Genomic DNA, 57,671 nt, shown 5'->3' on the forward strand with positions numbered 1-57,671 from the left:
AGGCGCTGACGCAACACAACTTGTTTAACCGGCTAGCCTTCTTGCTACAAGGGGTGATCCTGAATATTCAGGTCTTTGTGTGGCTTCCCTCTCAGAGTGAAACCCGTGAAGCGCTCATCATCTGTTCCCAGGTGTGGATCATGGTTTTTGCGCTGCTGTCCTTGTTCTCGCTCCTCGATGTGCTGCTCAACGTTTCCGCCCGAACCAAAGTCGCCAGCCAGCTGCCGCTGCGCGGTATTTTCCAGAGTCTGAAACTGATCGCCACCATCGTTATCAGTATTATGGTGGTATCACTGCTCATCGGGAAATCGCCGCTGATTCTAATCAGTGGGTTAGGCGCAATGGCCGCCGTCCTGATGTTGGTGTTCAAAGATCCGATTATGGGATTGGTCGCGGGCATCCAACTCTCCGCCAATGACATGTTAACGCTGGGAGACTGGCTCGAAATGCCGAAATACGGCGCTGACGGGGCCGTTATCGATATCGGACTAACAACGGTAAAAGTGAGAAACTGGGACAATACCGTCACCACCATTCCCACCTACGCGTTAGTCTCCGATTCTTTTAAGAATTGGCGCTCAATGTCCGAATCTGGGGGCAGGCGTATCAAGCGCAGTATCAATATCGATACCACCAGCGTGCATTTTATGACGGAAGACGAGCAGGCACGCTTGCTGCGCAGCAAGCTGCTGTCGCCTTATATTCAGAACAAGAAGAGTGAACTGGAGCAGCATAACGCCCAGTCCGACTCCGACCTGGCATCACCGCTGAACGGCCGGCGTTTGACGAATTTAGGCACGTTCCGCGCCTACCTTCAGGTTTATCTGCGCACCCATTCGGGTATTCATAAGGGGATGACGCTGATGGTGCGGCAGCTTGCGCCAACGTCAGAAGGGGTACCGCTGGAGATTTATGCGTTTACCAACACAACAGCCTGGGTCGATTATGAAAGCATTCAGTCTGATATTTTCGACCATATCTTTGCGATCTTACCGGAGTTCGATCTCCGCATTCATCAAATCCCAACCGGCCACGATATGCGGGTCATGGCGCAGAAAATGACTACACCGGAAGCGTAAAAATAGGCACAAAAAATGCTCCAATGGAAGCGCATAGGTTGCTAACAAAGTCCGTATTGCGGGAGTAACGAATAGATCGTAAAGACGCTGCAAGTACGTCCCTGTATGCTCGAATTGCGCCATCCATGGCGCAAACGCTTTACTCTTCTATTCCGTTACTCCCGTTTTCATTCGACAAATAGGTTTGTCAACGGACAGTCGGAGCGCTTCTTCTGATGCAAGCGACTAACTTAATTCTGTGCCGCTACCGCATTCTGACGCTTCTTCTTCCAGACATAGCCCACTAAAAGCAGCGCTATCCAGATAATACCGACATACAGCGACACACGCGTGTCCGGGAAGTAGCCAATCAGACCGATGATGAAAAACAGGAAGATAATACCGAACACGGAGGTCGCGATACCGCCGCGCAGTGGGAACGCCAGCGCCTTCACTTCATCCTTGCTCAGACGGCGGCGGAACGCAATCTGAGAGAACAGAATCATGATCCACACCCACACCGTCGCAAAGGTTGCCAGTGAAGCAATCACCAGGAAAACTTTACCGGGCATAATGTAGTTCAGGTACACCGCGACCAGCAGCGCCATCATCATCACAACGACCGTTACCCACGGTATGCCGCGTTTGGAAATGCGGCTAAACACCTTCGGTGCATGCCCCTGCTCCGCCATCCCGTGCAGCATACGGCCAACGCCAAAGACATCGCTGTTAATCGCCGACAGCGACGCGGTAATCACAACAAAATTCAGGATACCTGCTGCTGCCGTAATGCCCATATGCTGGAATGTCAGCACGAATGGGCTCCCGTTGGTGCCTACCTGATTCCACGGGTAAATCGACATAATGACGAACAGCGTACCGACATAGAACACCAGAATACGCCATGGCACAGAGTTAATCGCGCGAGGGATAGACTTCTGTGGGTCTTTGGCCTCACCGGCCGTAATCCCGATAATCTCCACGCCGCCATACGCAAACATCACCAGTTGCAGCGACAGAATCATCCCCATCACACCGTTACTGAAGAACCCGCCATTACTCCAGAGGTTGTGGATCCCCGTCGGTTCCCCCCCGTTGCCAATACCCCAGATGATGATGCCGATCCCGGCCACGATCATGATGATAATGGTGGCGACTTTGAAGAAAGAGAGCCAAAACTCCAGTTCACCAAAAGCTTTCACATTCATCAGGTTAATGGCACCGATGATAAGCACCACGCTCAGAACCCACACCCAGTGCGGCACGGCAGGGAACCAGACACCCATGTAGATGCCAAACGCGGTCACATCGGCAATGGCGACAATCAGCATCTCAAAGCAGTAGGTCCAGCCGGTGATATATCCCGCCAATGGCCCGAGGTAATCTTGCGCATAGCGAGAAAACGAACTGGACTGCGGGTTGTGTACCGACATTTCACCCAGGGCGCGCATGATGATATACGCGACAACCCCACCGATAAGATAAGCCAGTAACACGCTGGGGCCAGCCATTTGGATCGCACTCGCGGAACCATAAAAAAGACCGGTTCCGATCGCTGAGCCAAGGGCGATAAAGCGAATATGCCGCGTGCTTAACCCACGCTTGAGCTTGGAAGATGGTTGTTCCATTGATAAGCAACCCTGTCTTATAGAAAGAAAAACATTACAAAAAGAAAAACCACAGGCAAATACCTGTGGTGCAGAAACCCAACGTTGGGCCGGAGCAGTACGATATTCCTACCGCCCCAGCGCTATCAGGAATTAACGATATTATTGATGTACCGTCACTTCCTGACGACCACACACTCTGTCGTAAATCACCGCGACCAGCAAAATCAGCAGTGACGGTGGCAACCATGCCAACCCTTGCTCACTCAGTGGCAGGTTGAGGCTCCACTCTGGCAACAGCGATTTGAAAGCCGACGATTTTATACCATCAATCATGCCAAATAACAGACTAACGAGCATGACGGGTGCCACAATACGTGAAGCGCTATTCCACCAGCGCAGCGTAAAGCTCAATAAAACCAGAATGATACATGGCGGATAAATCGCTGTCAGTACAGGAATAGAAAGTTGGATCAGATGGCTAAGACCCAGGTTAGACACCACCATTGAGAAGATGCCCAGCACAAACACCAGCGTGCGGTAAGACAACGGCAGGTATTGCGCAAAGAATTCCGCACAGGCACAGGTCAGCCCCACCGCCGTCACCAGACAGGCGATAAAGATTAACAACGCCAGGAAGCTGCTTCCCATGTTACCGAACGAATGTTGCACATAGGCATGGAGAATTTCAGCGCCGTTCTGCGCCTGCGGCACCAGTTCGCCACTGACGGAACCAAGCTGGAACAAGCTCAAATAGACGAGAGTCAGGCCAATACCGGCAATTAATCCTGCCCACATCGTGTAACGTGTCAGCAGCATAGGGCTTGACACCCCGCGCGAGCGCGCCGCATTGACGATCACGATACCAAAGACCATCGCGCCCAGCGTATCCATCGTCAGGTAGCCGTTGACGAAACCATTAGAGAACGGCAGTTGCTCATACGCTTCCGTCGCGGGAATTGGCGTACCCGCAGGCCACAGCACCGCAGCAATACCCAGTACCGCCAGAGCAATAATCTTTAACGGTGCCAGCACATGCCCGACCGTATCCAGCAGTTTGCCCGGATACAGGGAAATCGCGATCACAATGGCAAAATAAACCAGGCTATAAATCAGCAGCGGAGAGGCTCCATTGCCGACCAAAGGGGCAAGGCCGACTTCAAACGACACGGTTGCCGTGCGCGGTGTGGCGAACAGTGGCCCAACGGCCAGATAGCACACGGTCGCCAGAACAACACCGGCCTTTTTACCAATCGGCGAACTCAGCGCATCAACGCCACCGCCAACCCGGGCAAGCGCGATCACGGTCAACACCGGTAGACCAACCGCCGTTAGCAGAAAGCCGAGCGCTGCGGTCCAAACGTGCTCTCCCGCCTGCAATCCCACCATCGGCGGGAAAATAATATTTCCTGCCCCCACGAACAAAGCAAAGGTCATGAAACCTAATGCCACGATATCTTTGGAAGTTAAACGATGACTCATAGTTATGTCGTGTTGCCTGTATCAAATCGATAAAAAGAAAACGGTGCTGTTTATCGCCGCCAGAAGCCATTCACAAAGGGCTAGCTCGAAGCTGACACCAACACTCTGGAAACGCGAAAGATGGCGGGCATAGAGGAGTTATTTTTTGCACAGCCATATTGGGTGCTAAGTAAAACGTTTATAGCGTAAAAAGACAAGCAGAGATCCAAAAACCAGAGTATATGGCCTAACTATGCAAAAAAATAAGAATATAAATTGGTTTATCCTGATTTGCATAACACATGATTTGCGCATTTATCGATACTTCATTGCAATAAAACTGACAAAAAATGGAATAAAATGCGTCGTTAGATCATAAAAAAAACATATTTCACAAAAATGCCGTGAGTGGAAAGACGAATAACGGCCACAAAAAAGGCCGGATCGTATGATCCAGCCTCTGTATATCTGTTGCAGAGATAGCGCTACCTCATCAGTATCACCACACCCGATTGGCGATATCCACGACAAGCTTCAGCTTATTCCACTGCTGCTCTTCCGTCAGGCTATTGCCCTCTTCCGTTGAAGCAAAGCCACACTGAGGGCTTAAGCAAATCTGGCTGAGATCGACATATTTTGCCGCTTCCGCGATACGCGCCTGCACGACTTCTGCCTCTTCCAGCTCACCGTTCTTCGTCGTGATCAGTCCCAGCACCACCTGCTGATGGCCTGGCTTCACAAAACGCAGCGGCTCAAATCCACCGGCTCTCTCGGTATCGTATTCCAGGAAGAACTCATCAACATTCACTTCGCCAAACAGAATTTCTGCCACAGGCTCGTACCCGCCTTCAGAAATCCAGGTTGAACGGAAATTACCGCGACAGACGTGTAAACCGATAACCAGATCCGCAGGCTTATCAGCCAGCGCTTTATTCAGCACATCTGCATAGGTTCGCGCCAGCTGTGCCGGATCTTCGCCACGTTCACGGATCTGGCGTTTTTGATCGTCAGAACACAGGTAGGCCCATACGGTGTCATCCAGTTGCAGGAAGCGACAGCCTGCATCATAAAATGCGTGAATCGCATCGCGCCAGGTTTGTGCCAAATCGTCGAAATAGTCCGCCAGATCGGGATAAATCGTCGCATCAATCGCTTTGCGGCCGCCGCGGAAATGCATCACGCTAGGGCTTGGAATCGTCATTTTAGCGACGGCATCGCCAGAAATGCTGTTCAGGTAACGGAAATGATCGAGCATCGGATGCTGGGGATTGAAACTCACTTTATCCACGACGCGAATCGCATGGGATTTGGTCTGAATACCATTGAATTGAATACCGTGATCGGCTTCGTAACGCTCCACGCCGTTCAAGTCGGCAAAGAAATCGAAATGCCACCAGGCACGGCGCAGTTCACCATCCGTCACAACCTGCAGGCCCGCTTCACGCTGCTTTTCTACTACTCGCAGGATCTCACGATCTTCAATGCTACGCAGCGCAGCATCATCAATCTCGCCCGCCTGATGCTGAAGACGTGCTTCCTTAATCGCTGCTGGACGCAAGAAACTGCCGACAATATCTGCACGGAAAGGGGATAAGGTGTTCGCCATATGTCGCTCCTGACATGTTGCCAGCACCGATCTTCGGGAAAGAAGCGTACTGACAGATAGTTTCAATATGAAATATTTGCCCAGAGGGATAGTTACATTTAATCTTATTTAGCCATCTGGACGTCTAAACTTAAAACTATCCTGTCACGTGACGAATCACAGGGCAATGGAAGAATTTTCACGTCACATGAAGAAAATTCATGTGACGTGAAAACATCACAAATTCGTAGTGGAAAGAGGAACTATTGCGGTAGGCCAATCAGCTGACGTGCCTGACGACGCGTTTCTTCCGGCAGTGGCAAATAGCCATCCTGATTCACCAGCGCTTGCCCCGTTTCGGACAGCACACGATCTAAAAATGCCGCCGTCAGCGCTTCCAGCGGTTGGCTGGGCGCTTTGTTTACATAGATATAGAGATAGCGGGTGTAGGGATACAAACCGCTGCGGATATTTTCAGTCGAGGGGTAGATGTAGTCGGTGCCTTGTGCCGCTAGCGGCAGCATTCTCACGCCGCTGGTACGAAACCCCACGCTGGCATAGCCGATGGCATCGGTTGACGCCGCAACCGCTTGTACGACAGACGCTGAACCCGGCAACTCATTAACCTGAGGAAGGAAATCGCCACGGCATAGCGCCTTTTGCTTAAAGAACCCATAGGTTCCCGACGCAGAGTTTCGTCCATAGCGCAGCAACGTGCGCTTTTCCCAGCTGTCGTGCAGGCCGAGATCGCCCCACTGTTTTATCGGCTGGTGGTTACCGCAGCGCTGCGTAATTGAAAAGATGGCGTCCAGCTGCGACAAGTTCAGCCCGGGTAGCGGGTTATCCTGATTGACCAACACAACCAGCGCATCCATTGCCACCGGCACCGCCAACGGTGGATAGCCATAGTGCTGGACGAACGCCTCAATTTCGCTGGCCTTCATCGCCCTGCTCATCGGCCCAAGCTGCGCGGCACCGGATGCCAGAGACGTCGGCGCAGAGGACGAACCGGCGGCCTGAATCTGTAAATTCACGTTCGGGTAATGCTGGCTGAAATCCGCCGCCCAAAAGGCCATCAGGTTAGCCAGCGTATCCGACCCCGCACTGGAGAGGTTACCCGCCAGCATCTGACGAGGCTGTGCGGAGCACAACGCGCTGAGCAGCAGTAAAAAAGCGCCCGCAATACGAGTGGCGGATGTCATAGATAGCGTCTTCCGTCAGGCTGAAGGTTTCACCGTATTTTCAGCCAGAGAGGCAGGGACAATCAACCGATTCGGCAACGTAAAGACAAAACGTGAGCCCAGACCATCCTCACTCATGATCTCCAGACGAGAATCATGATGACTGAGCGCATGCTTCACAATCGCCAGACCCAGCCCGCTGCCGCCCGTTTGTCGTGAACGCGCCTTATCCACCCGATAAAAGCGTTCCGTCAGGCGCGGCAAGTGCTCGGCCGCAATGCCCGGTCCGTTATCGCTGACCTGAAATTGCGCGCCCTGTGGGATCTTCTGCCAGCAGACTTCGATACGCGTTCCCGCTGGCGTATGGTTGACCGCGTTATACACCAGATTGGATACCGCACTGCGCAGCTGTTCTTCATTACCAAACACGCGGAGGCTTTCGTTCACACGAAAGACGATTTCATGACGTCCCTGACTCAGCGTCTGCGCTTCACGCTGCAATACGCGCAACATCAACGGAATATCGACCTTTTCATTCAGGTCGATTGCCGTCGCCGCCTCAATACGGGACAGGGTCAGCAGCTGTTTGACCAGCCCGTCCATGCGTCGGGTCTGCTCCTGCATGGTATTCAGCGCTTTTCCGCGTAGCGCCGCATCCAGCGTTTCTTCCTGCATCATTTCCAGATAGCCCTGCAACACCGTCAGCGGCGTACGCAGTTCATGGCTCACGTTGGCAAAAAAGTTACGTCTGGCACCTTCAAGCTGGTGCATTTGCGTAATATCACGCACCACCATCAGTAACTGGCCTTCGGAATAGGGCATTACGCGGAATTCAACATGGTGGGAATTATTCAACTGCAGCGTGAGAGGACGGCTAAAATCTTGTCCTTTCATGTAATTCGTGAATTCGGGATAGCGCAATAAGTTGAGGATATTCTGACCGTTATCTTCCGGCCAGCGGAAATTCAGCAGGTGTTGCGCCAGATGATTACACCAGAAGATCGTTCCTTCTTCGGTGGTGATCACCACGGCATCGGGCAAAGATTCGGCACCGCTGCGAAAACGCTTGATCAGGAGCGCCAGTTCCCGACGTCGGCGTCGATTACGCAACTGCATCTGATAGAGCCCGTAAAAAAGCGGCTCCCAGCTCCAGCGGCCGGGCGGCGGCGTCATGCTGCGGTCAACCCACAGCCAATAAGAGAGTTTTAGCTGGTTATAAAAATTCCAGCACAGTAAGCCTAATACGGCGACCAGCAGAAACCAGGGCAGATAGCCAAAAATCAGCCCCAGCAGTAAAGCGGGCAAACAAAAAAAAGCTAGCTCCAATGCCAGCCTTTTCCAGGATAAACGTTCTAGCACGTTAATGTGTCTCCGGTTACGATCACCTCAGTAACGCGTTGAAAAACGGTAGCCCGTTCCCCGAACGGTTTGCACCATTTTGTCATGTCCGCTGGTTTCCAGCGCTTTACGCAGGCGACGAATATGGACGTCGACAGTACGATCCTCAACATAAACGTTAGTGCCCCAAACGTGATTCAGCAACTGTTCCCGGCTATAAACACGTTCAGGATGCGTCATAAAGAAATGCAGCAGTTTAAACTCTGTCGGCCCCATGTCCAACGCGTGCTCTTCGGTCGTCACGCGATGTGAGGAAGGATCGAGGCTCAGGCCACGCATTTCAATCACTTCTTCCACCGCCATCGGTGAAATGCGGCGCATAACGGCTTTGATACGCGCCACTAACTCTTTGGGGGAAAACGGTTTGGTAATGTAATCATCCGCTCCTACTTCAAGCCCGCGCACGCGGTCTTCTTCTTCGCCACGCGCGGTTAACATCATCACCGGAATATCACGCGTCAGCGCTTCGCGCTTCATATGCTTGATGAATTGCAGGCCCGACCCGCCTGGCAGCATCCAGTCTAATAACACCAGCTCCGGGAATGGCTCCGACAATTGCGTTACCGCGCTGTCATAGTCTTCAGCTTCAACGGGTTGATAGCCATTTTGTTCCAGTACAAAGCAGACCATTTCACGAATTGGTGCTTCATCTTCCACGACTAATATGCGTTTTGCCATTGTTAATCCTGTCGTTAATCATCGTCGCTGTTAGCAGGCGGAGGCATTATGCGTCAGTTTTATGACAGATTTATGAAAAACGCACGGACCTCTCTGCACGATTGTTACAGCGCGTACATCCGATTTTTCGAGCCGCTTTCCAAACGTCTGATTCCACCGCGACAGCCGCCATCCCTGCTATATATAATCATGGCATTACGACGACAAAGCACCATGGCGACGACACACCCTTTCACATAATAAATAATGACAACGTCATCCACCGCCACGCGGCATGAATATCGAGAGAACACGATGCGCATTATCCACACGGCCGATTGGCATTTAGGACAATATTTTTATACCAAAAGCCGCGCTGCTGAGCATCAGGCTTTTCTGAACTGGCTTATTGTTCAGGTGGAACACCATCAGGTCGACGCCATTATCGTTGCTGGCGATATTTTTGATAACGGTTCGCCCCCCAGCTATGCGCGAGAAATGTATTATAGCTTCGTGGTCGCACTACAGCGCACAGGCTGCCAGCTCATCGTTCTCGGCGGCAACCACGATTCTGTCTCGATGCTAAATGAATCTTGCGAGCTGCTGGCCTGCCTGAACACGCGGGTGATTGCCTGCGCCTGCGACGATCCAGCCCAACAGGTGCTCGTGCTGGAAAACCGTCAGCAGCAGCCCGGAGCCCTGCTCTGCGCGATTCCGTTTTTACGTCCGCGTGATGTGTTGACCAGCAAAGCCGGGCAATCCGGGGATGAAAAACAGCTAGCGCTACAGGAAGCGATTACCGCGCACTACCAGCAGTGTTACCAACTGGCTTGTCAAAAACGCGACGAACTTGGCCTGCCGCTGCCGATTATCGCAACTGGGCACCTGACGACGATTGGCGCAACCGCCTCAGAATCCGTACGCGATATCTATATTGGTACGCTCGATGCCTTTCCTGCACAGGCTTTTCCCCCTGCGGATTATATCGCGCTCGGACACATTCACCGCCCGCAGCGCGTGACCCAAAGCGAGCACATTCGCTACAGCGGTTCGCCCATTCCGTTGAGTTTTGATGAGCTAAACAGCGAGAAATCCGTCTGTCTGGTGAGTTTTGCACCTGATGCGTCACCGCAAACGCCTCCGCAGATAGACATCCTGTCGATTCCCATGACTCAGCCGATGCAGCTGATTAAAGGTAGCCTGAGCGACATTGAACAACAGCTGGCCACCTTCAAGAGTTATCAGGGCGATAAGCCCGTGTGGTTGGATATCGAGATCAACACGCAGGATTATCTGAGCGACATGCAAAAACGCATTCAGACGATGACCGAGAACCTGCCCGTGGAGGTGCTGTTACTGCGCCGCACGCGTGAACAGCACCTGCAGGCGATTACTCGACAGGACAAGGAAACGCTGAACGAACTGAGCGTACATGACGTTTTTGAACGTCGTCTGGCAACGGAGACAGACATGGAAGACAGCCGCCAACAGCGTGTTCGCACGCTGTTTAATCAGGTTATTGATGAACTGGACAATAGCGAGACGGCCAAATGAAGATTCTCAGTCTGCGCTTAAAAAACCTTAATGCGTTGAAAGGCGAATGGAAGATCGACTTCACGCAGGAGCCATTTTCCAGCAACGGCTTATTTGCCATTACCGGCCCGACCGGCGCGGGGAAAACCACGCTGCTGGATGCGATCTGTCTGGCGCTGTACCACGAAACACCACGGCTTGGCCTGCTTTCCGCCAGCCAGAATGACCTGATGACGCGTAACACCGCAGAGTGCCTTGCCGAAGTCGAGTTTGAGGTGAAAGGTGTCGGATATCGCGCTTTCTGGAGCCAGCGTCGGGCAAGAAACGCCCCAGACGGCAATTTGCAGTCTCCCAAGGCCGAACTCGCCCTCATTGAAGACGGCAAGATTCTGTGTGAAAAGCTCAATGATAAGAAAGAGATGATCACGCAGCTCACCGGACTGGATTTCGGCCGCTTCACACGATCCATGATGCTGTCTCAGGGCCAGTTTGCCGCCTTCCTCAACGCCAAATCAGACGATCGGGCAGAACTACTGGAAGAGCTAACTGGAACGGACATTTACGGCCTGATTTCCGAACGCGTCTATGACAGACACAAGCAGGCAAACGTCGCACTGAGCACGTTACAGGCACGCGCATCAGGCATTCAACTTTTAACCGACGAACAGCGTCAGCAGGTGGAAGAACAGCTTGCAGAGCTGCTCCAGCAAGAGCAACGGGGCAACGTCGAACGTGAGCAAGCGCTGACTACGCTGCGCTGGTTTGAGCAACTGACGCAGCAGCACACGCAGAAAACCAATACGCAGGCGCAACATGCGAGCGCCGAATCCGCCATTCAGCAGGCTAAACCGCAGCTAGACAGGTTAACTCACAGCGAACCGGCAGAAAAACTGAGGCCGCTACATCAGGAACGAGAGCGCTATCGACAGGAATCTCTCACGCTGGCACAGCGTATTGAACAACTGACCGGGAAGCAGGCCGCCGAACAGGTGACGTTAACCGCGCTACGCCAGCAGGAAGAAAAAGCAGAACTGGATGTTAGTGAGCACAAACGGGTACGGCAGCAGCAAGAGCAGGTGATCAACGAACAGGTTGTGCCACTTGACCATCGCATTGCCACGTTGGAGCAGCAAAAAGCGCAGCAACAGGACGAACTGGCAAAAACGCAGGCTCGTCTGCACGCCGATGAAAGCAAACAAACCCAGACGGCGGCGGAACAGCAACAGGCTAAACAGCAGCTTGAACAGATCCAGTCTTACCGCCAGCAACACGCACATCATCAGCAGTGGGGAGAACAACTTCCTCTGTGGCGCACCCAGTTTCGCCAACTGCGCCAGCTTCAGGACGAGCAAGAGAAGCTAAAGCAAAAACAGACGCAACATACTGCACAATCGGCAGTGCTACAGCAAGAGACGGTAACCCTGACGGCACAGCTGCGTGAACAACAAACGGTCGTTGATGCAGTCCGTCAGCAGTTCATGCGACACGATGAGACACGGCAACAGCAGGAAGCACACCAGCCGCTTTCCGCCCTGCAACAGCAGTTTAATCAACGTATTGACCAACGTGCTGAACGCCAACGGCTCGCGACAATCAGCGACCAGTTCCAGCGTCTGCATGTTCGCAAGCAACAGTACGTCGCCAAACAGGATGAGGTACGAGGGCATATCAGCCAGTCAGAAATATTACGGAAACAGCAGCAGTCTGAGCATGAACAGCGCAGCGAGCATCTGGTCGATCTGGAAACGGTGCATCGGCAGGCAGAGCGTATCGTTAAGCTGGAAGCCGAACGCCAGCGGCTACAGGCTGGAGAAGCGTGCCCGCTATGTGGTTCAACTGAGCATCCCGCTATCGAACGCTATCAGGCGCTGCAACCGTCTGAAACCCAACAGCGCCTGACGGCGCTACAGCAGGACGTGAACCAGTTAACGACAGCGCTGGCGAATACGACTGCACAGTTGGTCTCGCTAACGCAACAGCGGGAACAGCTGCAACAGGAGATCGATCAGCTCGATAGCGAACATCACGCCCTGCTGCAACAGTGGCAAGATGTCAGTGAGCGCTTACAAGTTAACTACACGTTGGAACAGCCAGATGAAGTCGCAGCCTGGCTTGCGCAAAATGAAGCTGAAGAACAGGCTATTCGACAGCAGATTGCCGCACGTGAGCAATTGCAAAAACAGTGGCAGGAAAGTAAGGATTTACTGACTGCCGCAGAGGCATTGCAGCGGGAACTCGATCAGAAAATCGCGCTGAATACCCAGCAGCAAACCTCGCTAAACGTTACGCAGCAAGAAATCGATCAATCGCTGCAAAACGTGCACCAGCAGATCACGCAGCACACTCAGGAAATCACACAGACGCTGGCAACCTTAAACCTTCCTCTGCCGGAAACAGATGCCCAGAATGACTGGCTGGCTCAACGCGAGAACGAGTGGCAAGACTGGAAAACCAAAGAGCAGGAGCAATCTCGCTTAATTCCTCTATTAGCCACGCTGGAAAGCGATCTTCAGCATCTGAATCGTAGCGTGACAGAGGCAAAACAGCAGTTCCAAACGCAGCAACAGCACTTGGAACAGCACCTTACGTTGCTCAACGCGAGCCAACAAGAGCGGCTGGCGTTGTTTGGGGATAGACAGATCGCTACCGTGCGCGAACAGCTACAGCGGACCAGCCAGCAGTACGACGATGCACTCAGACTAGCCCTGTCAGCTCGTCAGCAAACCGAAACGACGTTAAGCCGTCTGACGGGAGAGCTGGCTAGCACGCAACAGCAGTATGAACAGAGCACACGCCAGCATGAGAGTGCGACCGAACGCTTTACTCAGGCGTTGCAGCAAAGCACTTTCGCCGATGAAACCACATTCCTCAATGCGCTGCTTGATGAACAGGAACGCCAGACGTTGCAGACGTGGAAGGAAGAACTGTATCAGCGTTTGCAGCAGGCGGCGGCACTTCACCAGCAGGCTGAACGGGAGCTGCTCGCCCATCAACAAAAGCGCCCCGCTTCCCTGACGGAAGACGCCACACAAGAAGCGATACAGCAGCAGTTGACAGCGCTGGATGAAACGCTGAAAACCAACCTGCGGCAGCAAGGCGAGTTCCAGCGTCAGTTGGCTGACGATAAACAACAGCGCCAGAATCAGCAGGATTTGCTCAATGAGATCGCCCAAAGTCAGCAAATGTATGACGACTGGAGCTGTCTTAATACGCTCATCGGCTCACAAAACGGGCATAAATTCCGTAAGTTTGCTCAGGGGTTAACGTTGGATCATCTGGTTTATCTCGCCAATCTCCAGCTTTCTCGCCTGCACGGGCGCTATATGCTGAAACGGAAACCCGGTGACGATCTGGAACTGCTGGTGATGGATACCTGGCAAGCGGACGCCGAGCGTGATACGCGTACGCTGTCCGGCGGCGAGAGCTTCTTAGTGAGTTTGTCGCTGGCGCTGGCGCTATCCGATTTGGTCAGCCACAAAGCCAGCATCGACTCTCTGTTTCTGGATGAAGGCTTCGGCACGCTGGATGCCGAGACGCTGGATATCGCGCTGGATGCCCTTGATAACCTGAACGCCTCCGGTAAAACCATCGGCGTCATTAGCCATGTCGAAGCCATGAAAGAGCGTATTCCGGTACAGATCAAAGTGCAGAAAATTAACGGGCTGGGCGTTAGCCGACTGGCGCCGCAGTACGCCGTGTAGCCATCATTCGATCTGCAATTACTTCGTCTTCGGCCAGAGCCAGGCGGCTCCGCGTACCCCGCTGGAGTCGCCGTGTATGGCCTGAAGCACGGGCGTTTCGCACTCACCGCCGAAGATCCACGGTTTAATTTTTTCCGGCACGGTCTGATAGAGGCGAGCAACGTTGCTCATTCCGCCCCCCAGCACCACGACATCAGGGTCGAGCAGGTTAATCACGTGCGCCAGCGATTTTGCCAGACGATGTTCATAGCGCTGTAACGCCAGTTCTGCAATGGGATCGCCCTGCTCCGCTAAGGAAATAACTGCCTCACCCTTGTGCGGCTGGCCGCTCAGGCGCTGGTAATCCACGGCAAATCCGGTGCCGGAGATAAACGTTTCAATACAGCCAGACTTACCGCAGTAGCAGGGAACCGTCTGCCGATAGCGCAGCTCATCGTCATCCATCCAGGGCAGCGGATTATGTCCCCACTCGCCCGCAATACCGTTGCCGCCGACGTGCGCCTGACCGTTCAGCGCAATACCCGACCCGCAGCCGGTTCCGATGATGACGGCAAAGACGGTCTGCTTCCCAGCCCCGGCACCGTCAACGGCCTCTGAAACCGCGAAACAGTTTGCGTCATTGGCAACCCGCACGGGCCGATTCAGCAGCGTGGCAAGATCAAGATCCAGCGCCTGACCGTTGAGCCAGGTGGAGTTGGCATTTTTTACCTTACCGGTAAACGGCGACAGCGTACCGGGGATCCCCACGCCGACGCTGCCGCGAGAGCCAGTCGCTTTTTCAGCCATCTCCACCAGCGTGACGATAGTCCGCAGCGTTTCCGGGTAGTCATTTCTTGGCGTCGGCATACGCTGCCGAAAACGTTCCTGCCCTTCGTCATCCAGCGCAATGACTTCCGTTTTCGTCCCGCCTAGATCGATACCGATTCTCATGATGTCTCCCCGCGTGTTGTAAATAGGCCCGAGGCAATTTACCACCGACCTGAAAACGTTCTTATATGGATAAGTACCCTAAATCATTCGAGTCGTGCCGCCAACGCACATGCAGTTGAAGTATGACGGGTATAACCAGAGAAACCAATCAGCTGCCATTCAAAGCGTGATAGGTATTCCTCCGAATCCCGGTATTTTATTCCACATAACCGCCTCGAATTCGTTATCATGCGCGCAACATTACAAACCCGCGTGCAAACCTGCGCGCCCAGTCAGGGATAACACCATGTTGTGGTTTAAGAACTTAATGATTTACCGCCTAAGCCGGGACAGCGTGCTGTCCAAAGATAACGTTTTGTCTGCGGACGAACTGGAAAAACGGCTCAGCGCTTTCGCGTTCACCCCGTGCGGCAGTCAGGATATGATGAAAACGGGTTGGGTATCGCCGATGGGCTCCCATAGCGATGCCTTAACGCACGTCGTTAATGGGCAAATCGTTATCTGCACCCGCAAAGAAGAAAAAATCCTGCCGTCCCCGGTCATCAAACAAACTCTTCAGGCCAAGATTGAACGTTTGGAAGCGGAGCAGCACCGCAAGCTGAAAAAAACTGAAAAAGACTCGCTGAAAGATGAAGTGCTGCATAGCCTGCTGCCGCGTGCATTCAGCCGTTTCAGTCAGGTTTGGCTGTGGATCGATACGGTTAACGGCCTGATTATGGTCGATGCCGCCAGCGCCAAAAAAGCGGAAGATACGCTGGCGCTGCTGCGTAAAACGCTGGGCTCGCTGCCCGTTGTGCCGCTGACGATGGAAAACCCTATCGAGCTGACGCTGACCGAGTGGGTTCGCTCCGGTGAGCCGGCGGCAGGTTTCGCGCTACAGGATGAAGCAGAGCTGAAAGCCATTCTGGAAGATGGCGGCGTTATCCGCTGTAAAAAACAGGATTTGGTCTGCGATGAAATCGCCGTACACATTGAAGCAGGCAAACTGGTCACCAAGCTGGCGCTGGACTGGCAGGAACGGATTCAGTTGGTCTTGTCCGAGGACGGTTCGGTAAAACGCTTGAAGTTCTCTGATACGCTGCGGGAACAAAACGACGATATCGATCGGGAAGATTTTGCTCAGCGGTTTGATGCCGATTTTATTTTGATGACCAGCGAGCTGGCGGCATTGATTGCGAATCTGATTGAAGCACTGGGCGGAGAAGCCCAACGTTAATGCTGTCGATTTTTAGTACAGTCGATCGTTAATGGAGTCGGTGATTGCCCGCCAATGTTCGGCGGGCAATACCTCTTTAGTGCCTGAACCCGTTAGACCCGGAATGCCCCGACAACGGCGTTCAGTTCTTCAGCCTGTGACTGCAACGCCCCCGACGCAGCAGCAGATTCCTGCACCAGCGCGGCGTTTTGCTGCACCATCGAATCCAACTGCGCGACCGCTTTGTTGATCTCGTTGATGCCACGCATTTGCTCATCTGCCGCATGCGTGATTTCAGACATCACCGAACTCACCGTAGAGACGCCGCCGACAATTTCATTCATCGTGTCGCTAGCCTGACGAACCTGCACAGAGCCAGACGTCACGCTAGAAACCGTCGATTCAATCAGCTCTTTAATTTCTTTTGCAGCCTGCGCGCTGCGCTGTGCCAGACTACGAACTTCACCGGCAACCACGGCGAAACCACGGCCCTGTTCACCCGCACGTGCTGCTTCTACTGCGGCGTTAAGCGCCAGAATGTTGGTCTGAAATGCAATGCCATCGATCACGCCGATGATATCGCCGATTTTGCCAGACGCGACCACGATCTCTTCCATCGTGACAATCACATCGGACACCACTTTTCCGCCCGTACCCGCATCTTTCGACAGCAGCAGTGCTTTCGCGTTAACCTGCTGTGCAGAACCTGCCGACTGTGTGACCGCCGCAGAAATTTCTTCCAGCGAGGCTGCGGTTTGCTGAATACTTGATGCCGCAGATTCAGTACGCGCAGAAAGATCGTTGTTCCCTGCCGAGATTTCATCCGCCGCCACCTGAAGCGATGCGCTGATATCGCGAATCTGCATCATGACCTGACTGATCTTGTCGACAAAGATATTAAACGAGCGGGCAATTTGCGCCACTTCATCATGCCCTTCGTCCGGCAGACGCTGGGTCAGATCGTTATTACCGTTGCTGATATCATCCATTGCGTCGCGAATTTGCAGCAGACGCTTGAGCGCAGACGCAATGATGAAACCAATCACCAGCGTACCCAGCAGCGCGATAACGACTAGCGTGATGACAGAGGTAGACAGCAGAGAACGCATGCCCGCTGTCGCTTCGGCTTTATCCAACGCCACCAGCATGAACCAGTTTGTGCCAGCAATCGGTTTTGCCACCACGAGCTTTGTCGAGCCAGAAAAATCCACATCACGAGCGCTATCGGCTGAAAGAATGTCTTTCAGATCAATCCCAGGGGCAATATCGGTGATATTTTTCAGCGTCAGTTTTTCATCCGGGTGAGCGATGATCAGACCGCTGCGCTCGATGAGAACACCGAAGCTATCTTTGGCTGGATTAATCGCTTTGACGTTTTCAATCACGCTTTTCATCGTGACGTCGCTACCGACTACGCCTCTGACCTTTCCGCCTTCCACCACGGAAGTAACGAAAGAAACCACCAGCGTATTCGTCACCGCATCAACGTAGGGTGCAGTCACTAGCGGTTTGCCCTCTTTCACCGCCTGCTGATACCAGGGCCGGACAGTAGGGTTGTAATCGGGTGGAATACCGCCAGAATCGGCAAACTTGGCCGTGCCATTGGCATACCCCATGTACACATTCAGGAGTCCGCCGGATGCCGCAATCTGTTTAAACAGCGGAATCGGATCTTCATCGGTTATGACACGGTCGTGCAACGCAGAGATCATCAGCGTTTTAGAAGCAACCCAGTCGCTAATAGCAATACTATGGCTAGTGGCTACCGCATTCAGCGTATTCTGGATCGATGCCTTATTAGCGTTATTGGCGATGGTGTAATTAAGAAAGGTATTGATAATAAGTGAAAGTACAACAATTGTTGAACAGGCCGCAAGGATGCGGGAACGAGTCGTTTTCAGCATAAAATACTCTTCGCATAGAATAGTTATACTATCCATAACGGCACAGCAAAATAAAACTTGAATGCGATCACATTCCACAGCCGCCATTTATCTTAAAACTCAGCGGAATAATTACTACGTTCAACCAAGCCCTTATACAAAAAAAGACATCAAATGGAATTCCAACCAACAAACCAACATAACAAGCCAAAATAAAGAAAATAAAAAGAATAAAAAACTTATTCACACCCATAACATAATATTATCGGTGAATGCCGTAATATGTTGTATTTTAACAATCATGGGATTATTCCTAATAAATAGAACATATTTTTACACTATTAATTAATAAACACCATTTAAATAAAATAACTCATATATGGAATTAATGATGAATGTTAAAAGAAGAGATGACGTTTTCGTGATAGACAAACATGCTAAAAATTATCAGTTATAGATTATTTTGTGTGGCAACGCCGCGATTACCATTTCCAGTATAGAGGTAATAAGACCAATGGTATTATTACCTCTACGCAGGCCGATCAGGATCAGAGAAGAATGGAACACGCGCATACTCGGTTAATAGAACAGCTTACGCAGCGCTTTGCGGCAACAGACAATACCCCACTCTACCTAAAATTTGCCGAAACGGTAAAAAATGCAGTGCGCAGCGGCACATTGGAACATGGCAATATTCTGCCGGGAGAGCGTGACCTGAGCCAGTTGGCTGGCGTGTCACGCATTACCGTGCGCAAAGCGATGCAGACGTTGGAAGAAGAAGGCGTGGTGACCCGCGTACGCGGCTACGGTACACAAATCAATAATATTTTCGAATATTCGTTGAAAGAGGCGCGTGGATTTTCACAGCAAGTCGTGCTGCGGGGCAAAAAGCCCAATACGCTGTGGGTGAACAAACAGATCGTAAAAAGCAGCAAGGAAGTGGCCGAGCAGTTGGCTATTGCGCCAGACACTCCCGTTTTTCTGTTAAAACGTATTCGCTATGTGGATGAGGACGCCGTTTCGATTGAAGAATCGTATGTTCCTGTTGATTTGATCGCTGACGCTGACGATATCGGCGTCTCGCTTTATGACTATTTTCGTAGCCAGAACATTAATCCGCAGCGTACCCGCAGCCGCGTCAGCGCCCGTATGCCCGATGCCGAGTTTCAGTCACACATCCAGCTTGATAATAAAGTACCGGTTCTGGTCATCAAGCAAATTGCGCTCGACCCACAGAACCGGCCCATTGAGTACAGCATCAGCTATTGTCGCAGCGATCTATACGTTTTCGTCTGTGAGGAGTAACCGCGCACGCAGTTCAGCCAGCGTCGGCGCACAGTCTCCGCCGCGGTGACTCACGACATACGCCGCAACGGCGTTCCCCAACGTGACAGCCTCAGCCAGCGACCACCCTGCGGCCAGACCAGCCAGCGTCCCGCCGGCGTGGCTGTCCCCCGCCCCGATAGTATCCACCACTGTTGCAGGGAACGGGGCAACGATGCCCTCAGAAGCCGCATCGAAATACCACGCTCCCGCTTTGTCTTGACGAATAATCACCGGTGCACGGAATGCTTCCTGCCAGGCTCGCCCCAGCGTTTGTACATCAGCCGACACGCCGAGCAGATCCGCCGCGACATCCGCTTCCTGACGATTAAGGGAAACCACAGGGTGAAGCGCCATAATGCGAGCCATCAGGCTTGCCGGTATATCGGCAATACGTGGGCCAAAATCGATGAATGGCGTGACGTTATGTAAATTTTCCAGCCAGCTCACCAGACGTTCACCGCACGGTGCCGCCAGTTGATAGCCAGAAAGGTAGACCAAACTCCCCGATACGACGGATAACGACGCCAGCCAACTATCACTCCACTGGTTCTCGACCCCACTGAAGGACATAAAAGTCCGTTCACCGTCCGGTTCAACCAGCGCCAGACACCAGCCGTTGTCTCCCGAATCGGTTTGTACCACCGTGGTGATATTCTGCTTTTCCAGACTATGACGAATGATATCCGCCCACACGCCCTGCCCGACGGGCAAAGCGTTTTGTGCGGCTATCCCAAGGCGTTTAAGCGCGATGGCAATGTTCAAGGCACAGCCGCCAATATTCACACTTTGCTGCTTCAGTTCGATATCACACCCGCGATACGGCAGGGCGTAAGCATCGGCAATCACGTCAATCACCGCCGCCCCGATGATGGTCAGCGGTTGACGTGTCGTTAGCCCATCCAGTTTTGCGGCAAGTTCGCTGGCCTTCATCACACCTCCCGTGCTGAGCGATATTGCTGGAGCAGGCTGGCATAACGGCAAAAATCAAGCTGGTTAATGTCATCCAGCTCCTGCTTCAACGCGGCATCAATCGCCGTGACCCCGTGCAGCGCACCGCATATTGCGGTCGCCATCGCCCCTATAGTGTCGGTATCCCCGCCGAGGTTGGCGCACAGAATCGCACAGCGATTTGGATCGGTCTGTGCCAGTTCCACCATTGCGATGGCGGTAGCAACGGATTCAATGGTGCTCGTTCCCGCACCAATCAGTTGATAAAGCTGCTCGCTGGCACTTTCCGTACCGTTTGCACCGCGCACGATACTCAGCGCCAGCTCCAGACGCGCGGCAAGGGAGGCGCTAAACGTCGTGATACGCTTTTCCTGCGCGTGGCGCGCCACAGACGGCAACGCATCGACAATCTCCTGCCAGCTGGCACCGTCGATCGCCCGGGAAATAGCCCAGGCAACGACGACCGCTCCCGCAATTGCCAAATCGGATTTATGCGTCGGACTGGATGCCAGCGCCACCTGATCGATAAATTCATCAAGATCGTGTGCAGGCAGCAGGCAGCCTAGCGGAGACGCCCGCATCGCCGCGCCGTTCGTGACGCCATTATTTTCCAGTTCGCTGACCGGAGTGCCCTGTCGAATCGCCTTCAACGCAATTTTAGAGGTCGGGCCGAGTACATTCTTATTAAATGCATCGAACGATTCCGCCCATTTCAGGATGTGGCGGCCAATCGCATCAGCATTGATGTCGCCATCACATTCAATGATGGCGTCGACCAGACTCAGCGCCATCGAGGTATCATCCGTAAACTCGCCACGGCCAAAATAGCACGCTGCATTATTCTCCGCCGGGCCGGGTAAAAAGCGATCAATCCAGCCAAAATGCGCTTTCACGCGCGTTCGGGGCCACAGTTCCGATGGCATGCCCATCGCATCCCCTAAAGCCTGGCCGTATAAGGCACCGAGAATACGTTCTTGTTTCATTTGCTTTCCTCTGTACTGAAATGCTTGTTTTTTGCACCGTCTACATCAATGGTCGAGATCGTCTTATCCGATTCACGGAAAAATAGGATAAAGATCAGCGCAATAATCGCGATCATCACCGCACCAAACAGCCACATGCCGGTCCAGTTAAAGGTCAGGCCGTTCACCGGTTCACCGTGGGCGAAAAGTTTCTCCATCATCACGCCACCCAGACGATATCCCAACAGGCTGCCGAAGCCCTGACAACAGAGCGTAATCAACCCCTGCGCGGCCGTACGCATATGCACCGGCGCTTTTTTATCAACGTAGATATAGGCGGTCACATAGTAAAAATCGTAACTCACGCCGTGCAGCAGAATGCCGAGGAACAGCAGTGCATATGTAAAGTAGTGGTAAGCGTCGCCGTAGACGAAGAAGACATAGCGGATAGCCGCCGTAATTAGCCCCAGCAACAATACCTTTTTAATACCAAAACGCTTGGTGAAAAACGGCAGCGCCAGCATAAAGAAAATTTCAGAGAACTGGCCCAGCGTCATCCAGCCAGTGGCATTTTTCATGCCGACTTCGGTGAGGAAGCCTGTGGCAAAAATGTAATAAAACGCCAGCGGCATCGCGAATAAGAAGGAGCAGACAAAAAACACCAGAAAGTTTTTGTCTTTCAGCAACACAATCGCGTCCAGCCCCAGCATGACTTTAACATCCATCTTGCCTGTGCTTTTTGGTGGCGTATTGGGCAGGAAAAACGCAAAGAAGCCGAGCAACGCGGAGCTGGCAGCCGTAATCAGCAGCGGAATATTGGTGGGCGAAATATCGCTAAATCCAAGCCATGTCGGCAGAAAGCCGCAGACGATCCCGGAAGCGATCCAGCCAATGGTTCCCAATACCCGGATGCGAGGAAAATCCCGTTCTACATCGGCCACATGCGAGAAAGCGATACTGTTAGTCAGTGCGATAGTCGGCATGTAGGTCAACGAATAGGCCAACAGCAGCGGGAAGAAATACATAAATTCCGTTTGCTGCGCCGCCAGGTACATCAGTATCGCTCCGGCGAACATCAGTACTGCCAGCACCTTTTGCGCGGCAAAGAAGCGATCGGTGAGCGATCCCACCAGAATCGGCGATAAAATCGCGGCAATTGCGGTACAGGCATACGACCAGCCGATTTCACCCGCCGTAAATCCGCTTTTGCTCAGATACAGCCAAAGCGGAACGAACCAGGCTCCCCAGATAAACCATTCAACGAACATCATGAACGACAGCTTTGCTGTAGTTTTCATATTTACATCCTTCATGACTGAGTAAGGTACACCTTTAAAATACCAATTAATAATACCTTTTAAATACCTTTGCGTTCATTACTTGAGCTACTTAACATTTTTGCAGCATTATTTATTACCATCAGGGGAAGAATGGCAGAGAAAGGCGCTAACCGCGTTGGAGGGAACAAGGGGAATGAGGCAGGACTACCATAATAAAACGCCGCGTTATGTCGTAAATAACGCGGCGAGAATGCTCTACTCTACAGAGAGAGAATAGAAATTACAGGTACTTACACAGATAAGAGGTAGGCTCGACCACCTGTAAGTTGAACTCACTTTTTCCCGGAACGAAAAATGTTTCTCCCGGTGTGAAAACCTGCCAATCCGGTGCGCCTGGCAGCAGTACTTTCAATGCGCCGGTGATCACCGTCATTTCTTCCGGCTGCCCGGTTCCAAAGGTGTATTCACCCGCATCCATGACGCCGACACTGGCGCGGCCAATGCTGTCGCCTTCAAAACCGATTGATTTGACCTTCCCTGCAAAATACTCATTTACATTCAGCATAGCGCGGCACCTATCATCGAAAAAATTCAGGAAATTCATCTTAAAAGGAGAGTCGAGCCACTGTCACGATCTATTCATTGAAAGTTGGTGTTCGGTAACACTGACTGGTGATTATTTTGCCAGTGTCCGCTCCACCTTCCTATGCTGCCGACGGGCGCAGTACCTTCAACACGCTTGCCACAATCGCTTCTGGCGTTTGTGAGGCATCGATGACGTGGTGCGCGACACCGCGATACAGCGCCTCGCGCGCGGCCAGTACATCAGCCATTTCCTCGGCGATAGGACGACCGGTCAGCGTCGGCCGCTGGTTATCCTGCGGGTTTTCTTCCAGCCGCTGGGCCAGCAGTTCGGCATCCGCATGGAGATAAATGACGGTGCCTTTATCATGCATAAAGCGCCGATTGGCTTCCGCCAGCACCATACCGCCGCCTGTCGCGATGATGCAGCGGTTGGACGTCACCTGCTGAAGTGCCAGACTTTCACGCTGGCGGAACCCATGCCATCCTTCCTGCGCAACCACATCAGCCACCGTCATATTGGTGGTCTGCTGCATAAACAGGTCGGTATCGACAAAGTCATATCCTAACGCCTGCGCCAGTTGATGCCCAACAGTGGTCTTCCCACAGCCTCTGGCACCAACCATAAAAATGGGGTGTGTCATATAATGACGTATCCTTCTTCTTTAATTCACCCGCTCCGCCATACTTCAAGCTGGACGCGCGTAGGCCGTCCCGCCACTCGAATTATTTCGGGTATCAAAGATAAATAGGGGTGATTACCTGCTTTGTCGTGGGTTGAATCATACCGATAAAATCAACAGAGAGGGAAGTGACTTCTCAGTGGAAACGAAAAGTTGAATAACTAAAAGTCAAAATCGAATGACAGGAAATAAAAAGCCCCGCGTTTAAAGACGGGGCTATCACACTAAAAATCGATCGGCCGATTAATATGCGTGGAAATAATCCTGAATCACCGCAGGATTCGTCGTTTTCGTCAGCGCCAGCATCAGCAGAATGCGTGATTTAGCTGGGCTCAGAGAATCAGCAACCAGACCCGGCTGACCCGCATCCGGTGGTACGATGCCGCTGCCGGTACGGCTGGAGCGTACAACAACAACGCCTTTGCTTTCCGCTTTACGGATACCTGCATCGCCGCGTTTAGATACGCTACCTGCGCCCATACCCGCATACACAATGCCTTTTACGCCGTGTTTGATGGCCGCGTCATACATGTATTCTGGATCGTCCTGATAGCCATAAATAATGTCAACGGCTGGCAGTTTATCGATGTTGGTCACGTCAAATACGGAACGCGTGGTGTGAACTTTATCCAGACGCGTCTGGTAGTAAACTTTGTCACCGATAATCACGCCCAGATAGCCTTCTTCCGGCGCTTTAAAGGTATCCAGCGTAGAAGCGTTGGTTTTGCTGATGAAACGAGCAGAGCCAATACGGTCGTTCAGCACGACGAGCACGCCGCGACCGCGAGAGTTTTTATCCGCTGCCACTTTTACCGCACCGTACAGGTTCATCGGGCCGTCGGCACTGATTGCCGTTGCCGGACGCATCGCGGCGGCAAAGACCACCGGTTTGTCACTCTTCACCGTCAGGTTAAGGAAGTAAGGCGATTCGTCGAGTGTATCCGTACCGTGTGTAATCACCACGCCATCAACATCGCTGCGAGCCAGCAGCTCGTTCACGCGCTTGCTCAGCTTCAGCAGAACATCGCTGGTCATATTTTCACTGCCGATGCTGGCAACCTGCTCACCGGAAATATTGGCAAGCGTTTTCAGCTCTGGCACCGCTTGAATCAGCGTCTCTACGCCCAGCGCACCCGCTTTATACCCCGTGGTTTGCGTATTGGCCGCAGCGGAACCGGCAATCGTCCCGCCCGTTGCCAGAATGACAATGTTAGGTAGGTTTTCTGCCGCATTTGCCAGAGACGAAAAACAAACAAAAACAACAACGAATAATGCGTTAAACATCCTTTTCATAACATATACCAACTTATTGAGTTAAGTGGCAGACCAGATACGTCAGGTGCCTGATCTGTAAGTAAAAAACGTCCACTCTGTTAGCAGCCTGCCAACATTGGCGCTTATTCTGCCCCAGAATTCAACGAATTAATATATGCCTGTCAGACTTCACGTTAATGATGTGTGATCCCTCACAGCGCGGCATTCCGCCGCGCTGATTTACGTTACCGGCTAATCTGCGCCACGGCATCCTGCGAGGCCTGTTCACGCGCGTCGCCCGTCAGTTCTGACAGTGTTCCCTGATGCATTTCCAGCAGGCGATCGGCATGTTCAAAGTAGTGATCGTCATGGCTGATCGCCACAATCGTTTTCCCCAATGCGCGCAACTGCGGTAACAGCTCAAGGTAGAACACGCGGCGGAATTGCGGATCCTGATCGGCCGCCCATTCATCCAGCAGCAGGATGTCCCGCTGTTCGGCGACGGCCAGCAGCAGCGCCACGCGCTTACGCTGCCCTTGAGAAAGCTGTAAGTTCATCACCTGATGATTCTCCAGCGTCAGCTTATGCCGCATGTTCAGGCGATCCAGCCAGCTATCGACCAGCGCCGTATCCGGCTCCGTTCCGTGCGGCCCCATCATCTGTCCGAACAGGTGGAAATCAGTAAAGATGGCAGAAAATAGCTTTTGGTAATCCTCGCGCGTTTCCGCCGTAACGGGGCGGTTATCCAGCAGCAGCGAGCCGGAAACCGGGATATAGAGCCCCGTCAGCAGCATCGCCAGCGTCGATTTTCCACTCCCGTTCCCGCCAATCAGAAATACCAGTTCACCACGTTTTATCACCAGATTGATCGGCCCGACTTCAAAGCCGGAATCGTCATAGCGAAACACCACATCACGCAGTTCCAGCGTGTGCCAGTCGGCAGGGGCAACCGCAGCGGAGAACGGTTCCTGATAATCTGCCAAATCGAAACGTTTCAACTTATTAAACGCGACTTGCGCACTCAGCAGCGTCGGCAGTGCGCCAACGGCCTGTAGCATTGGCGTGCGTAAAAACAGCAGCGTCAGTGAGTACGTCGCCGCCACGTTGGTATCCGCCCAGCCGAGGTTGTTTGCCATGAAAAAGACTGCGCCAATCACGCCCAGCATCATAATGTTCGACCAGTTCACCGCGCTGAGGTGGAAGGTGTCGGCACGAATCACGTTCTGGCGGTAATCCTGCGCATTGGCCTGATAAATATCTTCATACAGCTTCTGTGCCCGTTCACGGTTGAGCATCAGTTCTTTACGCCCGTTAATCACGGTTTCGTAATCTTTCTGGAGACGATCTTCCGCTTCCCGCACCTGGGTAAGGTGGCGATATACGCGGGAAACCAGCATAAAGCCGCCCCAGAGCGTTATCGCAATCCAAACGGACGTCACCACCAGCATCTTAGGGGAGAGCCAGGCCAGATAAGCGGCCGAGCCGATGGTAAGCACAATGCCCTGAATCAGCTCCGGCAGACGCACAAACGCAATTGTGATATTGCGAATATCGCTGGACAGGCTGGCAAGCAGCTGCGCACTGCCGATCTGTTCGATACGGGCAATGTTAGTGTCCAGAATACGCTTGATAAATTGCCCACGCAGGCGGTAAACAAAATGGTGCCCCAGCGTGGTCAGCGCCAATTGCGACACCAGCGTGACGCCCATCAAGAGCAGCAGCAAACCCAGAAATTGCGGCAATACGCTCAACGACTGATTGACCGTTTCAATCAATTGCAGGTTGATAAAGGCAATAAGCCCAATGCCCAGCGCGGCACTCAACAAACTTAACAGGATAACGGCCAGAAATGGCCAACGGTACTGCTGGTAAACAATGCGGAGCAACTCCATAACAACCTGGTCTCTCTGATGAAAACAATCGCCCGCAGTGTAATGGGGATGACCGTGATATCAAGAATAATTCTCATGTCCAGCGTTACGCCAGATGGCAGCTATTCAAAATCCACGCCCAGTATTGCCAGTACAACGCATAAGAAAATATGATGAATCATCACACTTTGTTATCACTTTTCTGGCAACACGCTTCGTTTAACACCCACGATTTTCGCTAATAGAAATAAACACAAACTGATACAACAAATATAGATAAAAGCCTCATCTTCACAACGAACGCGCCCTTACAGACACACGCGAATGTGAGAAAAAAACGCATTACCAGGCCACCAGACGTGCTAAGTGATGGTAATTTAATATGATAATTATCGCGATAGTAATTAAATAAGGGGATAAATACCGATAAGCCATTTAATGCGTAAGAATATTGTCATATTTTTTATTTTCAAAACATTTCAAAAAAGTTGGATTTTTAGTTAAGCCACACCTATAAATATCAAGAATTGGGTGAATATGATCCCGATAACCTAATCCCCATGGCAGAGGGATACACAGCAATATTTTTAACCATATGTGACAACTACTGCTTTTTGTTTCTGAACCAGGTCAGCTTTAGCGCCCCTCTTTTTTGTTGTTGGTGGTGCATATCCCCATACGTCTCCCGTTGCGGCCCCGATCCGCCGTGAGAGGTATTAAGACAATGGTGCAGATAAGCAAGAGGCTATTTCATGTCAGATATGAATGTTATTGCAGGAAATGCAAATATCCTGTCGCGTCATAGTGGTCAGTTCATCAACACCGTTCCTCAGGGAACGACAAATGTCAAATTGCTGGAAAGCAGCACCGTCAGAATCTTTGGCACACCAGACGTGGTGTCTCGCTATGAGCGTGTTGGCAACGATCTTATCTTGCACATGAAAGACGGTACCACCGTCCGCTATGAAAGCTTCTTTACTCTGGATGCCGCCGGTTATCACAGCGAGCTGGTTTTTGATGATGGCGCCCGACTCATCCATGCACAGTTCTCCGGCGCAGCGGCGGCAGAAGGAACCACACTCGCAGCGGAAGCCGTTGCCATTACGCCAGAATACACCGCGCTGGGCGATATGACGTCATTACTGATTGGTAGCACAACCACCAGTGCGTTATCTGCAACCACGCTGGGCAGCGTTCTGGGTGCGGTCGCCGTCGGCGGAGCCGCTGTCGCAGGGGTCGCCGTCGCGGTTTCGTCATCAAGCAATGACAACACCACCACACCGCCACCACAGCCAGAACCCTTAACCGTTGATGCCTTTGCCGGAAACAATGGGTTGAACCGTACGGAAATCGGCCAACCTCATGTTCTTAGCGGGAAAACAACTGGCGTCAGTGCGGGGCAAACCGTCACTATCACGCTGAACGACGTGGTTTACACTACCACCATTGCCGCCGACGGCAGTTGGCAATTTACTCTGCCAGCAGACGCGTTTACCGGGCTGCAAGACGGCGTTTACGCATTAAAAGTGAGCGTGCCGGGTGCGAACGGCGTCATCCATGAGAAAACTATCGATCTCACCATTGATACCCTGCCGCCGAATTTAACCGTTGATAAATTCACGGGCGATAACTACCTCACCGTCGGAGAGCTGGCAAACGGCCAGATCCTCAACGGAACCGGTGAAGTCGGCCAGAACGTCAGCATCACGCTTAATGGAAAAACGTATACCACGACCATTAATGCCGCCGGCACCTGGACCCTGACCGTACCTGCCGCAGATCTTCGCGCACTGAGCGAGGGCGAGCACGCTATGTCGTTCACGATTAGCGATATCGCCGGTAATGTCACCGTGGTCAACCGCACCATTATTGTCGATACCACACCGCCAGAGCTCTCCCTGTCGCCGTTTACCGGCAACAACCTGATCACCGCCGACGAACTGCAATCTTCACAGTTTGTCTCCGGAACCGCTTCCCTGTCGGATGTCGGTCAGACCGTGACGGTGACACTCAACGGCATCACCTATACCACCACCGTAGAGAGCGACGGTGCCTGGAACGTGTTCATTCCTTCCGGTGATATTCAGGCGCTGACTAACGGCACCTACGATCTGGTGGCGTCATTAACGGATAAAGCGGGCAACACCACCACGCTACCGCCACAAACCATCACGGTGGACACCAACGCCGAAGCGGTCAACATCAGCATCATCTCATTTGATAACCGCCTGAATGCCGTGGAAGCTGGGCAGCCGCTCACAATTGATGGCACAACGGCCAACGTTGCCGCAGGCCAAACCGTCACCGTGACGTTGAACGGAAAACCCTACACCACTACAACGGGAGCAGACGGTAAATGGTCTTTGGACATCCCTAGCGCCGACCTGCTTTTGCTGTCAGACGGCAGTAATACCCTTACTGCCAGCGTACAGGGAATCAGTGGTGATACCGTCACCGTTGACCACACGCTGGATGTACACATCAACACGCTCCCTTCCATTACGCTGACACCGCCTTTCGTCGATGGCGTATTAAACGGAGCCGAAGCCGCGCAGGATCAGGTCATCCGCGGAGAAACCGGGATTAGCGGCAGGGGCCAAACCGTCAGCCTGACGATTGGCGGGAATTACGTTACCGGAACGGTGGATGCCAACGGGAACTGGACGGTTACGATCCCTAAAGACGTGCTGCAAAGTCTGCCCTCGGACAACATCAGCGTGCTGGAGATCGTCGTCCGCGATATCGCAGGCAACGAAACCATCGTCACGCAGGATATCACCGTGGATACGACGCCGCCGACGCTCACCGTCTCCGCAATTGCTCAGGATGACGTCCTCAATGGCGCAGAACTGGCCGTCGATCAAGTGATCAACGGAACGGCATCGTTCAGTGAAGCGGGTCGCACGGTCACCGTTACGCTGAATGACAAACCCTACACCACCACCGTCGGCAACGACGGAAACTGGAGCATCACGCTGCCAACGGCCGATCTGGTCGCTATCGCGGACGGTAACCAGAATTTGACCGTTACGCTAACCGATGCCGCAGGCAACACCACAACGGTTACCCGTCCGCTGACCATTGACAGCGGTGCAACCACCGCGCCGACCATTACCATCAATAATGTCGCGGACGATAACGTCATTGATGGCGCGGAAGCAAAAGTCAGCCAGCAGTTAAGCGGGACCACCACCAACGTTGAGGCGGGACAAGTTGTCACCATCAGCCTGAATGGGAAAACCTATCTTGCCACCGTGCAATCCGGTGGTGTCTGGAGCATCAACGTTTCAACCGCAGATATCGCCCTGTTGGCGGATGGCGCGCACAGCATTAGCGTTAACGTGAGTAACAAAGCGGGCAACACTGCGAGCGGAAGCCAGAATATCAACGTCGATAAGTCTGGCGACAGCATCGCCATCAACATCATCGCCAGCGATAACCTGTTAAGCCGTGCAGAATCCCTGCAACCGCTGGCGATCAGCGGGAATACCGCCAATGTCCCCGCAGGGCAGACGGTGACCGTGACGCTGAACGGGAAAAATTACACCACCACCGTTGCCGCGGACGGCAGTTGGACATTGCAAATCCCCAGTGCCGATCTCCAGCTTCTGTCAGACGGCAATGCCACCGTAACCGCCAGCGTCAATGTGGCGGGAAGCGGTGCCATAACGGACAATCACACGCTCGGCGTTCACATTCACACCCTGCCGCAACCGACGATTGATACCCCATTCGGCAACGGTTCATTGAACGGTACAGAGGCGCTGGTCAGCCAGACGATTACCGGCCACACCGGCATCAGTGGTGCGGGGCAGACCGTCATCTTGTCCCTCGGCGGGAAATCTTATACGGGAACAGTTGATACGGCAGGTCACTGGAAAGTCACCGTCCCTGCGGCCGATCTCCAGCAGTTACCGGAAGGGAACAATACGCTATTGGTGACCGCGCAGGATGCAGCAGGTAATCAGGCTAGTCACTCATTTGTGAGCCATACCGACTTTACGGCTCCTACCCTAACCATCGGCACCATTGCCGGCGATGACACCATCAATCTGGTCGAATCGCAAAGCAACCAGACCGTCAACGGCACCGCCTCAATCAGCGAAGCGGGTCGCACTGTCGTGATCACTTTCGATGGGCAATTCTATACCGGCGTTGTCGGTAGCGATGGCAACTGGAGTATCAACTTACCTACGGCCGCCCTGCGCGGCATGGCCGATGGCAGCTACAAACTGTCCGCGTCGCTAACCGATGCAGTCGGGAATACCGTCAGCGTCGAGAAATCCATTGAACTCAGTGCAGATCCTGCATTCCAGCCGACGATTTTCGTTAACGCCTTTGTTGATGAAAATAACGTTATCAACGCGGCCGATCTCAGGGTCAGTCAGTTGCTAACAGGCAGCAGTTCGAATGTTGAAACCGGCCAGGTCGCCACCATTCTTCTCAACAAAAAATTCTACTTTGCTACCATCCAGAGTGGTGGCAATTGGAGTGTAGAAATTCCGGCTGAGCACATGGCGGAACTCAGCGAGGGAACGGTATCTATCTCTGCCCAGATCGCCGACCTGGCAGGGAACACGGGGAATCATGAAATCTGGTCTTCTATCGATACCAGCAATGACAGTATCTCCATCAGCATTGTCGCACTGGATAACCAGATTAACCGCCTCGAAGCCTCACAGCCGCTGACTATTTCGGGTTCGACGGTCAACGTCACGCCGGGAGAAAGCGTCACCGTTACGCTCAATGGCAAGACCTATACCGGCACGATTGCCGCAAACGGCAGCTGGAGCGTCACGATCGAGAGCAGCGACATGCTTGCCTTACCGGATGGCACAGCAACCATTACCGCCAGCGTCGCTAACCCCGGTGATATCCCCGTCACCGCCAGCCGCGATATTGATATTCATATCAATAATCTGCCACAGCCAACGATCGATCAGCCTTTCGGTGACGGCATACTCAACATCATCGAATCCGCCAGCGGGCAGAACCTGACAGGGAAAACCGGGATTACCGGAGGGGGCCAAAGCGTCATCGTCACGCTGAACGGCAAAACCTATGCAGCAACCGTAGATAATCAGGGGAACTGGAGTGCGGCACTTCCCGCCGCCGACCTGCAATCCCTCCCATCCGGCGTACAGACCATCCATGTAGAAGCAACTGACATTGCTGGCAACAGCATAGAGAGCACGAGAGAGGTTACCGTCGACACGGTTAGCCCTCTTCTTACGCTGAAACCACTGACCAACGACGGCATCATCAACGCAGCCGAAAGCCTGAACGATCAGACGATCTCAGGTAATGCGCTACAGTCAGAAGCCGGGCGCACCGTCCTTGTCACGGTCAACAATAAAAATTATCAGGCGCAGATTCAGGTTGATGGTAGCTGGAGTACCACTATTCCCGCCGCCGACCTTCAGGCTATGGCAGACGGCAATTACACCGTGACGGCAACATTGACCGGCGCCTCAGGCAACAGCACCACCAGTACCGGGTCATTAACATTGGATGCCAATCCGGCCAATTTGCCGCTGCTCACCGTCAACGCCATCGCGCTCAATAACATCATCGACGGGGGCGAAATCAACGTCGCGCAAATTATCAGCGGCGGCAGCCTGAATGTTGAGGCTGGGCAGCGTGTGACCGTGACGCTCGGCGACAACACCTATACCGCAACGGTTGATGGCAACGGCCAATGGCGCGTCAGCGTACCGTCTGTCGATCTCCTTCATCTGGCACAAGGCACGCATACCGTCACGATCGGCGTCAACGACGTCAGCGGTAACCCGGCAACACTCAGCCAGACGATTACGGTGAATACCTCCCTGAGCGGTATCGCCATCGATACCGTCGCGGGCGATGACAAACTGAACCAAGCCGAAGCGGCACAAGATCTGACCATCAACGGCAGTAGTCAGAACGTGACGGCGGGCACCACCGTCACAATTATGCTAAACGGGAAAAGCTACGATGGGGTGGTTCAGCCGAATGGCACCTGGAGCATTACCGTTTCTGCGGCGGACGTCAGCGCATTAACCGATGGTACGTCAACCCTCACCGTCACCACGATAGACAGTACGGGGAATGTGTTAAGCGGTAGCCGTACCATCGATGTATTCACCCACAGTAGCCCTTCGCTGACGCTGAACACGCCGTTCAGCGACGGCATACTCAATGCCGCAGAAGCGGGCGTGACTCAGACACTCAGCGGCACAACCGGTATCGCCTCACCAGGACAAACCGTCATCGCCACACTCGGCGGCGTGACGTACACAGGGATCGTCGATACGGCAGGTAACTGGACGATCTCTCTGCCTGCGAATGGCCTGCAAAATCTGCCGAATGGCACCACTGCATTGCAGGTTAGCGTCAGTGACGCAGCCGGAAACAGCAGCACCCTAACCAGTAACGTTACCGTGGCGCGTACACCGCCTACCTTATCGGCAGCCAGCTTTGCAACCGACAACATTCTGAACAGCACCGAGGTGCAGAGTGACCAATTACTTACTGGCACCGCCTCACCGTCTAGCGCGGGGCAAACGGTCACCACCACGCTGAATGGCAAAACCTACAGCGGCACCATCGGCAGTGACGGCACCTGGAGCATCACCATTCCGTCAGCCGATCTGAGCAACCTGTCCGATGGCAATTACAGCGTAGTGACACGCCTGACCGATGCCGCAGGCAATACCACGACCACAACGCAAACCATTGTCGTCGATGCCAGCCCGCTCAACGCACCGATCGTCACGATTGGTACGTTCGCTGGCAACAACATTATTGACGGGGCGGAAGTTCGGGTCAGCCAGGTGCTCAGCGGTACCAGTAAAAACGTTGAGCAAGGCCAGACGGTAACGATTAGCTTCAATGGCAAGCCGTATACCGCACAGGTTCTATCGAATGGAAGCTGGAGCACCACGATTTCGGATGCTGACATGGCACTGCTGGCTAACGGCAGCCAGACGATTACCGTCAGTGTGAGCGATGTCGCCGGTAATACCGCGACATCCAGCAGCAGCGTCACGGTAAATACCAATGCGAGCGGGCTGTCTATTGCGCCAATCACCGGGGATAACCAGCTCAATGCGCTGGAAGCGACAAACGGCATTACGATTAACGGCGGTGCCGTCAACGTCGCACCGGGCACGGATGTCAACGTCATCCTCAATGGAAAAACCTACACCGTACAGGTGCAGTCAGACGGCACCTGGAGCGCCACCATTCAGTCTGGCGATCTGCAAGTGCTGGGAGATGGCATCATCACGGTGAATGTGACGGCGGTCGATCAGGCGGGCAATGCCCTGTCGGGTACGCAACAGCTGGGCGTCAGTATCCATAATCCTCCGGTGGCATCGCTGCATATGCCTTTCAGCAACGGCTATCTGAACCTCAGCGACGCACAGGCCGGGCAGACACTCTACGGCACGACAGGCCTGCGCGGAGCTGGGCAAACGGTCAGCGTCACCATTGGCAGTACCGTCTATACCGGCACGGTGGACAACAATGGCAACTGGAACCTGCAACTACCACCGAGCGTTCTGACTACGCTGGCAGACGGCCTCCTCAACATTTTCGTGACCGTCAGCGATGCGGCAGGCAATACCTCCACCGTTCAGGGCAGCGCCTTGGTTGATTTGACCCCACCGGTGCTAACCATCAATCCGATTGGCATCGACGATATCATCAACATCGCGGAAAGCCTGCTGCCGATGGAAATCAGCGGTACTTCTCCTGTCAACGACAGCGGTCGCCCCATCATCGTCAACGTCACCATCAATGGACAGATCTATCAGGGGCTGGCGCAGGCCGATGGTACCTGGAGTGTCACCGTGCCCGCCGGCGACCTGCAAAACATGCCGAACGGTATCACGGCGATCACCGCCACTCTGACCGATGCCGCAGGTAATACCGGCACCGTCAGCCATTCAATTACGCTGGATACCGATCCTGCGCAAGCACCGACCCTGACGATAGCCACGCTGTCGACCGATGATTACCTCAATTTGGCCGAATCGGGCCAGCCGTTGATCATCAGCGGAAGCAGTCAGAATGTGGAACAGGGCCAGCAAGTTACCATCACTCTCAACGGTGGAATTTATTTCGCCACCGTGGGTGCGGATGGCAGTTGGAGCGTACAGGTTCCTGCAACGGATGTTGGCACCATCCCTGATGGCAAACAAACCGTGAGTGCCAGCGTAACAGACGTGAGCGGCAACCCCGATTCAGCGACGCATAGCATTACCGTCATCACCGATGCGACTAACCTGCCAGCCATCACCATTACGACGCTATCTGGCAACGATGTCATCAGCGCGCAGGACACGCAATCCGACCTGCTCATTTCTGGCTCAACGACGAATGTTCAGGTGGGACAGCGCGTCACGGTGACGCTGAATAGCAAAACGTATCTGGCGACCGTTGGCGCTGACGGTAGCTGGAGCACCACCGTTCCCGCTAGCGATGTGCAAAATCTGCCACAGGGCAATCAGGATGTTACTGCGACGGTCAGCGACATTGCACAGAACCCGGCCACAGCCACTCATCCGTTTACGGTCGATACCCTCCCACCGCTGCTGTCCATCGACATGCTGGTTGACACCAGCGATATCGGTTTAGCGGACGCACTGGCCGGACTACCGCTGAGCGGCAAGGCCGAAGCCGGCCTTCTGGTCACGATCAAAGTCGGTACGGCAGTGTATAGCGTTGTCGCTGATAGCAACGGTATCTGGCAAATCGCCATTGCAGCGAACGACCTGTTGGCATTGGGCGACGGCGTGAAAACCCTTGAGGCCAGCGTGACCGACGGCGCAGGGAATGCCAGCACTACCAGCATTGATATCACGCTAAAAACGCAGTCGCTCCCGACGCTGACGCTGGATTCGCTCTATGACAACAATGTTCTGACTGTCGCAGAACTAGCGACGGCAACGACGATTGGCGGCAGTTACACCAATCTGCCCGTAGGGACAACCATTCAGGTCACGATAGGAACTTACACCACGACAGGCGTGACGCTCGCGGGAGGACTCTGGAGCGCTACGATTCCGGCTAATGCACTGAGCATTCTGGCTGATGGCAACATGCAGGTCAGCGCGACAGTCACAGACAGCGCAGGCAATACCGGCAGTGCGAGCGGCACATTGGATGTCGTCATCAACACCAATTTCGCGGTCAGTATCGCCACCCCGTTTGTTGACGGCGTGCTCAATCAGGCAGAAAGCACGGTAGATCAGTTGCTGACGGGAACCACAGGATTCATCGATCCAAACCAGAGCGTGTCGGTTTCGGTAACCAACGGTACGATCACCACCACCTACAGCGCGACCGTAGCGGCAAACGGCCAGTGGAGTGTGACGCTGCCCGCCGCCGATCTCGCTGCACTGGGTGATGGGACACACACCATCAACGTGACCGTCACGGACCATGCAGGCAATACCGGTTCAGGCAGCGGAACCTTCACCAGCGTCATTGTGGGCGTTCCCGTTGCGTCGCTGGATACCCCATTCGGCGATGGCAAACTGAGTCTGGCCGATGCGCAGCCGGGCGTGACGCTATCCGGGCAAACAGGACTCACCAGCAACGTGGGGCAAACTGTGTCGGTCAGCATTAACGGCACAAGCCTCCCCGCGACGGTGAATGCCGACGGTAGTTGGTCATTATCGCTGGATCGCCAGACGCTGATCGATCTGCCGGATGGCTCGGTGAATTTCACCGTCATCGTGACCGACACCGCAGGCAACACTAGCACCACAGCGGCCACGGCGAATGTGCTGACCACCACTCTGCCCGTGGCAACGCTGGACCTGCCGTTTGGCGACGGTGTCCTTAACACGACTGAAATTCAGGCCATCCAGACATTAACCGGTAAAACAGGTATTACCAGCACGGGTCAGGAAGTCATCGTGACGGTGACCAATAAAACCACGCAGGCAGAAACCACCTTTACCGCTGTCGCTGACGGATTAGGCGGCTGGTCCAGAGAATTGAGCCCTGCCGATTTGGCGATCTTTACCGAAGGCAACTACAGCATTAGCGTCAAGGTCACCGACTGGGTGGGCAACACCAATACCAGCGCCTCGCTCGATGTGAGTTCGGCGCAGACGCTGCCAGCCCCGCTTATCGATGTGGTTCCCTTTGGTCTCGATAATATCCTGAGCAGCGCCGAGGCGGCCTCTGCACTCACCTTCTCTGGCCGTACGCAGGTTAGCGGGAGTGGGCAAGGTGTAAAACTGGAGATCGACCTCAACGGTATTCGCTACACCGCGACGGTGGATAATGCGGGTAACTGGTCGGTGACGCTGCCGCCGAATGCGTTGAACTCACTGGTCGACGGCCAGCATACCATCACGGTGACCGCCGTTGATGCGGCGGGCAACGTAGGCTCAGCACCGATCATTTTTACCAGCGATTTCACCCCACCTGCCATTACGCTGAATACGCCGTTTGACGATGGTTATCTGAATATCGCTGAAGCCGCAACGCTTGCAGGCAGGACGTTAAGCGGTAGCGCGGGGGATGCAGCCAGCATGACCGTCACACTGGGAGGGCAGCCGCTTGTCGTACAGCTTAGCGGAGGTATATGGACCGCAACGCTAACCCCAACCCAGCTTTCCCAGCTTGCTGACGGCACCCACACTATCAGCATTACGGCAACGGATAGCCTGGGCAACAGCGCCACGTTGAATTCTCAGGCAATCCTGGCCGTGCAAGCTGCCCCCACTGTCTCCATTACCACTTTTGCGGGTCTGGACGGCCTTAATTATGCAGAAAGCCGCGCCACGCAGGCGGTCAGCGGGACATCGACCGGACTAGAGGTCGGGCAAAACGTCACCGTCAGGCTGAATGGCGTCGACTACACAACGAAAGTGCTTACTGGTGGTACGTGGAGCGTTAATATTCCGTCTAGCGCGCTGCAAGCGCTGGCGAGCACGACACATACCCTTACCGCCGATGCAACAGATAAAGCCGGTAATCCGGCAACGCAAGCCAGTGTAAGCTTCAATGTCGATCTGACGCCGCCTTCCATGACGATGGTAATCGACTCTATTGCAGATGACGATATCATCAACGCCGCCGAGATGGACGGTAATCTCACCCTCTCTGGGCGAGTGACTGGCATTGCGCCGATGAGCACAATAGTCGTATCAATCGGGGGCGTACCCATTATTGGCACGATCATAACCGACAGCAATGGCCTCTGGGAAACCACTATTTCCGCCCGCGACTATTTCACGACCGATGGTAGTGTTAATGTCTCGGCAACCACCGTACTACCCATACCGCTAATCGCCGAAACCAAAACGGTGCTGGTCGATACCACTCCGCCAACATTGAATATCGTCACTTTTGCGGGTGATAACGTGCTGAATGGCGCAGAAGCCAGCACTGCACAGACGATTACAGGGACGGCATCCACCACGGAGGCTGGGCAACTCGTCAGCGTGGTGCTGAATGGCAAAACCTACACGGCTCAGGTTTCCGTGACAGGAACCTGGAGTGTCAACGTTCCCGCCGCCGATCTGGCGTTGCTCGCGGATGGCAGCCACACCATTACCGCGACGCTTGCAGATAGTGCGGGCAATACCACCACCGATACGCAGGTCGTTACCGTTGATACCGACATCCCGCTACTCAGCGTCACGCTGTTCGATAACAATATCCTGACGCTGGCTGAAGCACTGGCTGGCGCAGCGATTACCGGCAGAGGAGAAGTGGGAGCCACAGTAACCTTAACCGCAGGACCTCTGACGGGCACCACCACTGTAGGCCTTGACGGCAACTGGAGTATTCCAATCCTATCCGCCGATCTGCAAAGCCTGACAGACGGAGCACAGGTCATCGGCGTCACGCTGACGGATACCGCCGGCAACACTGCGCACCTTGATGCCACACTGGACGTCGCACTGAACCAAACGCTCGGCGCAGGCATTAATGATATCTTCGGTAACGACGGTATCCTCAATCTGGCTGAATCGCTGGTCACACAGGTCATCAGCGGTAACGCAACGGGCAACTATCTGGGCGCGAAAGTACAGGTCACCGTGTTAGACACGATGGTGGAAGGCACCGTCGGGGCCAACGGAGCCTGGAGCATCGCCCTTCCCCCGAACCTGTTCACAAGCCTGAGCAATGGTCTGTTGGCGGTTAACGTCGACATCATCGATTCACAAGGCAACGTGAAGAATCAACTGGTCAACATTGACGTGTTGAAATCGCTGCCGGTCATTAACTCCGTTGTGGCCTTCACGGACGGCGCGCTGAATGCGGCTGATGTCGCGACCAGCCAGATTATCAGCGGCGTGGTCAGCAATGTGAATATCGCCGCGGGTGCAACGGTCGCCGTGACGTTGGGCACCAAGGTTTACACTGGAATTACCGTCGGTGCAGGCGGAGCATGGAGCTTATCCGTCCCTGCCCTCGACTTGCAGGCCCTACAGGACGGAACGCTGGCGCTGGGCGTCGCAGTCACCGATCACGCGGGCAACACGGCTAGTCAGATAATCAACGTCCCGACAGTCATCAAGAATCTGCCGAGTATTACGCTGAATCCAGTCTTTGGCGATAGCGTGCTCAATCTGGCCGATCTGCTGGTCAATCAAACCCTCAGCGGTACGGCTACCGGTCTGACAGGCGGAACCATTACGCTTAGCATTGCGGGATCACAAGTCGCCACCGCTACTGTCGGCACGGATGGTAAATGGAGTGCCGCTGTCACCCCGAGCGTACTGGGTATTTTGCAAGGTCTGGGCAACGGCGATTTCACCGTGACGGCTACCGCGACAGACAGCGTCGGCAATACCACCAGCGGCACTGCCGGCATCAAGTTCGATTTCGCCCAGCCGGTGATTACGCTGAACCCGGTATTTGGCGGCGATGGCTTCATCAACGCGGCAGAAGCGCTGGTGGCGCAAACCATCAGTGGCGTGGTCACCAATGCCAGCGCCGGATCGCAGGTTTCAGTTACCCTTGGCGGCAAAACCTTCCTGTCTACGGTCGGGTCGGGTGGCGCGTTTAGTCTGACGCTGCTGCCGTCCGATCTCGGCACGCTGCTCGATGGCAACACCACGCTAAATGTGTCGGTCACGAATACTTCCGGCAATATCGGCACGGTCAATAACGCTATCAATATTATTGCCAAAACCCTGCCAACGATTAGCCTTGGCTCACTGTTTGGCGGTGATGGTTTCCTCAATGCCGCAGAAGCGGCGCTGACACAGACGATTAGCGGCACCACCACTAACGCCGTCGCGGGATCGTCCGTTGTGATACGCATCGGCACTCTGACGCTAAACGCAACCGTCGGCAGTGACGGCACCTGGAGCACCAGCATTACGCCGCTGCAACTATCCGGGCTGGCTAACGGTAACCTCACCGTCAGTGCCACAGTAACCGACCCGGCAGGCAACAGCACGGGCGTCAGCACTGGCCTCAACATCGCCATCTTGCCACCGACAATCACGCTCAACCCGTTGTTCAACAACGGCGTACTGGATCTTCCTAGTCTGTTGAGTTCGCAGCTCATCGGCGGGACCACGGCCAATGTGCCAGCGGGTACCGCGATCAACGTCACGCTGGGCAGCAAAACCTACACCACAACGGTCGGTGCAAACGGCAGTTGGAGCCTGCCGGTTCCTAGTCTCGACCTGAAAGCCCTTGTGGATGGCGTCACTAACGTCGGCGTTCGTCTGGTCGATGCGGCGGGTAACGTCGGCACGCAAACCGGTACCGTAAGCGTGGCGATTAACGGTCAACCGACGCTGACCATCAATCCGCTCTTTGGCGGTGACGGCCTGCTCAATGCCGTCGAGGCAGCAGCGGGTCAGCTCATCAGCGGAACCAGTACCAATGCGATAGGTTCAACGATCCAGATCTCACTGGGTACCAAGACCTACTCTGCCGTGGTGCAAAGCAACGGTAGCTGGTCCGTCAGCCTGCCTTCACTCGATCTCAACAATCTGACTGACGGCACGCTTTCCCTCAGCGCGTCTCTGACCAACGCCGCAGGAAAAAGCACCAGCGCGGGGGCATCCATCGGCGTGGGCGTTCACACGCTGCCAACGGTCAACCTTGGTTCACTATTTGGCGGGGATGGTTACCTGAATCTGGCTGAAGCAGGCATAAACCAGATCATTAGCGGAACCACAACCAACGCGGCAGGCGGTAGCGTCACGCTGACCGTAGGCGGACTCGTGCTTAACGCCGCCGTCGCCAGCAACGGCACCTGGAGCATCAGCGTACCGAGCGCTAACCTGCTCAACATCGCCGATGGCAATCTGTCCGTCGGTGTCAAAGTGACCGACCGCTATGGCAACACCAACAACGCCAGCAGCAATGTGATCGTGAAAACGCACCAGTTGCCGCAGTTGGGCATTGATGCAGTGGGATCGCTGATCGGCAACACCGTTGGCCTGCTGGCAAACGGCATCACCGTCAGCGGAACATCACGCTACGTACAGCAAGGTGCCAAAGTGACCGTCACGCTGCTCGGCCAGACGCTACAGGGCACCGTCGGTGCCGATGGCAAGTGGAGCGCGCATTTCACCAGTTCACTACTGGGGATCAACATCCTGAACGTTGGCACGATTTTGACGGCGCTGCTGGGTACAGCGGTTGAAGCCTCCGTCACCGATCAGGCAGGTAACTTCACCGGCGTATCCGCCGGATTAACCTCCGGTATTTCCCTCGGGTTACCGCTGATGAGCATGATGGCGCTGGACGTTGACGATAGCAGCCTTGCGCAGGAGGCCTCGCTGTCCAGTGAACCACTCGATACCGGGGAAACTGCCGAGGTACAACCCCTTCATGTCAGCTCGAAAGTGGCGACTGCCGCGCTCAGCGAGACGAACACCATCGACAATAGCGCCAGTACCGAAGTGGAAGACAGCGTTTATGCCATCGGCGGTGTCGTCATCAATCTTGCCGACGGCAGTGTGCAAACAGGTGAGGATGTCGAAGGCGGTGAAGGCGACGATCTCATCACGCTCTCAACGCTCGATTTTACCCAAATCGATGGCGGCAACGGCATTGATACGCTGGTTCTGGATGGCATCGATCTCAATCTGGACCTTACCGCGCTGGGGCTGAAAATCGACAACGTGGAGATCTTCGATTTAGGCCAAAACGGCACCAACAGCATCACGCTGGATCTCGACCGCGCTCTGAATGTCACCGACCGCCCAGAAGACGACTTACTGATCGTCGGGGGAGAAGGCAATCAGGTTCACCTGATTCCGGGCGAAGGCGTCTGGAGCACGGTAGGACAGCGCGATATCGAGGGTCAGCGTTTCGACGTCTACCATCATTCATCGTTGGATAACGCCAACAACCTGGGAGATGTTCTGGTGCAACAAGGCCTGCTCGTCAATATGGTGTAACGGTGTTTTAAGCGCCGGCTCTACCAAGAGCCGCTGCTTATACACAAATGCGGAGATCAACGCGGATTTTGTCGTTATCCGGCGTAAAAAATTATGCTGAGGAGATAGCAGGTTTAGGATGAGCCGCATGGACGCGGCGAAAGCTTGCGCCACGTCGGACAAAAACGTCAGAGACGTTTTTGAACAGCACTTGTGCTGGCCCGAAGGGCGAGCCCCATTTATGGGGCGAGTAAACGTGTCGCAAGCGGTCCGTTAAACCTGATACCTACGAAGGAACCGCGCCAGCGGCATAATTTCCGCCAAAAGCCTGGGGTCTCGGGGCGAGCGGCGTTTGAGCCGTCCCGAGTCGGGCGCGTGCTACGAGATAGCATAAAAAAGCGCCATTATCGCGCACGAAATCGCCTCAACAGCAGCATAGAAATATGACGAAGAGGGAAAGCGGAAGGGATATTAACGCATTTTGCCAGCGTGCCCTCTCCCTCCTTTAAAGGAACTAAAACAAAGAGTAATGAAAACAGGGGCAATTGATGTACACACCATCTTTTATCAGATTGTTTATCAGGGACACATTTTTTCTGACTCACACGCCGCGTTATGTGCTGGCGCTCGGACTGGCCTGCACCAGCCTTTCCTTCTTTTATAGCTCGCCGACGTTCGCGCAGGCCGTCACGTTTGACTGGTCAGCCGCACCGACAGAGCAGCAGGTCGATAGTCTGGATCTCAAGCAGGCCATTCTCCGCGCGTTCGCACGCAACCCGCAAATTGCACAGGCCTCGGCACAAATTCGCGTTGGCGAAGCCGATCTGCGCGTGGCACAAAGCGCCTGGTTCCCGCAAATCGGTCTGAGCGGCAACGTTGGTCGGTCAGATCAGAGTGATACCGGCGGCACGATGAGCAACAATTCTACGGCGGGTCTTACGCTGAAACAGCTCCTGTACGATTTCGGTAAGACGGGCGGCAGCATTGATGAACAGCACAGCCTGTCAGATGCTTATCGCTATCAGCTCTACGGCACCATGACCACGGTCGGTCAGCAAACCTTGCTTACCTACCTGAAAATCAAACGCTATCAGGAACTGAGTCTGGCGGCCGAACGCAATATCACATCACTCAGCGTGGTAAAAGACATCGCGACGCTCCGTGCCGAAGCTGGTCTCAGTACGCAATCCGACATCCTGCAAGCAGAAACCCGCATCGCGGGTATGAGAGCGACGCTGGAACAGTACCGTGCGCTGGAGCGCTCCTCACTGGCGCAGCTCAGCGTGTTGACCGGCGTTCTCCCCACCGCCCTGCCCGATCTGCCACACGCACTGCTGCAACAAAAGATTACGCTCAAGGCACTCCCGTACCAGCAAAGTAATGCGGTGCTAAGCGCACAGTCCAAACAAGAAGCCTCGCGCCACCGGATTCGTCAGGCAGAAGCGCAACACTTCCCCACCATTGCCGTACAAGCGGGCCGCACCCGCTATGAAACCGACAGGCGTAATTACTGGGACGATCAGCTACAGCTGGTGGTAGAAGCCCCGCTTTATCAGGGCGGTGCCGTCAGCGCACGCGTTGATGCCGCGTCAGGCACGCGCGAAGCGGCGCAGGCTGAAGTCGAAGCGGCAAAGCTGGATATGAACCAGAAAGCCTCCACGGCCTATGCCGATCTCATTGGTGCGCAGCAGCGTGAAAAAGCCAGCCAGCAGCAAATCACTAGCGCAACCTACACCCGCGACGTCTATCAGGATGAGTACAAGCTCAGTAAGCGCAGCCTGAACGACCTGCTCAGCGTGGAACAAGACGTGTTGCAGGCCGAAACCTCACGCATCGGCGCGTTATACGACGGCTGGGAGGCGACAGTTAACTACGCCGCTGCCGTCGATAATCTGCTGGATATGCTGGGTATTGAGCGTCATCAAGCCAGTGGCGAGACGTTACCGTCGCTGTAAGCCGGCTTGCCTGCCGGATAAGAACATGCAGGAATATCAATGACACAAGCAACGAAAACGGAGATCTGGATTGCCGCCATGGCTCGCGCCGCCGCCCACTATGGGCAGGTGGTCGATATCCAGTCGGTACGCCAGCAGATGCGCTGGTACGAACAGCAGCCGATTGCCCGCCAGTTAGAACAAATCAGCCACCTGATGGGGTTGAGCATCAGCCTACGCCACACGGAGAAGCTCCGCTGGCGCAACAAAATCTTACCGGTACTGGCGGAAACCGATGACGGCGGCGTGATCGTCATCGAATCATTGAATGAGGAAGGCATCGCCACCTACTGGCTGAATGACGGCGGCGACCTGCAACGCGAAGCCGAACTGACAGAACTCATCAAACACAGTCAGGGGATTATCGTGCTGGTCGGCATCGCGGAACGTGGCCGCGATACCCGCATCGATGATTTCGTCAAACCGTACCGCAAACACTGGTTCTGGCAACACTTTCGCGGCGCAAAACGACAGATTGGGGAAATTTCTCTCGCGTCTATCGTCGGTAATGTTCTGGCACTGGCGGGGATCCTGTTCTCCATGCAGGTGTATGACCGCGTGATTCCGGCGCAGTCGATCCCCACGCTGTGGGTACTGTTTTTCGGCGTGCTGCTGGCCGCCGCATTAGAGTATGCCATCCGTTTATCACGTACCATCGTCTCCGATCTGATGGGAAAAAGCATCGACCTCAACGTGTCGGGAATGCTGTTTGCCCGCGCGCTGGCGATAAAAAACGAGGCTCGACCGAAATCTACCGGCTCGTTTATTTCACAGCTGCGGGAAATCGATCAGGTGCGCGAACTGCTGACCTCGACGACCGTCGGGGCGGCAGCCGACATGCCGTTCGTCTTGCTGTTTCTCGGCATCATGGCGATGATCGGCGGCCCGCTGGTGTTTATTCCCATGCTGGCGATCCCGCTGATTGTCATTCCCGGCCTGCTGCTGCAATGGCCGATGGCGAAGCTCGCCAAAGAAGGGATGCGTGAAAGCGCATTGCGCAATGCGGTGCTGGTCGAATCCATCGAAGGGATCGAAGATATTAAAGCGTTGCAGGCCGAACCCTACTTCCAGCGCCAGTGGGAACAAACTCACGAAGTCAGCGCCGCTATCGGAATGAAGCAGCGCGTATGGGGTGCACGGCTCAGCGGCTGGGCATCGACCGTTCAACAGCTCACCTATGCTGGCATGCTGGTCTTCGGTTGCTATCTGGTGATGGCGGGCGATATCACCACCGGTACGCTCGTGGCCTGTAGCCTGCTTTCCTCCCGCACCATCGCCCCACTCATGCAGCTAACAATGGTGTTTTCCCGCTGGCAGCATGCGAAAACCGCCATGACCGGGCTGGATGACCTCCTGCAAAAACCGCTGGATCGGCCGGAAGACGGCAAAATGGCGCATTGTCCGATCCTTCAAGGGCACTTCCAACTGCACAACGTGCAATACAGCTACGACCCTGAAAAGGGCGATACTGCCTTGCAGGTCGGCAAGCTGGAGATCAAACCGGGCGAAAAAGTGGCGCTGCTGGGTAAGGTCGGCGCGGGGAAATCCACGCTGCTCAAGCTGCTTGCCAATCAGGCCACCGCGACGCGCGGCAAGGTCATTATTGATGGCGTGGATATCAGCCAGATCGATCCGGCCGATGTTCGCCGCCAGTTGGGTTTTCTGTCACAGGAATCGCGCCTGTTCTTCGGCAGCTTGCGACAAAACCTGATGCTCGGCAACCCGCACGCCACCGAACAGGAACTGTTGCAGGCGCTGCGCATTAGCGGTGCGCTTAGCCTAATCCAACAGGATGCCTCCAGTCTGGATCGCATTATTCATGAAGGCGGGCGCGGTTTATCCGGCGGGCAGCGACAGATGATTCTGCTTAGCAGGATGCTGTTACGTAATCCCCAAATCGTGCTGTTGGATGAACCCACTGCGTCGATGGATGAACAGCTGGAAAGCCACGTTATCCACCAGCTAAGCAGCTGGCTCACGGGCCGCACATTGGTGCTGGTGACACACCGCCCGGCGCTGCTAAAGCTGGTTGACCGCGTGGTCGTCATGGATGGCGGGCGCATCGTGGCGGATGGCCCGCGCGATCAGATCCTGAAAGCGGTCAGCAAACCGGCAGATACCGCACAGAGCGTGGCGTAAGGGGAAAGACAATGAGTAGCATCACCATCCATGATGACCTGAAACGCCAGGGGCGACGCGTCTCCGCCATTATCTGGCTCAGCCTGCTGGGGCTGATCGCATTTTTTATCTGGGCCACCTTCGCCGTGCTGGATGAGGTTTCCGTCGGGAGCGGCAAAGTCACGCCGTCGACCCGCGCACAGGTGATTGAAAGCCTGGATGGCGGGATTATCGGGCAGATCTATGTGCAGCAGGGTAACGTCGTCGAGAAGGGTCAGGTGCTGGCACAGCTGGACATCAACCGCTTCCAGTCCGTCTACGGCGAAGCCTTCTCCCGCGTGCAGACGCTGCGCGCCTCCGCCGAACGCCTGCATGCCGAGCTCAGCGGCGCGCCGCTAACCTTCAGCGAAGAAACCCTGAAAGAGCCAGCGCTGGCCGCACGTGAACGTCAGCTTTATGAATCACGCTTGCGCAATCGCGATGAAACGGTCGCCAATCTGCAACAGTCTATGCGGCTGGTGGAACAAGAGCTGCGGATGACGGAGCCGCTGGTGCAGCGCGGTGCCGCCAGCGCCGTCGAGGTGATTCGGTTACGCCGTCAAATTAGCGAAATTCGCGGCAAAATCGACGAAGCTAATAACCAATATGCCGTACGGGCGCGGGAAGAACAGGTCAAAAACAACGCCGATCTGGAAGCCCAGATGGAAGTGGTCAGCGGAAAAGCCGACCAGCTCAAACGCGCCACCATCACGTCACCGGTACGCGGAATTGTGAAAGACATTCAGGTAACGACCGTGGGCGGCGTGCTGCAACCGGGCGGCAAGCTGATGGAAATTGTACCGCTGGAAGATCAGTTGCTGATCGAAACCCGCATCAACCCGCGCGATATTGCTTATATCCGGCCGGGTTTGCCCGCCACGGTAAAAATCACCGCCTATGATGCTTCTATCTACGGCAATTTAACGGGCGAAGTCGAAAGCGTGTCGCCGGATACCCTTCAGGACGAAGTCAGGCGCGATCAGTTTTATTATCGAGTCTATGTGCGCACCACGCAGGCGGAGCTGACCAACAATGCCGGGGAAAAATTCCCCATCGTGCCCGGCATGGTCGCCAGCGTGGAGATAAAAACCGGTCAAAAAAGCGTGATGGACTATCTGATTAAACCGCTGAATAAGGTCAATGAAGCGCTGCGTGAGCGTTAAATCCGCTCTTGTTATACGCGCCGCACGGTTTCCCGCGCGGCGCTGCTATGACAGAACGATTTTTTAATCGCGTTACTTCTTAACGGTGACGTTCTTAATCTGCCATGTGCTGTCGCTGGTCAGTTTGACGTTCTTCATCGTCACTTCGATCGGCTTTTTCGCGTTCTCGCCGTTCAGCACGACTACGCCTTTGGTTTGGGACGTAATATCTTTAAACGTAATGTCGCTCCAGTCAGGCACATTACTTCCCTCTTTTTTCTCATACACCGTATCAATCACAATCGGTTTCGCCACATTCTTCATGACCACATTACTATACCGAACGCCATTGACCACCCCGGCAGCCGATTTGTCACTCTTAATGCGTAAACCATTTGTAGTGCCATTCATGTTCAGATCATCAACGGTCACATTGTAAACGCCCATCGTTTCACTGCCGATCGACATGCCGTGTCCCGTTCCGAACTCGTTATGCAAAATGGAAATATTGCGCGTCTCGGCACGGCCTTTATAGGCTTTGATCGCCACGTTATCGTCGCCCGTCGAAATACTGCTGTGGGCAATGGTGATGTTTTTTGATGACATCGGATCGATCCCGTCGGTGTTTCTGGCGGTGGACGGGGTTTTGATCGTCGTTTTCCAGGCGGTGAAACCATCACCATCGCTGAACACGACGTGGAAGTTCGGAGAGTTAATGAGGGAAACGTTATACAGCGTGAAATTCTTGCTCTTATTAATCTGAATCAGCCGGGGGGTATTCTGTTTTAGCTTTTTCACTTTGGCATCGGCAGCCAGATCCCACCAGCTCACCTTTTTATCCTGAAGCTTCACGCCACCTTGCCCGTCAATCGTGCCCGGCCCATAGATTCCGCTATTCGTCGTGCTCGTGGCGGTAATGAACGCATCACAACCTTTGCCGTTTTTATCAACCACGCCACAGGATGACGGGGCATTCTCAAAAGACTTGGCGTTATTCACTGCCCGCAGCGTCACCCCTTTGTCGATTAATAAGCTGACACCCGAAGGCAGGGAAAGCGGGCCGCTCAGAAAGACAGACGAACTTCCTGTACTCAGCCTTACCGCTTTTCCTTGCCCACAATTATTCAACGCTTTTTGAATAGTGCTGGTGGCCGTGCTGCTGTCCGCTTTAAGCACCGTACAGGAAGACGGTACTTTCGGCTCACTCACCGTTCGTGAGTCAGAAGCAAATGCTGATGCGCTGAACAGCCCGATAAGCCCTAATGATAGTGATAAAACCCGCTTGCCTGATTGATATTCCATGTCAAACCTTCCCTTATAGATATCCGCAATTTCTTGTGACTAAAAAAGAATGGCGCATTCATTTTTATTAATTAAGAAAAATGAAACGTCTTTATAGAAACTAAAAACTGTCGCATATGAATATGTAGAATAATAAAATTCCGTTTACATAAAAATTTGCCAATGTTTATTAATAGAAGCATCCAGTTTTATGCATGATTAAATTATCATCAGAAAAGTAAATGGCACATCAACGAAACGTGGAAACAAACCGAATCCCATCACGCACAGCCGTAGGCGAGTGATAAGATTTTCACCTCGCTACACCCTTCACTTTTCTTATTTTTTTTAATAAGAACCTTCCGAGTATTTATTAATCCCAAAGAAATAATTAAACAGAATATAATAAACGAGAAATAAAATTAAAAATAAAATAATAACAGGCTAAATTAAATAACCTGATTAATCTCAACAATTTCTTCGAATTATTATTCATTTCATATTCCCTGCTATATAATCCTTTTCGATGCGCAAGGACTCCCTCTTTATTTGGAATAAATAAAGAGAAAAAATATCCGTTTAATTTACAAGGAAAAACACATGTTTAAGTATTTAACACCGATATTTTTATGCACCGCTGCTATTTCTTTTCAGGCTCAAGCTGATGACACCATGTTGATGCTGCTGAAAAAAGACAACGCCACTTATTTAAGCTGGTCTACCGATGCTGGCAATGTGGTTCGCCAGGATGTGTATCGCAGCACCAGTAGTGCTCAGGCAGGCAGCGAAAAAATTGCAGAGCTCAATTCCACAGACAGAACCTTTACCGATTTAACCGCCAATCCACAGTCAGACTATTGGTATTGGGTGGATACCGTTAGCGGTAATAATAGCGTTCTGAAATCGAATGCGGCCTCAACGGCACCAGCGCCATTGCGTGCAGCGCCGCTTAAGGCAGCCAGCCCAGAATGTAAAGCGGGAGCGGTAATTAAAGATAAAACCGTCGACTGTGGCGGTATTACTCTGGGCCTGAGCTGTAAAGGCGACAGTGATAAACAGCCTCCGGTTATCACGCTGGAAAATGCCACCATTAAGAACTTGCGCATCTCTGAAAAAGGCGGTTCTGACGGTATCCACTGTAAGTCAGGCAACTGCCGTATTGAAAACGTGATCTGGGAAGACGTTTGTGAAGATGCAGCAACCAACCTGGGTAAAACCATGACCATCGTCGGCGGTGTTGCCCATAACACCACCAATGGCCCTGGTGGCAAGCCGGACAAAGTGCTGCAACAGAACTCCAAGAACAGTCACACTATCGTACAGGGCAACTTCACCCTGACTGGCCAACACGGCAAACTGTGGCGCTCTTGCGGTGACTGCACCAACAACGGTGGCCCACGTAACCTCACCATCATCAGCGCAACTGTTAACGGCACCATCGACAGCATCGCTGGCGTAAACCGTAACTTTGGTGATGTCGCTGAAATCCGCGATTTGCGTATTAAAAACTACAAAGCAGGTAAACCTAAAATCTGTGAAGAGTTTACTGGTGTAGAAAAAGGCAAAGGCACACCAACAAAACATGACGAGCAGTGGGATACCAAGAACTGCAAAGTCAGCCGTTCAAACGTTAAAGCTCTGTAATTCTGCTGGCAGAATTCACATATAAATTAATACCCCCTCTGGGGTCCTGACGCATCAGTCATCTACAGACCGTGCAACTAAGCACGGTCTGTTTCATTTCATCACCCTTGCTGCAATTCGGTAAACAGCGTGCGTTTCAACGCCAGCTCGACACCACGCAGTTCCGCCAGACCTTTCAACCGCCCAATTGCCGAGTAGCCGGGGTTAGTTTTCTTTTTCAGATCGTCCAGCATCTGATGCCCGTGATCTGGCCGCATCGGGATCGGACGGCGATCGCCCGCCTTCTGACGCCGCAATTCTTCCGCCAGAATGGCATTGATAATCGCCACCATATCCACATCCCCCTGCAAATGTGCTCCTTCATGGAACGAGTTGGGATTATCTTCCCGGCAGGTGGCACGCAGATGGGTGAAATGCACGCGATCGCCGAACGTTTCCAGCATCGTCACCAAATCGTTATCGGCACGTACGCCGTACGATCCTGTGCAGAAGGTAAAGCCGTTATGCAGGCTATCGACCGTCTGTTTCAGCCAGCGCATGTCGTCAATCGTCGACATCACGCGCGGTAGCCCAAGAATCGGACGCGGTGGATCGTCCGGATGAATGGCAAGGCGGAGGCCAACGGTTTCCGCAACAGGCACAATCTCACGGAGGAAATACCCAAGGTGCTCGCGCAGTTTCGCATGGTCGATACCATCATATTCCGCCAGACGGCCACGGAATTGCTCCAGCGTATAGCCCTCTTCGGATCCCGGCAGCCCGGCGATAATGTTGCCTGTCAGGCGTGCGATATCTTCTTCGCTCATCGCACGAAAGTAGTCGGCAGCCTGTGCCTGTTCATCCACCGTGTAATCTTTTTCAGCACCGTGACGCTTAAGGATATGCAGTTCAAAGGCGGCAAAGGCAATATGATCGAAACGCAGCGCCTTTGCGCCATCCGGCAATACATATTCCAGATCGGTTCGCGTCCAGTCCAGTACGGGCATGAAGTTATAACACACCGTATCAATGCCGCACTGCGCCAGGTTACGCAGCGATTGCTGGTAATTGGCAATATGCTGCTTATAGTTCCCCGTCTGGGTTTTGATCTCTTCATGAACCGGTACGCTTTCCACCACCGACCATACCAGCCCTTTCGCCTTCAATTCGGCTTTGCGCTTTTCAATCTCTTCAACTGACCAGATTTCGCCATTGGGGATGTGGTGCAATGCCGTCACCACGCCGGTCGCTCCGGCTTGCCGAACATCATCCAGTGAGACAGGATCGTTCGGGCCGTACCAACGCCAGGTTTGTTCCATACCGAGTTACCCTTTTATTTTCGTCAAGATAGTGAGTTTTCGTCGAGCTTGTTAATTGTCGTCGAGAATAGGAAAAGCCTACCTCACCGGGACAGGCTGTCAAACGAAACTCACGAATTGATTGACCAATTACACAAAAAATTCGCATTTTGGACTAACATCATGCGTATTCTGGCTGTAATCATAAGGAAGAGAGTCAGGAATGGGTTATTTGGTCTGATATCTTTTCTCTCCGTACACCAATGCGATGCCAGAGAGAAATTCACACAGGGACATATACCCTAAATAATTCGAGTTTCAGGAAGGCGGCAAGAGAAGACATCCCGATGAGCTTACTTAGGTAAGTGATTCGGGTGGGTGAACGCAGCCAACGCACATGCAACTTGAAGTATGACGGGTATAAAGGGAGAATCAGGATTCCAGACGGGAAGGAACAGACTCGAACAGGTAGCCGTCGAAGGCCGGATCGTCCACGTTCGAGATTTCCAGCAGTTTAATTTTTACGTTTTCCAGATGCTGCCACATTGCCTGACGCGCCATGTTCACATCGCGCCGAGACACGGCACGCAGGATTTGTTCATGATCGTCCAGCCACTGGCGCTGATAGCTGAAATCGTCGGTATGGGAGTGAATGCCCTGCCACATTGGGCTGCGTTTACGCGCCTGCCACACCTCATACACCATATTGGCTAAGACGCTGTTTTGGGTAGACTGCGCCAGCAGGCAATGGAATTGCTCATCGGCGCTTTCATCCACGCTGCCGTTCTCAAGCGATGCCCGTTCTTGTTCAATGGCCTGCCGCATTTTTAGGATGTCACTCTTAGTCGCCTGCATCGCGGCAAACGCCGCAACTTCACCTTCCAACAACTGACGCGCCTGCATAAGCTCGAAGGGGCCATAGCCGCTGTCCACCACGCTGTCTTTTCCCTGCGCGCTTGGCAGTTGCATGACATAAACACCAGAGCCTTTACGCACCTCAATCAGCTTTTCCAGCTCCAGCATGATCAGGGCTTCACGCACCACGCTGCGGCTGACGTTGTAGGTTTCAGCAATATCACGCTCGGGAGGCAAGCGGTCGCCAATCTGATAGTTTCCCTTCAGAATTTCCGCGCGAAGATTGTCGCCAATCTGCTGATATAAACGCATACCGCCATCCCTTTATTCAACATTGGCCACCGCAATATTGGCCTGACCAAAAGACAGAAAAAACGCCAGAGTTGTCTGAAGTATAACATGAAGCCATACAACGCCGCACGTTGAGCAATCTGCATGCTAAATGATTTCAGATATAGTGTTGTCGAAACGCCATTATCCCGTTAGCGATTGGGTTGATATTGCCAAAAGGCAAGGAGCATAAATGACAATAAGCGTATTCCGGTTCGGTTCGTGGGGAGTCTGGAAGCGGGTGATGGCAGGCCTGTTCGCCCTCATCGGCGTACTTTTCATGGTGGGATGCAACAGCAGTCCGCGCGACATCGCACCATTAGGGCAAACGTCATTCGAGCGTTACCAGCAAGACACCACGCGCTGGGTCGCTGAACGACGTGCCTTTCAAACCACGGATAAACAGCTGGAATTACGTTGGAATACGCCCAGTGAAACCCGCCCCCTCGGCCAGCCGCAGAAAGCCATCTTATTAGTGCACGGATTGGGCGATTCCCCCGGTTCATTCACTGACATCACCCCAAAATTGGTCGAACAAGGCTTTCTGGTCAGAACCGTATTGCTACCGGGTCATGGCACCCGCCCCTCCGATCTGTTGCACGTTACCGTAGATGACTGGCGCAACGTGGTCGCCGAGCAGGCGGCCATCCTCAGCAAAGAGGTCGATGAGGTTTATCTAGGCGGCTTTTCCACCGGCGGCAATCTGGTACTGGAATACGCCTTGCAGCACCCTGAAATCAAAGGGCTGGTGCTGTTCTCCCCCGCAATTAAGTCCAACGAAAAATACGCCTTCATGGCACCGGTGCTGTCCGTGTTTACCGACTGGCTGATGCCGCCGCGCCCTGGCTATCCACAACAGTTAGCAACCCGCTATATGCGCGTGCCGACCAACGGTTTCGCCCAATATTATTATTCCAGCAGCGGTGTGCGTTCAGAGCTTGCCAAAAAGCCTTATGACAAACCGGTATTAATCGTGCTGGCGGAACATGATTCCGTCGTCGATACGACTTACCTTGTCGACACGTTCGATAAACAGTTTACCCACCCGCGCAGCCGTCTGATCTGGTATGGCGATCGCCCTGCTGGTATCCATTCCTCACGCGTGTTGGTGCGGACAGGCTCGCTGCCCGACTGGCGCATCAGCCAGTTCTCGCACATGTCGCTGCTGTTCTCACCAGACAATAAGGAATACGGTAAAACCGGAGCAATCGTCATCTGCGCCAACGGCCAACCCCTGAATGACCTGAAAACCTGTCAGGATCGCAGTACGCTGTGGTATTCCGACTGGGGATACGTGGAAAATGGCAAAACCCATGTACGCCTGACCTTTAATCCGTATTTCGACTGGCAAAATCAGATCATGGCTAACGTACTGGACGCGCAATAGCCTTACCGAAAACGGGCATTGTCATCATTTGGTCATCAAGGGCAGGTATTTTGACTTAAAGATAAATCCGCCCAAAGATTAACCATGATCGCCATGCCCGTTCCTTGCGCCCGACTACTCCTCCGGGGTACACCGGTGGCGCGAGATCTTTGTATTCCTCTGCCGGATGTTTCTCCTGACACCGACAATGCCACCGTATTGCAGTTGTTCAGTAAGAATAAAGAATGGGTCAGCCTGCCTGTCGTGGAGGATGGACGCCCTTTCGGCCTCATCAACCGCCATATTTTTCTCTCGCAGATGGCCCGGCCTTTTTATCGCGAGCTGTACGACAAAAAGAGCTGCATCGCGTTTATGGATAAAAATCCGCTGATTGTCGATGCGCTGGCGTCGTTGAACGACGTCGCCGATCAAACGGTGATTACCGGTGATAAATCGCTGACGGACGGCTTTATGATCACCGAGAACGGGCGTTATATCGGTATCGGATTAGGCATCGATCTGATCAAGGCCGTCTCCGATATGCACCTGCGCCAGCATCAGCAGATTATGCAGAGCATCGAATATGCCAGCGTGATTCAGACAGCGATGCTGACAACGTCAACGCAGGCGATGTCCCGCACGCTTGCCGACTGGTGTCTAGCCTGGGAACCAAGAGACTGTGTCGGCGGCGACTGCTATGCCTTTAAAACCTATCAGAACGGCTGGCTTGCCGCCGTCGCAGACTGTACCGGGCACGGCGTACCCGGCGCATTCATGACCCTGATTTTCTCTTCCGCGCTGGAACAGGCGCTGACACAGCACGGCCCGATGTTGCCAGCGCAGCTATTACAGACGATCAACCGTCATATCAAAGATACGCTGGGGCAGCGTGACGAAGCACGTCAGCTTTCACCCTCTAACGACGGTTGCGACGCAATGGTGGTGTTCTGCGATATGACGCGAAACACGCTGACGTTTTCCGGCGCACGCATGCCCGCCTTCATGCTGCAACGCGATACCGGAAAGCTGATACCACTCCAGTGCGATCGTATGGGGATTGGCTACACCGAAACGCCTTATGACTACCAGTGGTCGAGCTATGAATTACCGCTTCATGATAACGATATGTTTTTCACCACCACGGATGGCTTGACGGATCAAATCGGTGGGGAACGCCGGATTATGTTTGGTAAACGCCGCTTACAGGAGTACCTCCAGCACCATCAACACCAGCCGATGCGCGAACTGGCTAACCAGCTTCTGTCGGCACACAAGATCTACCAGGGCGATCAGACCCGGCGAGACGATTTAACATTTTGGGGCTTCCGACATTGTTCGACTTTTGTTTAATCAGGCAGACAGAATGATGCCAAACATCAAATACACTGAATTTTTTTCGCCCTCACACCAGCATGACATCACGCTGTATTACGTGGGCTATTTTTCACAAAACATCATCAGTTCACTGGCCGAAACCATGCGGCTACAGCTGGAGAAAAAGCAGCTTCCTGCCGGCATCCGTCGCCGACTGTTCTCTACGTTCGTCGAAATGGTGCAGAACATTACCCGCTATTCCGCTGCACCGTTAACCGCGCGCGATCACACCGTCGAAGTCCGTCATGGCTCCGTGTGTCTGGGTTACGAAAATGGGAAATACTTCCTGTTGTGTGCCAATCCGGTACACCCCGACGATGTCGAGGCGCTGCGAGGACGTCTTGAACCGCTGCGCAGCATGACGCTTGATCAAATCCGACTCGCCTACAAAGTCTCTCTGCGTGATGAAACCCCGTCATCAAGCAAAGGCGCGGATATGGGGCTGTTGACCGTCGCGCGGGATGCCAGTGAGCCACTCCAGTTTACGTTTCGGGCCGATGCATCAACGGGGCTATCTACGTTTTATCTGAAGGCAATCATTTAACATGAAAAATATAACAACCCTAAACAACCTCCATATTTCGGGGACATCCTGTACCCCGACGGTTGATTTTCACTTTGACACACACCGTCTTTATCTTTCCGGCGAATCTTACCCTGAGAACGCCGCGGCGTTTTATCGCCCGCTACTCACCGAGATTCAGGCGTATCTGGACGCGTTGACGGCCTACGCCGAAACGATGCCGCCGGATGAAGCACTGCCGAGCATCGAAATTCACGTTTCTCTTATTTATTTCAACAGTTCCAGCACCAAGATGCTGTTCAGTTTATTCAACCTGCTTAATCAGGCTGCGGAACAGACGCTCTCGATTGCACTGTATTGGTATTACGACAAAGACGACGACATTGCGGAAGAATTTGGTGAAGAGCTTCACATCGATTTCCCTGCCCTGACCTTTCACAGCACCATTTTGAGTGATAATCATGAGCACAATTGAATTGTTTACACCGGAATACGACATTCTGCTCGCCGCGCGCAATATTGCTAACCAGCAGGAAAGACCAGCAGAAGTCTATCGCGACACGCTGCTGGCATTAACCGATCACTATCAGCGGCTGGTACGCGAGTCGCACCGCCTGATTTCACGCAGCGACCGGGCGGAGAAAGAGCTGAACCGTCTGAACGCGCAGCTCAATCAGCTAGCCGTCGAACTGGAGTACAAAGCCAGCCACGATCCGCTGACCGGCGTGTATAACCGCGGCGCGATTATTGAACGCATCAACCACGCGCTGGAGCGCAACCAGGCCGCGCTTATCGTGCTGGATATCGATCACTTCAAACAGGTGAATGATACCTATGGTCACCCCACCGGCGACGCCGTGATCTGCGATCTGGTCTCACGCGTGCAGAACGTGCTGAATACCACCAGCAGTATTGGTCGCGTCGGCGGTGAAGAGTTCACCATCCTGCTGGAAGGGAACACGCTCATGCAGGCCGTTTCACTCGCCAGCCGCCTGCATCAGGATCTCAACAGAATGCCGCTCAGCGTACTGCCGCAACAGCGCGTCACCGCCAGCTTTGGCGTCAGTTGGGCCCCACAGAAAACCCGTTTCGATGCGCTCTATGGTGCCGCAGATGCTGCGCTTTATCAGGCCAAGGAAAAAGGCAGAAATCGCGTGGAGTTTCAGTAAGTCGCAGGCTGGACGATTGCCGTCGCCCTGACTCATGACCATAATAGGGGTATCGGCTTCTCCGAGACAGATTCCCCTATGCGATTCGATTTAACCGATCTCCGGTTG

34 protein-coding genes (2 of these 34 cut by a window edge) are annotated in these 57,671 nt (G+C 53.7%); 16 read left to right on the top strand and 18 right to left on the bottom strand.

The window, feature by feature from the left end:
- Positions 1 to 1,079, top strand: partial view of a mechanosensitive ion channel family protein gene (locus tag H4F65_RS08555; protein ID WP_010281816.1) — the 3' portion only. 196 nt of this gene lie to the left of the window's left edge; the window shows 1,079 of its 1,275 coding nt (coding positions 197-1,275); its start codon lies beyond the left edge, outside the window; the stop codon is at positions 1,077 to 1,079.
- Positions 1,080 to 1,309: 230 nt separating this feature from the next.
- Here the strand turns inward: H4F65_RS08555 and proY are convergent, their stop codons facing one another.
- The 6 genes from proY to phoB form a co-directional block, all read right to left on the bottom strand.
- Positions 1,310 to 2,686, bottom strand: a complete 1,377-nt coding sequence (proY, locus tag H4F65_RS08560; protein ID WP_039312351.1) for a proline-specific permease ProY — start codon at positions 2,684 to 2,686, stop codon at positions 1,310 to 1,312.
- Positions 2,687 to 2,827: 141 nt separating this feature from the next.
- Positions 2,828 to 4,147 (bottom strand): branched-chain amino acid transport system II carrier protein, encoded by a 1,320-nt coding sequence (gene brnQ / locus H4F65_RS08565; protein ID WP_010281815.1) that lies wholly within the window; start codon positions 4,145 to 4,147, stop codon positions 2,828 to 2,830.
- 478 nt (positions 4,148 to 4,625) lie between these two features.
- Positions 4,626 to 5,732, bottom strand: coding sequence for a cobalamin-independent methionine synthase II family protein (locus H4F65_RS08570; protein ID WP_010281813.1), 1,107 nt, complete (start codon positions 5,730 to 5,732; stop codon positions 4,626 to 4,628).
- A gap of 242 nt (positions 5,733 to 5,974) precedes the next feature.
- A complete protein-coding gene (locus H4F65_RS08575; RefSeq protein WP_010281811.1) occupies positions 5,975 to 6,913 on the bottom strand; it encodes a PstS family phosphate ABC transporter substrate-binding protein in 939 nt (312 codons plus the stop codon).
- A 15-nt stretch (positions 6,914 to 6,928) separates the two neighbouring features.
- A complete protein-coding gene (gene phoR / locus H4F65_RS08580) occupies positions 6,929 to 8,251 on the bottom strand; it encodes a phosphate regulon sensor histidine kinase PhoR (protein WP_010281808.1) in 1,323 nt (440 codons plus the stop codon).
- Positions 8,252 to 8,278: 27 nt separating this feature from the next.
- On the bottom strand, positions 8,279 to 8,968 hold the full coding sequence (gene phoB / locus H4F65_RS08585) for a phosphate response regulator transcription factor PhoB (RefSeq protein ID WP_005975981.1): 690 nt from the start codon (positions 8,966 to 8,968) through the stop codon (positions 8,279 to 8,281).
- A gap of 294 nt (positions 8,969 to 9,262) precedes the next feature.
- Between phoB and sbcD the strand changes: the two genes are divergently transcribed.
- Both sbcD and H4F65_RS08595 read left to right on the top strand, forming a co-directional pair.
- On the top strand, positions 9,263 to 10,501 hold the full coding sequence (gene sbcD, locus H4F65_RS08590; RefSeq protein WP_010281798.1) for an exonuclease subunit SbcD: 1,239 nt from the start codon (positions 9,263 to 9,265) through the stop codon (positions 10,499 to 10,501).
- Positions 10,498 to 14,181: an AAA family ATPase gene (locus tag H4F65_RS08595; RefSeq protein ID WP_010281794.1), complete on the top strand. Its 3,684-nt coding sequence runs from the start codon at positions 10,498 to 10,500 to the stop codon at positions 14,179 to 14,181. Before sbcD ends, H4F65_RS08595 begins: the two co-directional genes overlap by 4 nt.
- Before the next feature lie 18 nt (positions 14,182 to 14,199).
- Here the strand turns inward: H4F65_RS08595 and mak are convergent, their stop codons facing one another.
- Complete coding sequence (gene mak / locus H4F65_RS08600; RefSeq protein WP_010281792.1) at positions 14,200 to 15,111, bottom strand: fructokinase; 912 nt, start codon at positions 15,109 to 15,111, stop codon at positions 14,200 to 14,202.
- A 286-nt stretch (positions 15,112 to 15,397) separates the two neighbouring features.
- Here mak and rdgC point away from each other — a divergent pair, with 286 nt between their 5' ends.
- A complete protein-coding gene (gene rdgC, locus H4F65_RS08605) occupies positions 15,398 to 16,327 on the top strand; it encodes a recombination-associated protein RdgC (RefSeq protein ID WP_010281791.1) in 930 nt (309 codons plus the stop codon).
- Positions 16,328 to 16,419: 92 nt separating this feature from the next.
- On the opposite strand, the gene H4F65_RS08610 is transcribed toward rdgC, so the two are convergent.
- The gene (locus H4F65_RS08610) at positions 16,420 to 18,210 is read right to left on the bottom strand and encodes a methyl-accepting chemotaxis protein (protein ID WP_010281789.1); all 1,791 of its coding nucleotides are present in this window, start codon (positions 18,208 to 18,210) and stop codon (positions 16,420 to 16,422) included.
- Between the two features lie 537 nt (positions 18,211 to 18,747).
- On the opposite strand from H4F65_RS08610, the gene H4F65_RS08615 reads away from it, so the two are divergent.
- Positions 18,748 to 19,494: a GntR family transcriptional regulator gene (locus H4F65_RS08615; RefSeq protein ID WP_010281787.1), complete on the top strand. Its 747-nt coding sequence runs from the start codon at positions 18,748 to 18,750 to the stop codon at positions 19,492 to 19,494.
- Here H4F65_RS08615 and H4F65_RS08620 read toward each other — a convergent pair.
- The 7 genes from H4F65_RS08620 to H4F65_RS08650 all read right to left on the bottom strand — a co-directional run bounded on the left by H4F65_RS08620 (position 19,468) and on the right by H4F65_RS08650 (position 27,116).
- Entirely contained in the window at positions 19,468 to 20,445 is a 978-nt protein-coding gene (locus tag H4F65_RS08620) for a PfkB family carbohydrate kinase (RefSeq protein ID WP_010281784.1), read from the bottom strand. The genes H4F65_RS08615 and H4F65_RS08620 overlap by 27 nt on opposite strands.
- Positions 20,445 to 21,446 (bottom strand): ADP-ribosylglycohydrolase family protein, encoded by a 1,002-nt coding sequence (locus tag H4F65_RS08625; protein ID WP_010281782.1) that lies wholly within the window; start codon positions 21,444 to 21,446, stop codon positions 20,445 to 20,447. Before H4F65_RS08625 ends, H4F65_RS08620 begins: the two co-directional genes overlap by 1 nt.
- Complete coding sequence (locus tag H4F65_RS08630; protein ID WP_010281779.1) at positions 21,443 to 22,723, bottom strand: nucleoside permease; 1,281 nt, start codon at positions 22,721 to 22,723, stop codon at positions 21,443 to 21,445. The genes H4F65_RS08625 and H4F65_RS08630 overlap by 4 nt, the downstream gene beginning before the upstream one ends.
- A 262-nt stretch (positions 22,724 to 22,985) precedes the next feature.
- Positions 22,986 to 23,270 carry a pyrimidine/purine nucleoside phosphorylase gene (ppnP, locus tag H4F65_RS08635; RefSeq protein WP_005975968.1) on the bottom strand — a complete coding sequence of 95 codons (285 nt, stop codon included), beginning with the start codon at positions 23,268 to 23,270 and terminating at the stop codon, positions 22,986 to 22,988.
- A 139-nt stretch (positions 23,271 to 23,409) separates the two neighbouring features.
- Positions 23,410 to 23,931, bottom strand: coding sequence for a shikimate kinase AroL (gene aroL / locus H4F65_RS08640; protein ID WP_010281774.1), 522 nt, complete (start codon positions 23,929 to 23,931; stop codon positions 23,410 to 23,412).
- Between the two features lie 282 nt (positions 23,932 to 24,213).
- Complete coding sequence (locus H4F65_RS08645) at positions 24,214 to 25,263, bottom strand: type II asparaginase (protein WP_048256257.1); 1,050 nt, start codon at positions 25,261 to 25,263, stop codon at positions 24,214 to 24,216.
- A 206-nt stretch (positions 25,264 to 25,469) separates the two neighbouring features.
- Positions 25,470 to 27,116: a multidrug ABC transporter permease/ATP-binding protein gene (locus tag H4F65_RS08650; RefSeq protein ID WP_010281769.1), complete on the bottom strand. Its 1,647-nt coding sequence runs from the start codon at positions 27,114 to 27,116 to the stop codon at positions 25,470 to 25,472.
- A 731-nt stretch (positions 27,117 to 27,847) separates the two neighbouring features.
- On the opposite strand from H4F65_RS08650, the gene H4F65_RS08655 reads away from it, so the two are divergent.
- From H4F65_RS08655 to H4F65_RS08670, 4 genes are all read left to right on the top strand, one after another.
- The gene (locus tag H4F65_RS08655; RefSeq protein WP_010281765.1) at positions 27,848 to 42,472 is read left to right on the top strand and encodes an Ig-like domain-containing protein; all 14,625 of its coding nucleotides are present in this window, start codon (positions 27,848 to 27,850) and stop codon (positions 42,470 to 42,472) included.
- Positions 42,473 to 42,999: 527 nt separating this feature from the next.
- Complete coding sequence (locus H4F65_RS08660; protein WP_010281763.1) at positions 43,000 to 44,406, top strand: TolC family outer membrane protein; 1,407 nt, start codon at positions 43,000 to 43,002, stop codon at positions 44,404 to 44,406.
- 39 nt (positions 44,407 to 44,445) lie between these two features.
- Positions 44,446 to 46,584 (top strand): type I secretion system permease/ATPase, encoded by a 2,139-nt coding sequence (locus H4F65_RS08665; RefSeq protein WP_010281760.1) that lies wholly within the window; start codon positions 44,446 to 44,448, stop codon positions 46,582 to 46,584.
- Positions 46,585 to 46,595: 11 nt separating this feature from the next.
- The gene (locus tag H4F65_RS08670; RefSeq protein ID WP_010281758.1) at positions 46,596 to 47,765 is read left to right on the top strand and encodes an HlyD family type I secretion periplasmic adaptor subunit; all 1,170 of its coding nucleotides are present in this window, start codon (positions 46,596 to 46,598) and stop codon (positions 47,763 to 47,765) included.
- 72 nt (positions 47,766 to 47,837) lie between these two features.
- Here the strand turns inward: H4F65_RS08670 and H4F65_RS08675 are convergent, their stop codons facing one another.
- Positions 47,838 to 49,046: a glycoside hydrolase family 28 protein gene (locus H4F65_RS08675; protein WP_010281756.1), complete on the bottom strand. Its 1,209-nt coding sequence runs from the start codon at positions 49,044 to 49,046 to the stop codon at positions 47,838 to 47,840.
- A gap of 579 nt (positions 49,047 to 49,625) precedes the next feature.
- Between H4F65_RS08675 and pelI the strand changes: the two genes are divergently transcribed.
- Entirely contained in the window at positions 49,626 to 50,669 is a 1,044-nt protein-coding gene (gene pelI / locus H4F65_RS08680) for a pectate lyase PelI (protein WP_010281754.1), read from the top strand.
- A gap of 101 nt (positions 50,670 to 50,770) precedes the next feature.
- Here the strand turns inward: pelI and uxuA are convergent, their stop codons facing one another.
- The gene (gene uxuA / locus H4F65_RS08685) at positions 50,771 to 51,967 is read right to left on the bottom strand and encodes a mannonate dehydratase (RefSeq protein ID WP_010281752.1); all 1,197 of its coding nucleotides are present in this window, start codon (positions 51,965 to 51,967) and stop codon (positions 50,771 to 50,773) included.
- 411 nt (positions 51,968 to 52,378) lie between these two features.
- Positions 52,379 to 53,113 carry an FCD domain-containing protein gene (locus H4F65_RS08690; RefSeq protein ID WP_010281749.1) on the bottom strand — a complete coding sequence of 245 codons (735 nt, stop codon included), beginning with the start codon at positions 53,111 to 53,113 and terminating at the stop codon, positions 52,379 to 52,381.
- A gap of 211 nt (positions 53,114 to 53,324) precedes the next feature.
- Between H4F65_RS08690 and H4F65_RS08695 the strand changes: the two genes are divergently transcribed.
- From H4F65_RS08695 to H4F65_RS08720, 6 genes are all read left to right on the top strand, one after another.
- Positions 53,325 to 54,518: an alpha/beta hydrolase gene (locus tag H4F65_RS08695; RefSeq protein ID WP_039319338.1), complete on the top strand. Its 1,194-nt coding sequence runs from the start codon at positions 53,325 to 53,327 to the stop codon at positions 54,516 to 54,518.
- 84 nt (positions 54,519 to 54,602) lie between these two features.
- Positions 54,603 to 55,847 carry a SpoIIE family protein phosphatase gene (locus tag H4F65_RS08700; RefSeq protein WP_039319341.1) on the top strand — a complete coding sequence of 415 codons (1,245 nt, stop codon included), beginning with the start codon at positions 54,603 to 54,605 and terminating at the stop codon, positions 55,845 to 55,847.
- A gap of 13 nt (positions 55,848 to 55,860) precedes the next feature.
- On the top strand, positions 55,861 to 56,415 hold the full coding sequence (locus H4F65_RS08705; RefSeq protein ID WP_010285785.1) for a SiaB family protein kinase: 555 nt from the start codon (positions 55,861 to 55,863) through the stop codon (positions 56,413 to 56,415).
- 1 nt (position 56,416) lies between these two features.
- Positions 56,417 to 56,869 (top strand): DUF1987 domain-containing protein, encoded by a 453-nt coding sequence (locus H4F65_RS08710; protein WP_010285782.1) that lies wholly within the window; start codon positions 56,417 to 56,419, stop codon positions 56,867 to 56,869.
- Entirely contained in the window at positions 56,856 to 57,563 is a 708-nt protein-coding gene (locus tag H4F65_RS08715) for a GGDEF domain-containing protein (protein WP_010285781.1), read from the top strand. The genes H4F65_RS08710 and H4F65_RS08715 overlap by 14 nt, the downstream gene beginning before the upstream one ends.
- A 78-nt stretch (positions 57,564 to 57,641) precedes the next feature.
- On the top strand, positions 57,642 to 57,671 hold the 5' portion of the coding sequence (locus H4F65_RS08720) for a LysR family transcriptional regulator (protein WP_010285780.1). Its footprint extends 867 nt past the window's final position; 30 of the gene's 897 nt are visible here — the first part of the coding sequence; the start codon lies at positions 57,642 to 57,644; its stop codon lies off the right edge, out of view.

Source organism: Pectobacterium brasiliense (genome assembly GCF_016950255.1).
In the GTDB taxonomy this organism is placed as follows: Bacteria; Pseudomonadota; Gammaproteobacteria; order Enterobacterales; family Enterobacteriaceae; genus Pectobacterium; species Pectobacterium brasiliense.

Coding starts and splice junctions, on each gene's coding strand:
- proY (WP_039312351.1), bottom strand. CDS start 2,686: ATGGAACAACCATCTTCCAAGCTCAAGCGTGGGTTAAGCACGCGGCAT.
- brnQ (WP_010281815.1), bottom strand. CDS start 4,147: ATGAGTCATCGTTTAACTTCCAAAGATATCGTGGCATTAGGTTTCATG.
- H4F65_RS08570 (WP_010281813.1), bottom strand. CDS start 5,732: ATGGCGAACACCTTATCCCCTTTCCGTGCAGATATTGTCGGCAGTTTC.
- H4F65_RS08575 (WP_010281811.1), bottom strand. CDS start 6,913: ATGACATCCGCCACTCGTATTGCGGGCGCTTTTTTACTGCTGCTCAGC.
- phoB (WP_005975981.1), bottom strand. CDS start 8,968: ATGGCAAAACGCATATTAGTCGTGGAAGATGAAGCACCAATTCGTGAA.
- sbcD (WP_010281798.1), top strand. CDS start 9,263: ATGCGCATTATCCACACGGCCGATTGGCATTTAGGACAATATTTTTAT.
- H4F65_RS08595 (WP_010281794.1), top strand. CDS start 10,498: ATGAAGATTCTCAGTCTGCGCTTAAAAAACCTTAATGCGTTGAAAGGC.
- mak (WP_010281792.1), bottom strand. CDS start 15,111: ATGAGAATCGGTATCGATCTAGGCGGGACGAAAACGGAAGTCATTGCG.
- rdgC (WP_010281791.1), top strand. CDS start 15,398: ATGTTGTGGTTTAAGAACTTAATGATTTACCGCCTAAGCCGGGACAGC.
- H4F65_RS08610 (WP_010281789.1), bottom strand. CDS start 18,210: ATGCTGAAAACGACTCGTTCCCGCATCCTTGCGGCCTGTTCAACAATT.
- H4F65_RS08615 (WP_010281787.1), top strand. CDS start 18,748: ATGGAACACGCGCATACTCGGTTAATAGAACAGCTTACGCAGCGCTTT.
- H4F65_RS08620 (WP_010281784.1), bottom strand. CDS start 20,445: ATGAAGGCCAGCGAACTTGCCGCAAAACTGGATGGGCTAACGACACGT.
- H4F65_RS08625 (WP_010281782.1), bottom strand. CDS start 21,446: ATGAAACAAGAACGTATTCTCGGTGCCTTATACGGCCAGGCTTTAGGG.
- H4F65_RS08630 (WP_010281779.1), bottom strand. CDS start 22,723: ATGAAAACTACAGCAAAGCTGTCGTTCATGATGTTCGTTGAATGGTTT.
- ppnP (WP_005975968.1), bottom strand. CDS start 23,270: ATGCTGAATGTAAATGAGTATTTTGCAGGGAAGGTCAAATCAATCGGT.
- aroL (WP_010281774.1), bottom strand. CDS start 23,931: ATGACACACCCCATTTTTATGGTTGGTGCCAGAGGCTGTGGGAAGACC.
- H4F65_RS08645 (WP_048256257.1), bottom strand. CDS start 25,263: ATGAAAAGGATGTTTAACGCATTATTCGTTGTTGTTTTTGTTTGTTTT.
- H4F65_RS08650 (WP_010281769.1), bottom strand. CDS start 27,116: ATGGAGTTGCTCCGCATTGTTTACCAGCAGTACCGTTGGCCATTTCTG.
- H4F65_RS08655 (WP_010281765.1), top strand. CDS start 27,848: ATGTCAGATATGAATGTTATTGCAGGAAATGCAAATATCCTGTCGCGT.
- H4F65_RS08660 (WP_010281763.1), top strand. CDS start 43,000: ATGTACACACCATCTTTTATCAGATTGTTTATCAGGGACACATTTTTT.
- H4F65_RS08665 (WP_010281760.1), top strand. CDS start 44,446: ATGACACAAGCAACGAAAACGGAGATCTGGATTGCCGCCATGGCTCGC.
- H4F65_RS08670 (WP_010281758.1), top strand. CDS start 46,596: ATGAGTAGCATCACCATCCATGATGACCTGAAACGCCAGGGGCGACGC.
- H4F65_RS08675 (WP_010281756.1), bottom strand. CDS start 49,046: ATGGAATATCAATCAGGCAAGCGGGTTTTATCACTATCATTAGGGCTT.
- pelI (WP_010281754.1), top strand. CDS start 49,626: ATGTTTAAGTATTTAACACCGATATTTTTATGCACCGCTGCTATTTCT.
- uxuA (WP_010281752.1), bottom strand. CDS start 51,967: ATGGAACAAACCTGGCGTTGGTACGGCCCGAACGATCCTGTCTCACTG.
- H4F65_RS08690 (WP_010281749.1), bottom strand. CDS start 53,113: ATGCGTTTATATCAGCAGATTGGCGACAATCTTCGCGCGGAAATTCTG.
- H4F65_RS08695 (WP_039319338.1), top strand. CDS start 53,325: ATGACAATAAGCGTATTCCGGTTCGGTTCGTGGGGAGTCTGGAAGCGG.
- H4F65_RS08700 (WP_039319341.1), top strand. CDS start 54,603: ATGATCGCCATGCCCGTTCCTTGCGCCCGACTACTCCTCCGGGGTACA.
- H4F65_RS08705 (WP_010285785.1), top strand. CDS start 55,861: ATGATGCCAAACATCAAATACACTGAATTTTTTTCGCCCTCACACCAG.
- H4F65_RS08710 (WP_010285782.1), top strand. CDS start 56,417: ATGAAAAATATAACAACCCTAAACAACCTCCATATTTCGGGGACATCC.
- H4F65_RS08715 (WP_010285781.1), top strand. CDS start 56,856: ATGAGCACAATTGAATTGTTTACACCGGAATACGACATTCTGCTCGCC.